This window comes from Acidovorax sp. SRB_14, assembly GCF_012932145.1.
Taxonomy (GTDB): domain Bacteria; phylum Pseudomonadota; class Gammaproteobacteria; order Burkholderiales; family Burkholderiaceae_C; genus Simplicispira.
The window spans coordinates 309,288-366,323 of sequence record NZ_MWOK01000001.1 but is presented as its reverse complement, the minus strand read 5'-3'; the positions used below and the strand labels follow the sequence as shown (position 1 = coordinate 366,323).

Below are 57,036 nucleotides of genomic sequence, written 5' to 3'. Positions count from 1 at the left end.
CGGCCTGGAACTGGCCCTCGGTTGCCACTATCGGCTGGCCGCGCCCGGTTGCAGCGTGGCGCTGCCCGAGGTCAAGCTGGGCATCCTGCCGGGCGCCGGCGGCACGCAGCGCCTGCCGCGCGTGGTGGGCGTCGAGGCCGCGCTGAACATGATCGTCAGCGGCGAAACCGTGAAGAGCGAGCTGATCGGTTCGATGCCCGGCCAGAAGCTGTTCGACAAGATGGCGGCCTCGCCCGAGGCGCTGGCCGCCGAGGCGCTGGCGTTTGCGCAGAGCATCGCTGCCGTGCGCCCGCTGCCCCTGGTGCGCAACCTGCCGTGCAAGCACCCCGAAGGCGACGCCTATTTCCAGTTCGCGCGCAACATGGTCAAGGGCATGGCCAAGAACTACCCGGCGCCGCTCAAGTGCGTGGACGCCGTCGAGGCGGCCACCAAGCGCAAGTTTGCCGATGGCCTGGCGTATGAGCGCGAACTGTTCATCAACCTGATGTGGACGAGCGAATCGCGGGCGCTGCGCCACCTGTTCCTGGCTGAACGTGCGGCCTCGAAGATTCCCGATGTGCCCGCCGACACGCCCCAGCGCAGCATTCAGAGCGTGGCCGTGATCGGCGCCGGCACCATGGGCGGCGGCATCGCCATGAACTTCCTGAACGCCGGCATCCCCGTGAAGATGCTGGAGATGAAGCAGGAAGCGCTGGATCGCGGCATCGCCACCATCCGCAAGAACTACGAAGCGCAGGTCAAGAAGGGCAAGCTCAAGCAGGACAAGTACGAGCAGCGCATGGCCCTCTTGACGACCACGCTCGACTATGCCGACCTGAAGGACGCGGACCTCGTGATCGAGGCCGTGTTCGAGGAACTCGGCGTCAAGGAAGCCGTTTTCAAACAGCTCGACGCCGTCATGAAGTCTGGCGCCATCCTGGCCAGCAACACCTCGACGCTCGACGTCGACAAGATCGCATCGTTCACCCAGCGCACGCAGGACGTGGTGGGCCTGCACTTCTTCAGCCCCGCCAACGTGATGAAGCTGCTCGAAGTGGTGCGTGGCGAAAAGACCGCCAAGGACGTGCTCGCCACCGTCATGGCGATGGCCAAGAAGATCAAGAAGACGGCGGTGGTCTCGGGCGTGTGCGACGGCTTCATCGGCAACCGCATGATCGAGCAGTACGGCCGCCAGGGCGGTTTCCTGCTCGACGAAGGCTGCACCCCCGAGCAGGTCGACAAGGCGATGGAAAAGTTCGGCATGGCCATGGGACCGTTCCGCATGGGCGACCTGGCCGGCAACGACATCGGCTGGGCCATCCGCAAGCGCCGCTACCAGGAAAAGCCTGACATGAAGTACAGCAAGACCGCCGACCTGCTGTGCGAGAAGGGCCGCTTTGGCCAGAAAACCGGCGCTGGCTGGTACGACTACCTGCCCGGCAAGCGCGATGCCATTCCGAACGCCGAAGTCGTGAAGATGATCGAGGACCACCGCGCCGCGCTCGGCATCACGCCGCGCAAGATTTCCGACGAAGAGATCGTGCAGCGCCTGGTGTTTAGCCTGGTCAACGAGGCCGCGCACATCCTGGAAGAGGGCATTGCCAACAAGGCCAGCGACATCGACGTGGTCTACATCTTTGGCTATGGCTTTCCCATCTACCGCGGCGGCCCGCTGAACTACGCCAACGAGGTCGGCCTGTTCAACGTGGTGCAGGCCATGCAGCGCTTTGCGCAGAACCCGCTCGACGACGCGAAGTTCTGGCAGCCCGCGCCGCTGCTGGCCCGGCTCGCTGCCGAAGGCAAAACCTTCAACTGACCGATGTGCACCCACCCCGCACGCGCAGGCCGCTGGCCGCGCCCGCGGGGCGCCCACCCCCGAAAGGATTCCCCATGACCTCCGCAGTGATTGTTTCCACCGCCCGCACGCCGCTTGCCAAGAGCTGGAAGGGCTCGTTCAACATGACGCACGGCGCCACGCTCGGCGGCCACGCCGTGCAGTACGCCGTGCAGCGCGCCGGCGTGGACTCGGCCGATGTCGACGACGTGCTCATGGGCTGCGCCACGCCCGAAGGCGCCACGGGCGCCAACATCGCGCGCCAGATCGCCTTGCGCGCGGGCCTGCCCATCACCGTGTCGGGCGCCACCGTCAACCGCTTCTGCTCTTCCGGCTTACAGACCATTGCCATGGCCGCGCAGCGCATCATTGCCGGCGAGGCCGATGTGTTCGTCGCCGGCGGCGTCGAAAGCATCTCCTGCGTGCAGCAGGAAATGAACACCCACATGCTGCAGGACCTGCAGCTGGCCAAGGCCAAGCCCGAGATCTACTGGAGCATGCTGCAGACCGCCGAACAGGTCGCCAAGCGCTACGGCATCGGCCGCGACGCCATGGACGAGTACGGCGCCGCCAGCCAGCAGAAGGCCTGCGCCGCCCAGGCCGCCGGCCTGTTCGACGCCGAAATCGCCCCCATCGAAGTGACCATGGGCGTGGCCGACAAGGTGATGGGCCTGACGACCAAAAAAGTCACCGTCAGCCGCGACGAAGGCACGCGCGAAGGCACCACCTTCGAGGGCATTCACGGCCTGCGCTCGGCGCTGCCGGGCGGATTGATCTCGGCCGGCAACGCCAGCCAGTTCAGCGACGGCGCCGGCGCCTGCGTGCTGACCAGCGAAGACTACGCCAGCAAGAAGGGTCTCAAGCCCTTGGGCCGCTTCCTCGGCTTTGCCGTGGCCGGCTGCGAGCCCGACGAGATGGGCATCGGCCCCGTGTTCGCCGTGCCCAAGGTTTTGAAAAAATTGGGCCTGACGGTGCAGGACATCGACCTGTGGGAGCTCAACGAAGCCTTCGCCGTGCAGGTGCTGTACTGCCGCGACAAGCTGGGCATCCCGGCCGACCGCCTGAACGTCAACGGCGGCGCCATCGCCCTGGGCCACCCCTACGGCGTGAGCGGCCAGCGCCTCACGGGCCACGCGCTCATCGAAGGCAAGCGCCGAGGTGCCAAGAAGGTCTGCGTGACCATGTGCATCGGCGGCGGCATGGGCGCGGCCGGCATCTTCGAGGTGCTGTAGCCATGGGCAGGCACGCCGCGCCCCACGCCGACGACCGGCCGGAAGCCGCGGTCACGCCCGAGGTCTTCCTGGCCATGGGCCGGGAAGTGCTGGCGGCGCAGCCTTTCAGCGTGCTGATCGGCGCCGAACTGCACGCCCTGGCTCCCGGGCGGTGCGAACTGCACCTGCCCCTGACCGCGCAACTGCGCCAGCAGGATGGCTTCGCGCATGGTGGGGTGCTCAGCTACATGGCCGACAACGCGCTCACCTACGCGGGTGGCACGGCGCTGCGGGTGCCGGTGGTGACCTCCGAGTTCAAGATCAACTACCTGCGCCCCGCCGTGGGCGAGCGGCTGATCGCGCGCGCCGAAGCCGTGCACCAGAGCCGCAGCCAGGCCGTGTGCCGCTGCGACGTGTTCGTGCTGCAGGACGGCGTGGAAACGCTCTGCGCCATGGCGCAGGGCACGATTGCCGCGCTGCCGCCGCGCGGCAGTGCCGAAACACCGCCGTCGCCGGGCCCAGCGCGCTGACAGCTTTCACGGGCAGGCCAGGCCATGGCGCAACCCCGCTTTGTTACTCCTCATTTAATAGCTTAAGGCGCTTGCTGCACAAGCGTTTAGGCCAATTTTTGCTGAAACCCCATGCGCTTGCGTCCCACCCTTGAATTCCTGCTCTATCAGTGGCTGCAGGCCGAGAAACTGCAAGAGCGCGAGCGCTTTGCCGACCATTCGCGCGAGACTTTCGATGCCGTGCTCGACACCTGCGAGCGCATCGCGCGCGAGAAGTACGCGCCCTTCAACCGCACGGTGGACACGCAGGAGCCGCAGTTCGACGGCGAGCGCGTCATGCTGCCGCAGGCGACGCAAGACGCCTACGACGCCTACGCTGCCTCGGGCATGCTCAGCGCCGCGCAGGACTACGGCATCGGCGGGATGCAGCTGCCCTACACCGTCGAGGCGGCGGCCAATGCCTTCTTCGCGCTGGCCTCGATCAGCATCAGCTCCAGCCTGCTGAGCGTGGGCAACGCCAACCTGCTCATGGTGCATGGCACGCCGCTGCAGAAGAAGGTGTTCGCGCTCAACGAGTTCTCGGGGCGCTTCTCGGGCACCATGTGCCTCTCCGAGCCGCAGGCGGGCTCGAGCTTGAGCGACGTGGCCACGCGCGCTGTGCCCGATGGGGAAGGCTTTAAAGCCGATCCCTTGGGCCCGCGCTACCGCATCACGGGCCACAAGATGTGGATTTCGTCGGGCGAGCACGAGCTGTCCGAGAACATCGTCCACCTTGTGCTGGCCAAGATTCCGGGGCCCGACGGCAAGCTGGTGCCGGGCACGCGCGGCATCTCGCTGTTCATCGTGCCCAAGAAGCTGGTCGATGCCGAGGGCCACCTGACCGGCGTGCGCAACGACGTGGCGCTGGCGGGCCTCAACCACAAGCTGGGCTGGCGCGGCACCACCAACACGCTGCTCAACTTCGGCGAAGGCAAGTACCCGGTGCAGGGCAGGGCGGGGGCCGTGGGCTATTTGGTGGGCGAGGCCGGCAGGGGCCTCGCCTGCATGTTCCACATGATGAACGAGGCGCGCATCGGCATCGGCATGGCGGCCACCATGCTGGGCCTGGCGGGCTACTACGCCAGCCTCGACTACGCCAAGAACCGCCCGCAGGGCCGCCCCATGGGCGCCGGCGGCAAGGACGCCGCGCAGCCGCAGGTGCGCATCATCGAACACGCCGATGTGCGCCGCATGCTGCTGGCGCAGAAGAGCTATGGCGAGGGAGCGCTGGCGCTCAACCTGTACTGCGCGCGCCTGGTGGACGAGCAGCACACCGGCGAGCCCGAGGCCGCCGACGAAGCGCGCCTGCTGCTCGAAGTGCTCACGCCGATTGCCAAAAGCTGGCCCAGCGAGTTCTGCCTGGAGGCCAATTCGCTGGCCATCCAGGTCCACGGCGGCTATGGCTACACGCGCGACTTTCCGGTTGAGCAGTATTGGCGCGACAACCGCCTGAACATGATCCACGAGGGCACGCACGGCATCCAGGCCGCCGACCTGCTGGGCCGCAAGGTGCTGATGGAGGGCGGCCGGGGCCTGCAAATGCTGGCCGCGCGCATGCAGGCCACGATGGCGCAGGCCGCCGCCGTGCCCGAGCTGGCAGCGTACGCGGCGCAGCTCGGCGGCGCCTTGCAGCAGGTGGGCGCCGCCACGCAGGCCGCCTGGGCCACCGGCAACCCCGCCGAGGCCCTGGCCAATGCCGTGCCCTACATGCAGGCCTTCGGCCACACAGTGCTGGCCTGGATCTGGCTCGACGTGGCGCTGGCCACGCTGCGCGCGAATGCTACGCTTTCAATAGCTTCAAGCGAAGGCAGGGTGGGCGCTGCACGCTATTTTTACCATTACGAGTTGCCCAAGATCACGGCCTGGCTGGACGTGGTGAACCGCCGCGACATGACCTGCGCCGCGCTCAGCGAAGCGGCCTTTTAGGCACTGCGCTCGCGCAGCCGCTGGGCGTGGATTGGGCGCGCCGCGGTGCAGGCGGACAGCAGCCAGCCCATGCCGATCGCCAGCACGACCGAAGTGATTTCAGCGGTCCGTGTCGGCAAATAGCGCTGCGTCCATTCGCATGCGAAGGCGAGCACCGCCGTGCAGACGGTCATGCCCCCGAGCAAGGCGCCGTTGCGGACCGTGCTCCAGAGGATCCCGCCAAAGCACAGGCATTCAAACGCGCGCGCCGAGATCGCTGACTGCACCCAGGTCGACAGCGACGACGCAAACGGCATCCAGGCCATGTCGGCCGGCGGCGTGCGCCACGCCCAGGGCCAGATCGCGTCGAGCAGGTAGGTGGCCAAGGCCACCCAGGCGGTCGCGGCCCACCGCGGCCCGGGAGGCCACGGATCCATCCAGCGCCACAAAAGCCAGCCGCCGGCAATCCCCAGCACCACCGCCATGCCCGGTGACTGGTCCACGACCACGAACTTGCCTGCCAGCACCGCCGCTGCGGCGACCCCGGCCACGGCGCGCGCGCGGTGCGCGAGCTGGGCGGTGCGCGCCAGGTGCGCGACGGCCGACGCACCGATCACCGCCATGCCGGCGTGCAGCAGCATGCGCCGCGGCTGCCACAGGTCCAGTTGCCACAGCGACTTGACGTTCTGCGCCACCGAAGAGACATCGAACGTCGGGATGAGCGGATACAGCTCGGCCAGCCACCACAGCGCGATCAGCACCAGCGCGAACCGGTCTGCACCGGCCCAACCCTGGTGCCGGACCAGCAGGTGCCCCACGCGCCAGCGCGCAACGCAGCCTGCGCCCCAGCCCAGGACATAGCCCACCATATTGAAGAGAACGTCCGACAAGGCCGGGGTGCGCGGCAGGTACTTCTGCAGCCATTGCAGCGTGCTTGCCACCACCAGCGCCACCCCGAACCAGCCGGCGAAAAACCACCAGCGGCGGAGACGCCCTTGGGCGGCCCAGCCCAGCAGCCCCCCCAGCGGCAAAAACAAAAGGATGTTTTCGATCAGGTCCACCAAGCCAATGCGGCCGCTCCAGATGAAGGCCTGCGGCGCGGCGAAGTCCCACTGGAAGGGGTATAGCGAGCCATACACGATGAGCAGCCACACCAGGCCCACCGCGACCGCGAAGCTGCGAGAGCGAACGTCCATGCTTTTCATGCGGGTCTCTGATCTTTGAATTGCACATCACACCATATTGGCCACGCCATGGCGAATTGCCTGGGTCGGCCAAGGCTGGGGCCAGAGCCATGTCTCGGCGAAAAAACCGCCGCTGCATGGCGGCGTCGCAGTTCCTTGCATCCGATACACCCTGCGGCGCGTGCCCGCATGCACAGCCTGCGTGGCGCACGCTTGGCCCTGCCTGGCGCACCACAGGAGATCGTACGCTTGCTTACGCCATGCAATGGCGCGCGCCAGCGCGGCAGCGTTCGCAGGCGCATTGGCGGATTCTCAGGCGTGGCCTGGAACGCTGCCGCGTGCCACGACCCTAGAATGCACCGCGACCATGGGTGTAAACCCTGGTTCTGGCGGGTCTGCCATACACGCAATGGACCCGGAAAGGTTTGCAGATTTGGTATTGAAAGAGTTCAAGCTCGGTTACAACCCCGCCCTCGACGGGCTGCGCGGTGTGGCGATCGTGCTGGTGCTGCTGTCGCACGCGCATGTGCCCTTGTTCGAGGGGGCATTTTTGGGGGTCGACCTGTTTTTCGTGCTCAGCGGATTTCTGATCACTTCGCTGCTGCTGCTCGAATACCGGTCTCAGGGGCGGATCCAGTACTGGCGTTTTTACCGGCGCCGCTTCTTTCGCCTGATGCCGGCGCTGGCCCTGTTTCTGGCCACCTACTGCGTGGTGGCGCCGCTGTTGTGGCCGGAGCTGGACGACATCCACCAGGACGCCCTGGTGTCGCTCCTGTACCTGGCCGACTACGGGATCGCCTTTTTTGACAGCCCCGGCACCTTGCTGCACATATGGTCGCTGTCGGTGGAAGAGCATTTCTACCTGGTCTGGCCCCCGCTGCTGGTGCTGCTGTTGCGCTCGGCCCAGCCCGGGGCTGTGTGGCGCCCGATCGCCTTGCTGTGCCTGCTGGCCTGGCTGTGGCGCGTGTTCTGGGTGGTGCAGGGCCAGCAGTTCTACGAAATTTTCTTCCGCTTTGACACCCGCGTTTCGGGCTTGCTCATGGGCAGCCTGCTCGCGGCGCTGGCGATCGAAAAGCCGGGCTTTCTCCAGCAGCTGCGCGCGCGCATGCACTACGCCATGTGGCTGCCGCTGGCCATTCCGCTGCTGATGGCGCTGGACTGGGACAACCAGAGCGCCATGGTGTGGGGCATCACGGTGGTCGAGATGGCTGCCGTCGTCTTGCTGGCGGCCGTGCAGCAGCGCTCCGGCCTGGTGTACGACATGCTGAGCGCGCCGGCCCTGGTCAAGCTGGGCACGCTGTCGTATGGCATCTATCTCTGGCACTATCCTGTCGTGCGCTACCTGCGCGCGGACCATGCCTGGCCCGTGGTGGTGGTGCTGGGGCTGCTGATTTCCACGGCGCTGGCCGCGCTGTCGTTCCATACCCTGGAGCGTTGGGCGATGCGTTACCGCGATGGAGCGCAACACGGCAACGCGCGCGGCGCCCCCGTGCCCGCGCATGCCTGCGGCAGGGCGGGAAAAGGAAGGCCAACCAAGGCAGGGTGCCGCACCACGGCAGATGCACTGCTCTGACCGCTGCGAGCCACCCCTAGCGTTGGGAAATTGCTCCCTGTTCTGTGGGGCCAGAGCGGCGCCTCATGGCTCGACTGTCGCAAGCGAGCTCGGAAATCAGACTGCGCATCCATTTCATGCAGCGGTGGTTCAAGGTCAGCGATACCGCAATGGAAGAGGCCCTGCACGACGTGTCCGCATTCCGCGACTTCGCGGGGCTGTTCCACTGGGGCGAATACATCCCCAGCGAGTCAAGCATCCTGCGCTTTCGGCATCTGCTGGAGCGCCATAAGCTGGCTGAGCAAATCCTGGCCACGGGGTCTGCGCCGTGCGCTGGCAAGGACACACCCGTGGACGCACTGATCGATCAACTGGAGCGCACCAGAGCTGGCATTCGAGTCAAGGTGGAACACCCATTTCGGGTGCTCCAGCAGTACTTCGAGTACGTGAAAGTGCGCTACCGGGGCTGAAGAAGAACACGGCGCAGATCGTCACGCTGTTTGCGCTGTCCAACCTGTGGATGGCCAGGCAAAAAATTACTGGCTGCGGGACAGGTGCGTGTGCAGGGAGCGTAAGGCTCACCAAACCGGGGAATCGTGCAGAGCGCCCCTGGGTCAGGGTTTATCAATGTAATGCTTTCTTGATATAAGAGTATTTTTTTGACAGTAAAAAGTTTGCTGCGGCGGCTTTTGATCCATAAATGCTTATATGTGCTCCTTCTAAGCTGAAAGGTAAATTTTCATTGGTTAAATCGGAAGGTTTTCCGTCGGAATTAAAAATTGAATCTCTGTCTATAAATAAAACATTGGTGTAATTTTTTGAAAACCCCTCTAAAATTTCGTTCGCCTTGAGCGTATTTTTGTCTCTTTGGTTTGTGGCTTTTGGGATGTCAAATTTGCCATCAAACCACATGCTTTTTTTATAGTATTTCATGATGTCGTTTTCAAAATGCTTTGGGCTCGCCATCAAGATAACAATTCGTACCTTCGGTGCGAGCTTGTCTATTAATTGCAGAACCCCATCCATTTTTTTTTGTTCTAAAACGCTGCCCCAGCTTCCGCCTAAAACGGCAAAATCGTAATTTGAAATATTCTCAATCAAATATTTTCTGTTATAAAAACACTGCTTCAGTGCCCGACTGCTGGTTTTTCCAGTGAATTCCTCATTCATGCTCGGAAAACACCAGTTTGTTGTGATGGCATTGATGCTTGCATTCAGTTCGTTGGCGGTTTTGTCCCAGAAGGGTTCGTATTGTCCAGCAAAAGAATCTCCGAATAAAATGCCTTTTACGTTTGACGACTTTTTTCCGAGCCAGCAATTTACGCCGTCAGCGCCGACTTTTAAATAGCCTAGGTTGTCAATGCTGTAGAAGCACCAGCCGTTGTCAATTCTGGGTAGTTCTATTTCCGTAAGCGCAAGAGATTTAGGAAGGCGATTTGGATATCCTTCGTTAAAATTCCCTATTAATCCAAAAGAAAGAAATAAGGAGCTGCCTAAAGCGCTGTATAGAAATATTTTTCTGCGGCTGAAATTGTGTTTGTTCCTGAGAGGTATTTCAATATATTTCCAAGTGAAGTAGGCCAGCCCTAAGGTAAGCATCGCCAATACAGTAAAAAGTAGTTTGCTGGGTTCGGTTAGGCTTCTGTGGCGTGCAAAGGCGAACAACGGCTGATGCCATAGATAGGCGCTGTAGCTAATCAACCCGACTCCGACCAGTAGTTTGTGGCTTAGTATTTTTCCGATTGTCGTTTGCTCTGTGGCGCAAAAAATAATAAGGGCGGTTCCAATGGTTGGGACTAGTGTGTAAAAGCTGGGAAATGGGGTTTCGTTGTTGAATTTAAATATTGCGTATATAAGCAGCAGGATGCCGAGCAGACTGCCGAATTCACTGAGTATTCTGTTTGGATGAAAGCGATTTTTTTCTGTTGAGTAGATTGCCAAGAGGGCACCAATTAGCAGCTCCCATCCGCGTGTCGGTAAAAGATAAAATGCAGCGGAGGGATTGAAAATTGATCCCCATTGTGCGAGCGCCAGACTTAGAGAGGCAAGACTTGCAAGTATGGCAAAAACCCAATTTTTGCCTAATTTCCAAATTGCCACGAAGAAAATTGGAAATAAAAAATAGTATTGTTCCTCAATTGCCAAACTCCACGTATGAAGTAGAGGCTTCAATTCGGCTGCGGTCTCGAAATAGCCGCTGGTACGCCAAAATAAAATATTTGAAATATAAGCAGAAACGGCCATCAAGCTTTGTGAGAAACTAATCATGTCTTCTGGCAGCAGCCATGCCCACGTAAAAGGTAAGCAAACGACAAGGACTGTGAAGAGTGCCGGCAATATCCGCCTGGCTCTGCGTTCGTAAAAATTGATGAGACTGAACGTGCCCGTTTTCTTCTCGGCGAGTATGATTGAAGTAATCAAATATCCACTGATTACAAAGAATACGTCGACGCCAACGAAACCGCCGCTGAATAATTGAAAGCCAGCATGAAAAACTATGACAGGGAGAACTGCTATTGCACGGAGTCCGTCTACTTCAGGTCTATATTTCATAGGGTGCCCGCATACATGTTAAGGATGGCTGATCTTCAATCGAAGCAAGTACAAAAGAGATGTTCCCTTCCGGTCATCCCATCATTACGAAAGGTTTTATACACTTTTGGAATTGAAGAGGCGAGGGCAGGAGGAAGAAATATTAAAAAAAGCGCGATGTCCATCACCACTGGCCAAAATGTTTTCCTGGGTGTCTCGGCACCAATCGCCCAGGTGACACGCTGCGCCACTGCGCCATCGCACAATCGGCTGCCACACAGCAAGCGCTAGGCCGGCCATTGGGCATGGGCTCATTGACGACATGCATCTAACCTGCTCCAGGAGACCACGACATGACCCGCACCATCCAGCAATTGTTCGACCTCAGCGGCAAGACCGCGCTGGTCACCGGCGGCTCGCGCGGCCTGGGGCTGCAGATCGCGCACGCGCTGGGCGAGGCGGGCGCGCGCATCATGCTCAGCTCGCGCAAGGCGTCCGACCTGGAAGAGGCCACGGCGCAACTGCAGGACGCGGGCATCGATGCGCGCTGGACCGCCGCCGACTGCGCGCAGGAGGCCGACATCCACCGCCTGGCCGACGAGACGATGCAGCGCATGGGCGACGTGGACATCCTGGTCAACAACGCCGGCGCCACCTGGGGCGCGCCCGCCGAGGACCACCCGGTCGAGGCCTGGGACAAGGTCATGAACCTCAACGTGCGCGGCTATTTCATCCTCAGCCAGCACATCGCCAAGCGCAGCATGATCGGGCGGCGCAGCGGCAGCATCATCAACGTGGCGTCCATCGCCGGCCTGGGCGGCAACCCCGGCGGCATGAAGACCATTGCCTACAACACGTCCAAGGGCGCGGTGATCAACTTCACGCGCGCGCTGGCCGCCGAATGGGGCCGGTACGGCATCCGCGTCAATGCCATCTGCCCGGGTTTCTTTCCAAGCAAGATGACGGTGGGCACGCTCAAGGCCATGGGCGAGGAGGCGCTGGCGGCCCATGCGCCGCTGGGCCGGCTGGGCGACGACGAGGACTTGAAGGGCCTGTGCGCGCTGTACGCGTCCGACGCGGGCAAGCACATCACCGGTCAGTGGCTGGCGGTGGACGGCGGCGTGAGCGTGGTCACCGGTGGCTGAGCGCTGCGGCTTGGGTATGCTGCGCGCTCTTCTTTGAACCTTGGAGCGAACCGTGTTGAAATTTGGTGCAGAAATTCCTTTTGTCAGCCACCTGGGCTTTACGCTGCACCGCATGGACGGCGGCCATTCCGAGCTGCACTACGAAGCGCAGCCCCAGCACCTGAATTCGTTTGCCGTGACCCACGGCGGCGCCTCCATGACGCTGCTCGACGTGGCCATGGCGACTGCGGCGCGCAGCGACACGCCCGACTTTGGCGTCGTCACGATCGAGATGAAAACCACGTTCATGCAGCCCGCGCGCGGCCCCCTCGTGGCCAAGGGCCGGCTCCTCCACCGCACCGCGTCGATGGCGTTTGTCGAAGGCTCGGTGGTCGACGCCGAAGGCCGCCTGTGCAGCCATGCCACCGGCACCTTCAAATATGTGCGCCGCCGTGCGGAAGAGGGCGCGGGGGTGGCCGCCCCGGCAGTCCTGTCCACCGACTGATCCGAAAAACAGGTCATATGGGCCTCCAGCGCTTACTGGGTAATCGCTGGCAGCTATCAAATTTGCAACCCACAGGAGACCACCATGCCCCGCAACCAGCAAATCCTGCTCGACAACCGCCCCCAGGGCGGGGCCACGGCCGCCAACTTCAAGCTGGTGGCCAGCGACACGCCGGCGCTGCAAGACGGCGAGGTGCTGGTGCGCCACCACTACCTGAGCCTGGACCCCTACATGCGCGGGCGCATGAACGACAGCAAGAGCTACGCCCAGCCGCAGCCGCTGGGCGAGGTGATGCAGGGCGGCACCGCGGGCGAGGTGGTCGAGAGCCACCACCCCAAGTACGCCGTGGGCGACAAGGTGGTGGGTTTTGGCGGCTGGCAGGAATACAGCGTGGTCAATGCCACGCAGCCCGGTGCCCTGAAGAAGGTGGACACCACGCAGGTGCCGCTGTCCGCCTACCTGGGCGCTGTCGGCATGCCGGGCGTGACGGCCTGGTACGGCCTGGTGAAGATCATCGCGCCCAAGGCCGGCGACACTGTGGTCGTCAGCGCCGCCAGTGGCGCGGTGGGCAGCGCCTTTGCCGCGCTGGCCAAGGCGCGCGGCTGCCGCGTGGTGGGCATTGCCGGGGGCGTGGACAAGTGCCGCTATGCCGTCGAAGAGCTGCACTTCGACGCCTGCCTCGACTACAAGGAGCACACCGACACCCCGGCCATGGCCAAGGCGCTCAAGGAAGCCTGCCCGAACGGCATCGACGGCTACTTCGAGAACGTCGGCGGCTGGATCATGGACGCCGTCATGCTGCGCATGAACGCCTTTGGCCGCATCGCGCTGTGCGGCATGATCGCCGGCTACGACGGCGCGCCGCTGCCCATGGCCAACCCGGCGCTGATCCTCATCAACCGCATGAAGATCGAAGGCTTCATCGTCAGCGAGCACATGGAGGTCTGGCCCGAGGCCCTGATCGAGCTGGGCACGCTGGTGGCCACCGGCAAGCTGCGCCCGCGCGAGAGCATTGCGCAGGGCCTTGCCGCCGCGCCCGAGGCGTTCCTGGGCCTGCTCAAGGGCCGCAACTTCGGCAAGCAGCTCGTCAAGCTGGTCTGAGCGGCCGTGCGCCCCGGCGCTGGCCGCCCGACCTGAACCCGTAAGCACGTTCTCACGGAGGCACCATGACCGCTCTGATCCTGCACCACTACCCGTCGTCCCCGTTCTCTGAAAAGATCCGGCGCGCGCTGGCCTACAAGCAGTTGCCCTGGAAGTCGGTGATCGTGCCCAGCATCCTGCCCAAGCCCGACGTGCAGGCGCTCACGGGCGGCTACCGCAAGACGCCCATCCTGCAGGTCGGCGCCGACATCTACTGCGACACGGCCCTGATCTGCGACGTGCTGGAGCACCAGCAGGCCGAGCCCGTGCTGTACCCGCCGCACCTCAAGGGCGTGGCGCGCGTGTTCGCGCAGTGGGCCGACACCACGCTGTTCTCGGCCGCCATGGCCTACAGCCTGCAGCCGCGCGGCGCGGCCGCCCTGTTCGCCCACCTGCCCGACGGTGCGGCGCAGGCCTTTGGCGCGGACCGCGGCGCCATGGCGGCCGGCATGCCGCGCCCGCGCCCGCAGGACGCCACCGCCGCCTACCGCTCGTACCTGCGGCGCATTGCGCACATGGCCGAGGAGCACGACTTTTTGTTCGGCGCCGAGCCGTGCCTGGCCGACTTCGCCGCCTACCATCCGCTGTGGTTCACGCGCACCTGCGTGCCGGTGATGGCCGACATCTTCGCCGCCACGCCGGCCGTGTCCGAGTGGATGGACCGCGTGGCCGCGCTGGGCATGGTGCGCATGGAGAAGTTCAGCAGCGAGGATGCCATCACCGTCGCCGCGGGCGCCGAGCCGCTGCCGCTGGTGGGCGACGTGTTCCAGGACGAGCACGGCATCGCGCTGGGCTCGGCCGTGAGCATCGCGGCCGAGAGCTTTGGCACCGAGCCCACCCACGGCGAGCTGCTGGCCGCCACGCGCACGCGCTACACGCTGCGCCGCCAGGACCCGCGCGTGGGCACCGTGCACGTGCACTTCCCGCGCATTGGCTACACCCTCCGAAAGGCAGAGACATGATCGACCACTTCCACGGCAAGACGGCGGTGCTCACGGGCGCGGGCTCGGGCTTCGGGCTCGAATGCGCGCGCATCGGCGCGCGCCTGGGCATGAACCTGGTGCTGGTCGATGTGCAGCAGGACGCGCTGGACGCCGCGGCCGCCGAGATGCAGGCCGCAGGCTGCCAGGTGCTGGCGCGCCGCGTCGACGTATCGAACGCCGCGCAGATGGAGCAGCTGGCCGCCGACGTGCAGCAGCGCTTTGGCGCGCCGCACCTGGTGTTCAACAACGCCGGCGTGGGCGCGGGCGGCCTGGTGTGGGAGAACTCGGTCAAGGACTGGGAATGGGTGCTGGGCGTGAACCTGTGGGGCGTGATCCACGGCGTGCGCCTGTTCACGCCGATGATGCTGGCCGCCGCCCGGGCCGACCCGCAGTGGCGCGGCCACATCGTCAACACCGCCAGCATGGCGGGCCTGCTGGCGCCGCCGAACATGGGCATCTACAACGTCAGCAAGCACGCCGTGGTGAGCCTCACCGAGACGCTGTACCAGGACCTGGCGCTGGTGACGGACCAGGTGGGCGCCAGCGTGCTGTGCCCGTTCTTCGTCGCCACCGGCATCAACGACAGCCAGCGCAACCGCCCTGGCGAGTTGGCCGCAAGCAAGCCCACGCAGAGCCAGCTCATCGGCCAGGCCATGATCGGCAAGGCGGTGACCTCGGGCAAGGTGACGGCGGCGGAGGTGGCGCAAAAAGTGTTCGACGCTGCCGCCGCCAACCGGTTCTACATCTACAGCCACCCCAAGGCCATCGGCTCGGTGCAGACGCGGCTCGAAGACATCCTGCAGGCGCGCAATCCGACCGACCCGTTTGCCGACAAGCCCGAGCTGGGCGCGCAGCTGCGCACGGCGCTGCGCGCGGCTTGAACGGGCCTCGTGCGGGGGCGGCCGCCGTCAGGGCTCCCGTGGGCTCCCGCGTCCGCCTGCGGGGACCCTGCCCATCGCATGGATCAGCGCCGGCACCTGGGCCGAGAGTTCGCGCGCGAGGTAACCCAGCGGTCCGTGCGCCTGCGCCAGCGCCCGCCCGGCGCGCGAGTGCAGCAGCACCCCCCAGGCGCAGGCCTGCAGCGGCGGCGAGCCGCGCGCGGCCAGCCCGCCGATCAGCCCCGCCAGCGTGTCGCCCGAGCCCGAAGTGGCCAGCCCCGGCGTGCCGCCGTCAAAGCGCCAGGCGCGGCCGTCGGGTTGCGCGATGAAGGTGGTCGCTCCCTTGAGCGCCACGCAGGCGTTCCAGCGCTGCGCGGCCGCGCGCGCCGCAGCCAGCATGTCGGCCACGACGGCGTCCTTGCTCAAACCGGTCAGGTGCGCCATCTCGCCCGCGTGCGGCGTCATCACCACGCTCTGCGCGAACGGACCGTCCTGCGCCACCGCCATCGCGCAGGCGTCCAGCACCACCGTGCTGGCGCGGAACAGCGGCAGCAGGGCGCGCACAAAGGGCACGCTGCGGGCTTCGTCCTGCATGCCCGGCCCCAGCACCAGCGCGCTCACGCGCTCGGCCAGGGGCTCGAGCAGCGCGCAGCCGCTGGCCGCAAAACCGCCACCGCGCGTTTCCTTGAGGCCGATCACGCGCGACTCGGGAACGGCCAGCGCCAAGCCCTGCGCAATGCTTTCGGGCGCGGCGATCGTGAGCTTGCCCGCGCCCGCGCGCAGCGCTGCGGTGGCGGCCAGCAGCGCTGCGCCGGGGATCTCCGGGCTGCCGGCCACGATCAGCACGTGGCCGCGCATTTCCTTGTCGGCCTGCTGACCGGGATCGGGCAGCGGCCAGCGCGCCAGCAGGGCCTCGGTCAGCAGCCGGGGGCGCGCAAGGGCGCGCGCGCCGCCCTCCGCTGCGTTCGCATCGGTGGGTTCGGCTGTAGCGCGGGACAGGGAGCGGGCCATGGACAGCCTCTGGACAGGGGCGGCGGAGCGTCGCGGGGGCGCTTCAGGGTTTGGGCGCGGCGGGCGCGTCGGGCGCGCGCGTCACCGGCGTGGCCGCGTCGTGCAGCGGCGCGAGGAAATTCACCAGGTCCAGTTGCATCACGGTGTCGGCGTCGTTGCGCTTTTCGGCGCGGTACGAGGTCACGGCGCAGTTGGGCACGTCGCCCTGGCGGTCGATGCCGAGGATTTGCTGCTCGTCCATGTGTTCGAGCAGATAGCGCATGCAGTTGACGATGACCTGGTGCGCCACCACCAGCACACGCAGGTCGGCGTATTCGCGCGTCACCATCTCGAGCAGGCTGCGCAGGCGCAGGATCACATCGCACCAGCTCTCGCCACCGGGCGGGCGGAAATAGAACTTGCCGACGTGCGCGCGCTGCGCATCGAGCTGCGGGTGCTGCTGCTGGATGCCGTGGCGCGTGAGCCGGTCGAGAATGCCAAATTCCTTCTCTCGCAGGCGCTCGTCCAGGCGCAGCTTGGCGTCGGCGCCGCCGAGCAGCTGGCTGTGCTCGGCCACCGCGCGGGCGGTCTGCTGGGCGCGCAGGTAGGGCGAGCACAGGATCACCTCGGGCTGGTGCTCGCGCGCCTGGCGCGCAAACCACTGGCCCAGCGCACGCGACTGGGCGTGGCCCAGGTCCGACAGCGGCACGTCGATGTCGCGCCACGCCAGGTCGATCATCGGCAGCCCGCCCGCCTCGGCGGCGTCGCGCGCGACGTTGCCGGCGCTCTCGCCGTGGCGCACGATCCAGAGGGTGCGCGGCCAGTTCGTGGGCATGGGCGGGGCTGCGCTCAGCGCGCGCGCTGGGCCAGCAGGTCGCGCACGCGGTCGGTCGGCGTGGGGGCCCGCTTGCCCAGCGGACCGTCACGCCCGGTGGCGGCGCGCGCGAGCAGCGCGGTGCCCAGCGTGCGCCCGAGCATGCGGCCGACCAGCGAGCGCGAACGCCCGGCGCGGCGCATCACCAGGAGGCCCGCGCCCAGCGCCAGCCAGTGCTCGCCCGGAAAGCCGGGGCGGCGTTCGTCCCAGCGTTGAAGGTCCTTGAGCTTGTCGGAAATTTTCATGGTGGTAGCGCCGGTGCGCAAAAAGGGCGGACGATGGAGGAATGGAACAGACGGGTGCGGCTTGTGGTGGCGTGTTCGATCTTGCAGCGCCGCTGGGGCGCCGCGCTGTAAGACGCGTCTTCACATCGCGTGCTCTGCGTCCTACAGGCCTGGCGCACGGCACTGGCGCAGGCGCTGGCGCAGGCGCTGGCGGAACGACAAAATGTGGATGAAAAGTGGCCTCAACGCATGTGTGAGCAACGTTGATAGCTATGAAAAGGAGAGCAAATTGCAGCAAGCGCCACTCTGGCACAGCCCGAACCATGGCGGTGGCTGGGCCTTTTTTGCCACCGCCGTGGGCCAGTGCGCGGTGGCCTGGGGCCCGCACGGCATCGTGGCCCTGCAGCTGCCCGAGGCCACGGCCGCGGCCACGCGGGCGCGCCTGCTGCGCGCCGCGGGCGCATTGCCCGAGGCGGCGCCGCCACCGCCCGTGGCCGCGGCCATCGACACGATCGCCGCATTCCTGGACGGTCGTGCACCCGCGATGGACGGCGTGCTGCTGGACATGCGCGGCGTGACGGATTTCCAGCGCCGCGTCTATGCGCTGGCGCTGCGCATCGCGCCCGGTCAGACCAGCACCTATGGCGAACTGGCGGCGCAGCTCGGCGGGCGCCACCTGGCGCGCGCCGTCGGGCAGGCGCTCGGGCACAACCCGTTCGCGCCCGTCGTGCCCTGCCACCGCGTGCTGGCGGCCGGCGGGCGCGCGGGTGGCTTCTCGGCCGAAGGCGGCACGGCCACCAAGCTGCGGTTGCTGCAGATCGAAGGCGCGCGTTTCGGCGCGCAGCCAGGGCTCTTCGACGCCGGGCCGGTCAGCGCGGCGACTGCGCCACCAGCTGCGCCAGCGCGCGCACCGACAGCGGGGCGCAGCCCTCGGCCTGGTTGGCGACGGTGACGAAAGCGTTCTGTCCGGCCCCGGTGATGCCGGCAATCGTGCGTGCCAGCAGCGCGCGGGTTTCGGGGTCGGGGTCGACGATCTTGTCGTAGGGGCTGTACACGGCCTGCGCCTCTTCGTAGCCGTACGCGCCATGCAGCGGGTTGAGGTTCCAGCGGCACACCAGCGGACCCGGCCAGAGCGCGCGCAGCAGCGGCAACTGTGCTTCCAGGCGCGGCATCTTGGCGTGCAGGCCCAGGCAGTAGGTGGCGCCGGCCTCGCGCAGCACGGCGGCGAACTCCGGCGTCAGGCACTCGGGGTCGCGCACCTCCACGGCCAGCACGCCGTCGGGTGCCGTGGGGGCCAGCCCGGGCTGGGCCAGCAGCATGGCGCGCAGGCGCCGCAGCAGCGCGGGCCAGCGGTCCAGTTGCGCCAGCGGCAGCGGGCTGAGCTGGAACACCAGCGCGCCGACCTTGGCGCCCAGGCCGTCGAGCGCGGGCTGCACGAATTCGCGCAGGGCCAGCTCCGGGTCGAGGAACGCCGTGTTGGCCTGGCGCCCCCGGCCGTCTTCGCCGCGCACCAGCGCATCGGTGACCAGGCTCGGGGCCTTGACGACGAAGCGGAAGTCTGCCGGCACCTGTGCGGCGTAATGCCCGTACTGGCTGGCCGTGAGCGGCCGGTAGAAGCTGCGGTCGATGCTCACGCAGCGCAGCAGCGGGTGCTGCGCGTAGGCCGCCAGCCCGTGCTTGGACAGCACGGCATCGGGGTAGTCGCCATCCCAGACCAAGCCATTCCAGCCGGGGTAGGCCCAGGACGAGGTGCCCAGCCGCAGCTGCGGTGGCAGCGCCGCCGCCAGCGCCGCGAGCGCCGCGTCGGCAGGCGCGGCACGCACCTGCTCAGGGGCGCGTTTGCGCGGTGGCACAGGCGCCGGGAGGGGCGGCGCGCCGAACAAATCGTCTTGCATGGCGGGGCCTGTTGGGGCGGCGTGGAGGCCAAGATGGTAGCGAAGAAGCGCCCGGCGAGCAGCATTGGCCCAGCTTGGCGACAATCGCGAGCTATGCTTTTTTCCCGTTTTCTCAAAATCGCCCTGATCCTGGGCCTGCTTTCGGCCATCGGCCCGTTTGCCATCGACATGTACCTGCCGGCGCTGCCGGCCATCGGGCAGAGCCTGGGCGCCGAGGTGGGCGCCGTGCAGTGGAGCCTGACGGCGTTCTTCCTGGCGCTGGGCACCGGCCAGCTGTTCTACGGCCCGGTCTCCGACATGCTGGGGCGCAAGCCGCCGCTGTACTTTGGCCTGGGCCTGTTCACCGTGGCCAGCGTGGGCTGCGCGCTCACGACGAACATCGAAACCCTGGTGGCGCTGCGCTTTGTGCAGGGCCTGGGCGCGGCGGCCGGCATGGCCATTCCGCGCGCCGTGGTGCGCGACCTGCACACCGGCAACGAGGCCGCGCGCCTGATGTCGCTGCTGATGCTGGTGTTCAGCGTCTCGCCGATCCTGGCGCCGCTCGCAGGCAGCGGTGTGATCGCCCTGACGGGCTGGCGCGGCGTGTTCTGGGCGGTGGCCCTGGCCGCCGTGGCCGGTCTGGTGCTGGTGTACGCCGTGCTGAAGGAAACCCGTCCCGCCAGCGCGCGGGTCGAAAGCAGCCTGGGCGGCGCGCTGCGTGCCTACGGCCTGCTGCTGCGCGATGCGCATTACCTGGGCCTGGTGTTCATTGGCGGCTGCGCCATGGCCGGCTTCTTCGTGTACTTGGCGAGCTCGCCGTTCGTGCTCATCAACCACTACGGGCTCACGCCCACGCAGTACAGCCTCGCGTTCTCGCTCAACGCGATCGCCTTCATCGGCGCCTCGCAGTTCACGGCCGCGTTGGGTGCGCGCTTCGGGCTCGTGCGCGTGGTCAAGGGGGCGGCCAGCGCCTCGGGCGCGGTCATGCTGGCGTTGCTGGGCTACTACCTGGCGGGCGGCGACCGGCTGGGCGTACTGATCGCGCTGTATTTCATCGCCAGCGCCTTCATGGGGCTGGTGATTCCGACCACCTCGGTGCTGGCGCTCGAAGAGCATGGCGCCATTGCCGGCACGGCCTCGGCGCTGCTGGGCACGCTGCAAATGCTGACCGGCGCGGCCGCGATGGGCATCGTCGGCCTGTTTGCCAACGGCCAGCCGCTGCCGATGGTGGTGGGCATGGCGAGCGGCGCCCTGGTGGGCGTGGCGCTGACCTGGATCACGCTCGGCGGCGCGCGCGCGGGCCGGCTGCACGGGTGCCACGCCTGATGGCCGGCACCGACGCGCCGCACGACGGCCTGCCCGAGCCGGCGCGCAGCCGGGCCATGCTGGTCATCATCCTGGGCCTGACGGTGGCCGTGCTCGACGGCAGCATCGTCAACCTGGCGCTGCCGGGCATCGCGCGCGAACTCAACGCCAGCGCCGCGCACTCGATCTGGGTGGTCAATGCCTACCAGATCGCCACCCTGGTCATGCTGCTGCCGCTGGCCTCGCTCGGCGACCGCATCGGCTACCGGCGCGTGTACCTGGTCGGCATGGCGCTGTTTGCGCTGTCGTCGGTGGGCGCCATGCTGGCGAACTCGCTGGGCACGCTGATTGCGGCGCGCACCGTGCAGGGCCTGGGCGCGGCCGGCATCATGAGCGTGAACGCGGCCATGGTGCGCCTGATTTACCCGCGCGCGCTGCTGGGGCGCGGCATGGCGATCAATTCCATGGTGGTGGCGATCTCTTCGGTGGCCGGGCCTTCGGTCGCGGCGGGCATCCTGTCGGTCGCCTCGTGGCCGTGGCTGTTCGCGCTCAACCTGCCGCTGGGCGCATTCACCCTGTGGCTGGGGCGGCGCGCGCTGCCGCGCAACCCGGTGCTGGACACGGGCCCGCGCAACTCCATGGTCGACATTGCGCTGAATGTGCTGATGTTCACGCTGATCTTCCTGGGCGCCGAACGCCTGGGCGTGCGCCATGGCGACACGCCCGGTGCGGCCTCGCCGCTGCCCTGGGCCCTGCTGGCGGCGGGCGTGCTGGTGGGCTGGGTCTATCTGCGCCGCCAGTGGCACATGGCCACACCGCTGTTCCCGATCGATCTGTTGCGCATTCCGGTGTTTGCGCTGTCCATGGGGTCGTCGGTGGGCGCGTTTTGCGCGCAGATGCTGGCCTACCTGGCGCTGCCCTTTCTGTTGCTGGACAGCTTTGGCCGCTCCCCGCTGCAGGCGGGCCTGCTGATCACGGCCTGGCCGCTGGGCATCGTGGTCGTGGCGCCGCTGGCAGGCCGGCTGATTGGGCGCTATGCCGACGGGCTGCTGGGCGGCATCGGCATGGGCGTGTTTGCCAGCGGCCTGCTGCTGCTGGCGGCGCTGCCCGCCGACCCGTCGAACGCCAACATGGTCTGGCGCCTGGCGCTGTGCGGGGCCGGGTTTGCGCTGTTCCAGTCGCCCAACAACCACACCATCGTCACGTCGGCACCCCTGCACCGCAGCGGCGCCGCCAGCGGCATGCTGGGTTCGGCGCGGCTGACGGGGCAGACGCTGGGCGCCGTCCTGCTGGCCACCATCTTCACGGTCTGGCCGCCCAGCGACGGGGTCGGCGAGGTCGTGGCGCTGCTTTTGGCCGCGAGCTTTGCGGCGCTGGCGGGGGTGTGCAGCTCGCTGCGGTTGCGCAGCCACTGAGGCGTGCCCGGCGCCGGGCCAGCCCGTAGGGTGTGCAGATTTGGCATGAAAATGGCCGCAATGCCACGCCCCACGGGCGCCGTCAGCTATCTTTTTTGAATTTCGCAGACGGTGGCTTGGGTGCTGAAGCCGCTACCCCGCGCGGCGCGTGCGGGCCGAACATACCAGCGCCGACACAGAAGTCTGGACAGCAACACAAACCCTGGGTAAAAAGCGGTAGTGCCAAGAAGTAATGTCTGAAACCTGCGCCGCGTGCCGCGTGGTGCCTGGTGGCACGCCGCTGTTGCTGTTGGTGGCATTTTTGCCCGAAAAACCATGTGCACGTGGGCCCTGGGCACAGGGTACTGCGGCACGCTGGAGGTCTTATGGTCGCAGTCCACGCCTTGCCCGACAGTGCGCTCCCTTCCGGCGCGCCGGCACCGGAGACCGAGGAAGACGCCAACTTCGGCGTCTACAACGCGCCGCCATCGGTGTGGCCGCATTTCCTGGTCGGGCAGGCCGAACGCCCCGTGCGCGTGCTGATCGTGGACGACGACGCCCACATCCGGCGCGTGATGGCGCAGGAACTCATGGCCGACCCGCGCACCATGGTGGTGGGCCAGGCCACCAACGTGCGCGAGGGGCGCCGGGCCATCAAGCAGCACGATTTCGATGTGATGCTCGTCGACCTGCACCTGGGCGATGGCGAGGGCTTCGAGCTGCTCGACTACATGAAGACGGTGCGCCCCGCGGCCGAGGCGGTGGTCGTGTCCGTCACGGAAAGCGAGGAGCAGGTGCTGCGCGCCTTCGAGCTCGGCGCCACGGGCTTTCTGCTCAAGAACTCCTGGTTCGGCAACTACCCGCAGGCGGTGCTGCAGGTGGCCAACGGGGGCGCTTCGATCACGCCCACGCTGGCGCGCCGCCTGTTGCAGCGCTTTGATTCGTCCCATACCGGCGCGGCCCGAACGCCAGCGCCGCCAGAGTTCGAGCAGCTCTCCGAGCGGGAAAAAGAAGTGCTGCGCATGGTGGCCAGCGGCCACACCAGCACCGAAATTGGCGCGCAACTGCAGATCAGCGGCATGACCGTGAACACACATGTGCGCAACATCTACCGCAAGTTCCAGGTGCGCACGCGCGCGCAGGCGGTGCGCTTTGCCTCGCTGCGGGGCCTGTTTTAGCGCCAGAGCCGTGGCAGCCCGCCATGTTCCGCTACCGCCCCCCGGTCTTTGCACTGGCCTGCGTGGCCCTGTGGCTGCTGCAGCTGCTGTTTTTGCCCATGGCTTTGGGCTGGTTTGCCGGAGAGCGCTTTGGGCAGTGGGTGGTCTTGGGCGCGACGGTGCTGCTCGGGGCGCTGCTGCTGGTGCAGCTGCCGCGCGTGCTGCGCTGGCGCCCGCGGCGCAGTGCGCGGCCCTCGCCCGAGCTGCAGGCCGAGCGCCAGCGCATCGCCCAGACCCTGCACGACAGCGTGGGCTCGCAGCTCGTGGGCGCCATGGCACTGCTCGACGCGGCGCAGCCCGCACAGCAACACGCCTTGCACAGCCTGGAGCAGTGCCTGCTGGAGCTGCGCGTGGTCGTCGACTCGATGGACAGCACCGATGAGGCGCTGCCCGACCGGCTGGCCCGGCTGCGCCACCGCTTCCAACCGGTGCTGGAACACCGCGGGATCGCGATGGACTGGAGCGTGCAGGAGGCGGGCAGCGGCGCCGTGCTGGGCGGTGCCGCGGCACAGCAGTTGGCCCTGATCGTGCAGGAGGCCCTGAGCAACACGCTGCAGCACGCGCACGCCACGCGCGTCAGCGTGTCGTGGGGTCCGGCGTCCTCCGGCAACGCCTGGCTGTTGCAGGTCAGCGACAACGGCCGCGGACTGGCCCGGGCGGACGGCGCCGCTCCGCCGGGCGGCGGCAAGGGACTGGCCGGCATGCGTTCGCGCGCGCAACAGGCGGGCGGGCGCTTGCAGGTGGGGCCGTCGGCGCAGGGCGGGGTGTGGATTGGCGTCGAAGTGCCCTGCGTTGCCGCGCTGCCGGGTGCGGCAGGCCCGGGCGCGCTGCCGGGGCGGCGCAAAAAATGGCTGGACCGCCACCTGTTTTCGGCCAAATAGGTTTTTTGCTATGCTAGGGTTGCGGTATTTGCTATTGAAAAAGTAGCAATTTGCGCAGGGCCGCAGTGCGGCGCTCGCACGGTGTGCCCCCGCGCCTGTGGCAAACTCGCCCGCTTTTCCTGACCGGGTGCCGTGGGGCACGACAGCAATGCAAAAAATCATTGGGCAGATTGCCGCAGAAATCCGTGTCACGGCGGCGCAGGTGCAGGCCGCCATCGACCTGCTCGACGGCGGGGCCACCGTGCCCTTCATTGCGCGCTACCGCAAGGAAGCGACGGGCGGCCTCGACGACATCCAGCTGCGCGAGCTCGAAGCCCGCCTGTCGTACCTGCGCGAGCTCGCCGACCGGCGGGCGGCGGTGCTCAAGGCCATCGACGAGCAGGGCAAGCTGACCGACGCGCTGCGCGCGGCCATTGCCGCCGCGCCGACCAAGCAGGAGCTCGAAGACCTCTACCTGCCGTTCAAGCAAAAGCGCCGCACCAAGGGCCAGATGGCGCGCGAGGCCGGCATCGAGCCGCTGGCCGACAAACTGTTTGCCGACCCCTCGCTCGACCCCGCCACCGAGGCCGCCGCGTTCACCCGGCCGCCCGAAGTGCTCGACGACGGCAAGCCCGGCGCCGACTTCTCGACCGTGCCGGCCGTGCTCGACGGCGTGCGCGACATCCTGTCCGAGCGCTGGGCCGAAGACGCGGCGCTGGTGCAGGGCCTGCGCGAATGGCTCTGGGCCGAGGGCCTGCTGGCCGCCAAGAAGGTCGATGGCAAGGACGAAAACCACCCCGACGTGGCCAAGTTCCGCGACTACTTCGCCTATGACGAGCCGATCGGCCGCGTGCCCTCGCACCGCGCGCTGGCCGTGTTCCGCGGCCGGGCGCTGGAATTGCTCGACGCCAAGCTGGTGCTGCCAGTGGAGCCCGAGCCCGGCAAGCCCAGCATCGCCGAAGGCAGGATCGCGCTGCACCTGGGCTGGAGCCACGCCCGCCGCCCCGCCGACGACCTGATCCGCAAGTGCGTGGCCTGGACCTGGCGCGTCAAGCTCAGCCTCTCGACCGAGCGCGACCTGTTCTCGCGCCTGCGTGAAGACGCCGAGAAGGTCGCCATCAAGGTGTTTGCCGACAACCTGCGCGACTTGCTGCTGGCCGCACCGGCCGGCCCGCGCGTGGTGATGGGGCTGGACCCGGGCATCCGCACCGGCGTCAAGGTGGCCGTGGTCGATGCCACGGGCAAGCTGGTCGACACCGCCACCGTGTTCCCGCACGAGCCGCGCAAGGACTGGGACGGCGCGCTGCACACGCTGGCCAAGCTGTGCGACAAGCATGGCGTGCAGCTGGTTGCGATCGGCAACGGCACGGCCAGCCGCGAGACCGACAAGCTCGCGGGCGAGCTCATCAAGTTGATGTCAAAAGTGTTTCAAACGCAGTCGGGACAAGCGCGAGCAGCTATTGAAAAGATAGTCGTTAGCGAAGCCGGCGCCTCGGTTTACTCGGCCAGCGAATACGCGTCGCAAGAAATGCCCGACGTCGATGTGAGCCTGCGCGGCGCCGCCAGCATCGCGCGGCGCCTGCAGGACCCGCTGGCCGAGCTGGTCAAAATCGACCCCAAGAGCATCGGCGTGGGCCAGTACCAGCACGACGTGAACCAGGCCGAGCTGGCGCGCACGCTCGGCGCCGTGGTCGAGGACTGCGTGAACGCGGTCGGCGTGGACCTGAACACGGCCAGCGCGCCGCTGCTCTCGCGCGTCTCGGGCCTCTCGGGCAGCGTGGCAAAGGCGGTGGTGCGCTGGCGCGAAGCGCACGGCGCGTTCCAGAGCCGCAAGCAGCTGATGGAAGTGGCGGGCCTGGGCGCCAAGACCTTCGAACAAAGCGCGGGCTTCCTGCGCATCCGCGGCGGCGACAACCCACTCGACATGACCGGTGTGCACCCCGAAACCTACCCCGTGGTCGAGCAGATCATGCAGGCGACGGGCAAGCCCGTGGCCGAGCTGATGGGCCGCGCCGACATGCTCAAGACCCTGAAGCCCGAGCTGCTGGCCAGCGAAAAATTCGGCGTCATCACCGTCAAGGACATCCTGGCCGAGCTCGAAAAGCCCGGCCGCGACCCGCGGCCCGACTTCAAGGTGGCGCGCTTCAACGACGGTGTCGAGGACATCAGCGACCTCAAGGAAGGCATGCAGCTCGAAGGCACGGTGAGCAACGTGGCGCAGTTCGGCGCCTTCATCGACCTGGGCGTGCACCAGGATGGGCTGGTCCACGTGAGCCAGCTGGCGCACAAGTTCGTCAGCGATGCGCGCGAAGTCGTCAAGACCGGCGACATCGTCAAGGTGCAGGTGCTCGAAGTCGACGTGCTGCGCAAGCGCATCAGCCTGACCATGAAGCTGGGCCAGGCCAGCGCCCGCCCGGGCGGCGGCGCGCCCAACCGCTTCGAGGGCGCAGGGCGCCAGCAGCAGCCGCGCCGCGCGAGCGAAGCGCCGCAGCAGTCCAGCATGGCCGCGGCCTTTGCCAAGTTGCAGGGCAAGCGCTAAGGCGGTAAGAACCGGAACAGGCGCTGGGCACGGCAGGGCGCCGGGCCCATGGATAATGGCCCGGTTTCCACCACCGCGCGCCCGAACCCCATGGAGTTGAACGCCCTGCTGGCCCAGCCCGCCGTCCTGCCCAGTCTGCCGCGGGCGGTGGCTTTGCTGATGAACCAGCTGGCCCACGACGAGCCCGACCTGCGCCGCGTCAACCAGCTGCTGGGCACCGACCCGGCGCTGGCGGCGCGGGTGCTGGAGCTGGCCAATTCCGGCGCTTTCGCGGCGCAGCGCCACATCGCCGGCATTCCCGAAGCGCTGGCGCTGCTGAGCACGGCCCAGCTGCGCACGCTGGTGAACTCGGCGCCACTGGGCACGGCCTCGCGCAGCGTGCCGGGCGTGAACCTGCCCCAGTTCTGGCGCTACAGCCTCCACACCGCCAAGCTCGCGCGCTCGCTCGCGGGCAGCCTGCACCAGGACCAGGTGGCGGCCTATACCGCGGGCCTGCTGCACGGCCTGGGCGAGCTGGTCATCCACCTGGCCGCGCCGGAGCGCGTGCAGTCGCTCAATACGCTGGTCGCGCCGCTGGACCTGCGCCGCAGCAAGCTGGAGCAACACCTCTTCGGCTACTGCTATGGCCGCGTGAGCGCGGCGCTGGCCCTGCGCTGGCAGCTGCCGCAGGTGGTGGTCGATGCGCTGGCCTACCAGCACGCCCCGTTCGAGAACAAGGCCTATGAGCCCCTGGCCGGGGTGATCCACCTGGCGGTCTGGCGCGCACGGGCACGCGAGGCCGGTCTGGACGACAAGGAGATGGCGGTGACCTTTCCCGACGAGGTGGGTGTGGTGCTGGGGCTGGACATCGACATGGTGCTGCAGCAGGACCCCATCGACTGGACCCCGCGCTCCGAGGCCGACGCCGGCGAGTTCGCCTGAGCCGCGCAGGGCAAGCGTCCTGTGGCGCGGCTTTGGGCGACGGGTTTACAGCGAGGCCCGCAGCATCTCGCGGTAGTCCTGCCGCGTCGCCAGGCGCGGATTGGTCAGGTGGCAGTGGTCGGCCAGGGCGCCGTCGATCACGGCCTCGAACTGCGCTTCGCCGACGCCGACCGCCGAGAGGCCACGCGGCAGGCCCAGGCGGGCATTCATGGCACGGATCGCCTCGGGGATGTCGCCCGCCGATGCCAGGCCCATGGCGTGCGCCATGCGCTCCAGGCGCCTTTCCTTTTGCACGGATTCAGACGTGGCGTTGAAGCGTACCACCGCCGGCAGAAACAGCGCATTGAGCGTGCCATGGTGCAGCCGCGGGTCCACGCCGCCGAGACTGTGGCTCAGCGAATGCACGCAGCCCAGGCCCTTCTGGAACGCCATTGCGCCCTGCATGCTGGCGCTCATCATGTTCAGGCGCGCTTCGGCATCCTGGCCCTGGCGCGTGGCGCGCTCGATGTGCGCCCAGCCGCGTGCGAGGCCGTCGAGCGCAATGCCGTCGGCCGGCGGGTTGAAAGCGGCCGACATGAAGGTTTCCATACAGTGCGCGATCGCGTCCATGCCGGTCGCGGCCGTCAGGAGCGGGGGCAGGCCGAGCGTGAGCTCGGGGTCGCAGATGGCGGCCCGGGGCACCAGGTGCCACGAATGGAAGCCGAGCTTGCGGTGGTCGTCGACGATGAGGATGGCGCCGCGCGCCACCTCGCTGCCGGTGCCGCTGGTGGTGGGCACGGCAATCACGGGCGCCACTGCCGCCGTGATGCGCGGCGAGCCGCCTTCGATCGTGGCGTAGTGCGTGAGCGGACCGCCGTGCGTGGCGGCGATGGCAATGCCCTTGGCGCAGTCGATGGCGCTGCCGCCGCCCACGGCGATGAGCCCGTCGCAGCCCTCGGCACGGTACACCGCCACGGCGGCGCGCACGGCGGCCTCGGTCGGGTTGGAGGGCGTCTGGTCGAACACCGCCACCGGCAGGCCGGGCAGGGCGTCGAGCGCCTTTTGCAGCAGGCCCGCGGCTTTCACGCCGGGGTCGGTGACGATGAGCGGGCGCGCGATGCCGACGCGCTCGCACTCCTGCTTGAGCAGGCGGATGGCGCCGGCTTCGAACTGGATCTGGGTGATGTAGTAGATGAAAGCCATGGCGGTGGAGGCAAAAGTTGCGGCTACGATGCGTGCAAACACTGTACAACCCGGAGGCTGACATGACCCCAAAGCAAACCCTGGCCCTGCTGGCGTTTTCCGTCGCGTGCGCGACAGCGGCGCAGGCGCAGTGCCTGACCGATGCCCAGGCCGCCGAGATGGCCGCGCACTACCTGGCCAGGACGCCTGCCGCCAACCCCGAGAACCTGTCCGCCGCCGACGGCGCCTGCACGCGCGCCAAGTTCAATGCGCTGCTGGCGCCGCGCTTGGGCAAGGTGGTGGGCTACAAGGCCGGCCTGACCAACCCCGCGGTGCAAAAGCGCTTCAACACCGACAAGCCGGTCTGGGGCAAGCTCTACGAGGGCATGGTGCTGCCAAGCGGCGCGAGCGTGCCGGCCGCCTTCGGCGCGCGCCCGCTGTTCGAGGCCGACATGCTGGTGCGCGTGAAGAGCGCGGCCATCAACCAGGCCCGCACGCCCATGGACGTGCTCGCCGCCATCGACCAGGTCATCCCGTTCATTGAGCTGCCCGACTTGATGGTGCAAGCGCCGTCGAAGCTCAACGGCCCGGGCGTGGCCGCCATCAACGTTGGCGCGCGCCTGGGCGTGGCGGGCAGCCCGCTGCCCGTGCCCGCCTACCGCGCCGAGCGCCATGCGCTGCTCGACGCGCTGCGCGACATGCGCGTGGTGGTGAGCGAGGGCAGCGGCGCGCAGCTGGCGCAGGGCCAGGGCAGCGACATCCTCGAGCACCCGCTCAACGCCGTGGTCTGGCTGGCTGCTGCGCTGGCGCAGGAAGGCCTGGCGATGCAGCCCGGCGACCTGATCAGCCTGGGCTCGTTCTCGCCGCTCATGCCGCCCAAGGCGGGCCAGTCGATCACGGTGCGCTACGAGGGCCTCGCCGGCGCGGCGCCCGTGGCGGTGCGTTTTGAGTGAAAGCGGCGCAGTGACGGCCTCCCATCTGCACCTGCACCACACCCGCCTGACCCCGCAGATGCGCAGCGTGCTCGAACGCATGGCGCGCGCGGGCCACCCGCCGCTGCACACGCTCTCGCCCACGCAGGCGCGCGCCGCCTACGAGGCCGGCGCGGGCGTGCTCGAAGTGCCCAAGGCGCCTCTGGCGCGCGTCGAAGACTTGCGCATTCCCGCACGCGACGGCCAGGCCTTGCCGGCGCGGCTCTATGCGCCGCAGGTGCCAACCGGCGGCCCGGGCCTGCCGCTGCTGCTGTACCTGCACGGCGGCGGCTTCACCATTGGCAGCATCGCCACGCACGACGTGCTGTGCCGCGAACTCGCGCGCCTGGCGGACTCCATGGTGGTGTCGCTGGGCTACCGGCTCGCGCCCGAGCACAAGTTTCCGACCGCGTCCAACGACGCCTGGGACGCCCTGCAGTGGCTGGCCACCCACGCCCCGGCCCTGGGCGCCGATGGCGCGCGCCTGGCCGTGGGCGGCGACAGCGCGGGCGGCACGCTGGCGGCGGTGTGCGCCATCCTCGCGCGCGACGCCGGCCTGCCGCTGGCGCTGCAGCTGCTGTTCTATCCCGGCTGCGCGGCGCACCAGGACACGCCCTCGCACACCACCTATGCCAAGGGCCTGGTGCTGGAGGCACCAGCCATCAGCTGGTTCTTCGGCCACTATGTGAAAAACCGCCAGGAGCGCGAGGACTGGCGCTTCGCCCCGCTGCTGGCGAGCGACGTCGACGGCGTGGCGCCGGCCTGGCTGGGCCTGGCCGAGTGCGACCCGCTGGTGGACGAGGGCGTCGACTACGCCGACAAGCTGCGTGCCGCGGGCGTGCCGGTCGATCTGGAGATCTACCGCGGCGTCACGCACGAATTCATCAAGATGGGCCGCGCCATTGCCGAGGCGCGCACCGCCCATGCCGACGCCGCGCGCGCGCTGCGCCAGGCGTTCCGTTCCGAGGACTGAGCCATGGCCCGCCAAGCGTTCCGTTTCTTCCACCCCATGCGCGTGCGCTGGGCCGAGGTGGACATGCAGAAGATCGTCTTCAATGCCCATTACCTGATGTACTTCGACACCGCCATGGCCGACTACTGGCGTGCGCTGGCGCTGCCGTACGAGGCCAGCCTGCAGGCGCTGCATGGCGACCTGTACGTGCGCAAGGCCACGCTCGAATACCACGCCTCGGCCCGCGCCGACGAGCGCATCGACGTGGGCCTGCGCTGCAGCCGCATCGGCAACTCGTCGCTGTTGTTCGAGGGCGGCGTTTTCCGGGGCGACACGCTGCTGGTCGGCGGCGAGCTGGTGTACGTGTTTGCCGACCCGACCACGCAAACCCCGCGCCCCGTGCCCGAGCTGCTGCGCAGCGTGCTGCAGGGCTTCGAAGCCGGGGAGCCCATGCTCGACATCCGCACCGGCAGCTGGGACGAGCTGCAAGCCCACGCCGGGCCGCTGCGCACCGCGGTGTTCGTGCAGGAGCAGGGCATCCCTGCCGAACTCGAATGGGATGCCGACGACGCCAGCGCGCTGCACGCCGTGGCCTTCAACCGCCTGGGCCTGCCCGTGGCCACCGGGCGCTTGGTGCGCCAGGCGGATGGCGCGGCGCGCATCGGCCGCATGGCGGTGCTGCCGCTGCTGCGCGGCGCCGCCGTGGGGCGCGCCGTGCTCGATGCGCTGGTCGAAGCCGCGCGCGCGCGCGGTGACCGCCAGATCGTGCTGCACGCGCAGCGCAGCGCCGAGGGCTTTTACCGCCGCGCCGGCTTTGCGGCGCAGGGCGATCCCTATGAAGAGGCGGGCATCGCCCATATCACCATGGCGCGGACGCTGTAGGGCGAGGATGCGCCGCGCCGTGCCATCGCGTGCAAGGCACGATTGCTCTTAAAGCAATAGCTGTCAGCGCTTGCTGGGTAAGCGCTGGAAGCCTATTTCATTGAAATTTTCTGCGCCGCCGGCGCGGCGCATCAAAGGTCTTCGAGCAGCGGGTAGGGCAGGGTGCCCAGCGTGAGCGCCACGCCATCGGTGGCGCCGACCTGCAGGCCGCCATGCTCGGCCGCCGCGATCTGCAGCGAGGCGATGGCGTCCCAGCCGCCGCCCGGGGCGGGGGCGGCCTGCACCAAGGTGCCGCAGGGCTGCTCCAGCTCGTCTGCCGCAAACACTTCGGCGCCCGCGGCGAGCGCCGCCGGCGCATGCACCAAGTAGGCGCGGCGCTTGATGGCGCCGCGGAACTGGCTGCGCGCCACGACTTCCTGGCCCGGGTAGCAGCCTTTCTTGAAGCTCACACCGCCCACCGATTCGTAGTTGAGCATCTGCGGCACGAACGCCTCGACCAGCGGCGCGGTCAGTGTGGCGACGCCGCTGCGCACCTCGCCCCAGGCCCAGAGCGCGGGGTCGAGCACCGCGCTGGCAGGAGGGGACTCGCCGGCGGGTGCCACCCACAGCGCGCGGGGCTGGCCGTCCGCAGCGGGCAGGTGCACCAGGGTTGCAGAGCCAAAATCGGCCTTGGCCCAGGCGGGCTGTGCGCTGCCAGCTATGGAAAGCAGAGCGTTGCCGGCCAGGCCATAGAGCGCGAAATCTTCCGTCGCGTCGCTCAGTCTGGCCTTGGCGCGCATCACGAACATCGACATGCGCTTGAGCGTGGGTGCCAACAGGTCGCGGCTGCAGACCAGCAGCACCTCGGTCGGGCTGCGCTTGAAACCGATGAAGCTGGCCTGCATGCGACCCTTGGCCGACAAGAAGGCGGCCAGGCGCGCCTCGTGCAGGCCGAGCAGCGCAAAGTCCTGCGTGAGCTGGCCGTGCAGGAACTTGGCCGCGTCTTCGCCTTCCGCGCGGATCACGCCAAGGTGGTTCAAGGGGGTTATGCCATCGAGGATCACAGTCATGGCTGAATTATGATGCCCCCTCCCTTTCTTACAGGTTGCAGGGTTGTGCGTCGTCTTCTGGCATGGTTTTTGTTTTTGGCGGTGGCGCTCGGCGGCGCGGCCGTGTGGTGGCTGCACGCCCCCCTGCCCATGGGCGGCCAGGCGCTGGAGCTGGAGATCGAGCCCGGCACCACACCGCGCGGCGTGGCCCGCAACGTGCAGGCCGCGGGCGTGCAGGTCGATGCGCGGCTGCTGTATGCGTGGTTTCGCCTGTCGGGGCAGGACCGCCTGATCAAGGCCGGCAACTACGAGATTCCTGCGGGCACGTCGCCCTACAGCCTGCTGCAGAAGCTGGTGCGCGGAGAAGAGTCTCTGCGCGCGCTGACCCTGGTCGAGGGCTGGAACTTCCGCCAGGTGCGCGCCGCGCTGGCGCGCGAGGAGTCGCTCAAGCCCGACACCGCTGGGCTGACCGACGCGGACATCATGGCGCGCCTGGAGCGCCCCGGCGTCCCGGCGGAAGGGCGCTTTTTCCCTGACACCTACACCTACGCCAAGGGGTCGAGCGACCTGGCCGTGCTGCGCCGCGCCCTGCGCGCCATGGACCGGCGCCTGGAGGCGGCATGGAGCCAGCGCGCCAGCGACACGCCGCTCAAGTCGGCCGACGAGGCGCTGGTCCTGGCCAGCATCGTCGAGAAAGAAACCGGCCGCGCCAGCGACCGCGGCATGGTGGCCGGCGTCTTCACGAACCGCCTGCGCGTGGGCATGCTGCTGCAGACCGACCCGACGGTGATCTACGGCCTCGGCGAAAAATTCGACGGCAATCTGCGCAAGAAGGACCTGCAGACCGATACCCCGTGGAACACCTACACGCGTGCCGGCCTGCCGCCCACGCCTATCGCCATGCCTGGCAAGGCCGCGCTGCTGGCCGCCGTGCAGCCCGAGCGCACCAAGGCCCTGTATTTCGTCGCCAGGGGCGACGGCAGCAGCCACTTCAGCGGCTCGCTCGACGAGCACAACCGCGCCGTCAACCGCTACCAGCGCAGGCAGTAGAGAGAACCCAACACATGGCACCCACAGGGCTGTTCATCAGTTTCGAAGGCATCGACGGCGCGGGCAAGTCCTCGCACATCGAGGGCCTGGCCGCGGCCTTCCGGGCCCAGGGCCGCACGGTGGCGCTCACGCGCGAGCCCGGCGGCACGCCGCTGGCCGAGAAGCTGCGCGCGCTGCTGCTGCACGACGCCATGGATGCGCTCACCGAGTCGCTGCTGGTGTTTGCCGCACGGCGCGACCACCTGCGCTGCGTCATCGAGCCTGCCCTGGCGCGCGGAGAGGTCGTGCTCTGCGACCGCTTCACCGACGCTACGTTCGCCTACCAGGGCGCGGGGCGCGGCTTCGATCTGGCGGTGCTATCGCATCTGGAGCGCCTGGCGCAGACCGGGCTTGCTCCAGAGCCCGATTTGATGCGTGAACCCGATCTGACAGTCTGGTTTGACCTGCCCGTCGAAGTGGCCGCGCAGCGCCTGGCCGCCGCGCGCGCGCCCGACCGCTTCGAGTCCGAGCCCGTAGAGTTCTTCCGCCGCGTCGCACAGGGCTATGCCGACCGCGCGGCCGCCGCGCCCCAGCGCTTCGCGCGCATCGACTCCGCGCAGGAACGCCACGAGGTCTGGCAGCAGTTGACCAGCATCCTGGTGCGCAAGGGCTGGCTGGCGATCATGGTGGCAGCGCAGGGAGGCCCAAGGTGAGCGCTGTGCTTGCGTCATGGATCGCCGCGCAGCGCAGCACGCTGCTGGCCCAGCGCGGCCACGCCTGGCTGCTGCAGGGCCCGTCGGGGCTTGGGCAGTTCCAGCTGGCGCTGGAGCTGGTGCGTGCCTGGCTGTGCGAGGCGCCGACGGCACAAGGCGCCTGCGGCCACTGCACCAGTTGCCATGCGATCGACGTGCACACCCACGCCGACCTGTGCGTGCTGATGCCCGAGGTCGACATGCTGGCGCGTGGCTGGCCGCTGCCCGAGAAAGCCCAGGCCGAGCTTGACGACAAGAAGCGCAAGCCCAGCCGCGAGATCCGCGTCGAGGCCATGCGCGACGCCGTCGAGTTTGCGCAGCGCACCAGCGCGCGCGGGCGCGGCAAGACGGTGCTGGTCTATCCGGCCGAGCAGATGAACACCGTGACGTCCAACGCGCTGCTCAAGACGCTGGAGGAGCCGCCCGGCGACGTGCGCTTCGTGCTCGCCAGCGAGGCCGCGCACCAGCTGCTGCCCACCATCCGCAGCCGCTGCCTGGGCCACACCATGGTGTGGCCGGCACAGGCGCAGATGCTCGACTGGCTGGCTGCGCAGGGCGTGGCCGGCGAGGCGGCAGAAGCCTTTTTGCGCGCCACGGGTGGCCGCCCCGAAGACGCCCTGGCGTTCGCGCGCTCGGGCCGCAGTCCTCAGGCCTGGGCGCAGTTGCCCAAGGCGATGCTGCGCGGCGACGTGACCGCGCTGGCCGACGAGGGCCCGGCGCAGGCCATCGACGCACTGCAAAAGCTCTGCCACGATCTGCTGGCGCTGCGCGTGGGCGCCGCACCGCGTTACTTCGCGACCGCCGATCTGCCGCCGGCGCCCGCCATCGGCCCGCTCACGCGCTGGTCGCGCGCACTGACCACGGCGGCGCGCACCGCCGACCATCCGTTCAACGCCGGCCTGATGCTGGAGGCGCTTGTGGCCCAGGCGCGAAACACCCTACACTCGCGCTAACCCCGCGTTTCCCACCCCATGAGCAGTCCTTCCACCGCGCCCCGTCCCAGCGTCATGCAGCTGGCCATCAAGGAAAAGGCCGCCCTGTATGCCGCCTACATTCCCTTTTTTGCCGAAGGGGGCATTTTCGTGCCCACCCCGCGCGACTACCGGTTGGGCGACGATGTCTATGTGCTGCTGACGCTGCCCGAAGACACGCAGCGCTACCCGGTCGCGGGCCGCGTGGCCTGGGTCACGCCGGCGCGCGCCGGTGGCAACCGCACGCAGGGCGTCGGCATCCAGTTTCCGAAAGATGAGAAGTCGCGCCAACTGAAGCTGAAGATCGAAGAGATCCTGGGCACGGCGCTGGGCTCCGACAAACCGACGCAGACGATCTGACGCGCGCCTTTCACCCCGTGCCGATCCGCTCAGAACGTGAACACGTTCTCACGCCGGTCGGCATTTTGTTTTGACCCAAGCCATGTTCACCGACTCCCACTGCCATCTCAGCTTTCCCGAACTGGCCAGCCAGCTGCCCGCCATCCGCCAGGCCATGGCGCAGGCGCAGGTGGAGCGCGCCCTGTGCATCTGCACTACCCTAGAAGAGTTTGCCGACGTGCATGCGCTGGCGACGGCGCACGACAACTTCTGGTGTTCGGTCGGCGTGCACCCCGACAACGAGGGCGTGACCGAGCCCACGGTGCAGGATCTGGTAGAGCGTGCCGCGCTGCCGCGCGTCGTGGCGATTGGCGAGACGGGCCTCGACTACTACGGCATGGAAGACCGCAAGGGCGGCCGCAGCATCGCCGACCTGGAGTGGCAGCGCGAGCGCTTTCGCACGCACATCCGCGCCGCGCGCGCCTGTGCCAAGCCCCTGGTCATCCATACGCGCAGCGCGTCGGATGACACGCTGGCGATCCTGCGCGAGGAGGGCGAGGACGGCGCGGGCAACCGTGCCGGTGGCGTGTTCCATTGCTTCACCGAGTCGGCGCAGGTGGCGCGTGCCGCGCTCGACCTGGGTTACTACATCTCGTTCTCCGGCATCATCACCTTCAAGAATGCGCAAGACCTGCGCGACGTGGTGGCGTTTGTGCCGCTGGACCGCATGCTGATCGAAACCGACAGCCCCTACCTCGCGCCCGTGCCCTACCGCGGCAAGACCAACAACCCTGCGTATGTGCCGTTCGTGGCGCAGCAGATCGCACAGACGCGCGGCATCGCGGTGGAGGACGTGGCCAGCGCCACCAGCCGCAACTTCGAGGCCCTGTTTGCGGGCGTGCTGGCATGACGCTGCGCCGGCGCGCCGTCCTGGGCATGGCCGCGGCGGGCCTGGCGAAGGCGGTGCCGGCGGGTTCGTTCGAAGACTTTTTCACGGCCATCCGGCGCGACGATGGCAATGCCATCCTAGCGCTGCTGCGCCGGGGCTTTGACCCCAACACGCGCGATGCCACGGGCCAGCCGGGGCTGACGCTGGCCCTGCAGCTGCAGTCGCTGCGCGCCTTCGCCGCGCTGATGGCAGCGCCGACGCTTGATGTGGAGGCGCGCAACGCCCAGGGCGAAAGCGCGCTGATGCTGGCCGCGATCCGGGGCGACATCGACGCGGCCAAGGCCTTGATCGCGCGCGACGCCGACGTCAACAAGACCGGCTGGACCCCCTTGCATTACGCCGCCGCCGGCACGGGCGCGCAGCATGTGGCCATCATGGCGCTGCTGCTGGACCACCATGCCTACATCGACGCGGAGTCGCCCAACGGCACCACGCCGCTGATGATGGCCGCGCAATACGGCACGCACGAAGGCGTGCAGCTGCTGCTCGACGAAGGCGCCGATCCGTCGCTGAAGAACCAGCTGGGCCTGGGAGCCTCCGACTTTGCCCTGCGCGCCCAGCGCAGCAATGTGGCCGATGCCATTGCCGCCGCCGTGCGCAGACGCCAACCCCAAAGCGGAAAGTGGTAAGGCCGCAGGACGGCGGTGGCGGCCCCTGGCCCTCGCGCCTGTCTCAGAGTGCGGGCGGGCGGGCCTGCAGCCGGGCGTAGAGGCCGCCGCTGGCCATGAGTTCGGCGTGCGTGCCTTGCTCGGCAATGTGCCCGCGCTCCATCACCACCACGCGGTCGGCATGTTCGATGGTGGACAGCCGGTGCGCAATCACGAGCGTGGTGCGTCCACGCATCAGGCGCTGCAGGGCGTCCTGCACCAGCCGCTCGGATTCGGTGTCCAGCGCGGAGGTGGCCTCGTCGAGGATCAGGATGGGCGCATTCTTGTAGAGCGCGCGGGCGATCGCCAGGCGCTGGCGCTGCCCGCCCGACAGCTGCGTGGCGTTGTGGCCGACCACGGTGTCCATGCCCTGGGGCAGCGCCGCGACATGCTCGGCCAGGTTCGCCGCTTCCAGGCATTCCTGCACGCGCTGCGCGTCCGGCGTGGCCCCCAGGGCAATGTTGGCGGCAATGCTGTCGTTGAACATCACCACATCCTGGCTGACCAGTGCGAACTGCGCACGCAAGGTCTCCAGCTTCCATTCGGGCAGCGCATGGCCGTCGAGCAGCACCTGGCCCGAGGTGGGCGCCACAAAGCGCGGCAGCAGATTCACCAGCGTGGTCTTGCCCGCCCCCGAGGGGCCGACCAGGGCGACGATTTCGCCGGGTTGTACCACCAGGTTCACGTGCTCCAGCGCAGGGGCCTGATCGTCCTTGAAGCGAACGCTGACGTCCTGCAGCGTGATGGCGCCTTGCACCTGGGCCGGCGCATGGCTGCCACCCGTCTCCGCCGGCGCACTGCCGAGCAGCGCCAGCCCGCGCTCCAGCGCCGCCACGCCGCGCGTGATGGGGCTGGCCACGTCGGCCAGGCGGCGAATCGGCGCGATCAGCATCAACATCGCGGTGATGAAGGCCACGAAGCTGCCGACCGTCACCTCGGAGGAGGTGCCTGCCGCCCGGTTTTGCCACAGCGCCACACAGATCACCGTCGACAGCGCGGCCGCAGCCATCAGCTGGGTCAGGGGCGTCATGGCCGACGAGGCGATGGTGGACTTGATGGCGAGCTTGCGCAGGCTGCGGCTGAGCGCGTCAAAGCGTGTGGCCTGGCCGGGCTGGGCGCCGTGCAGCCGCACCATGCGGTGCGCCAGCACGTTTTCTTCCACCACATAGGCCAGTTCGTCCGTGGCCTGCTGGCTGCTCTTGGTGAGCGTGTACAGGCGCCGCGAAAGGGTCTTCATGATCCAGGCCACGCCGGGCACGACGACGGCCACGATGAGCGTGAGCTGCCAGTTCAGGTACAGCAGATAACCGAGCAGCGCGACCAGTGTGAAGCCGTCGCGCGACAGCCCCATCAAGGCCTGCACCAACAGCGTCGCGCCGGTCTGCACCTCGTACACCACCGTGTTCGACAAGGTGCTGGCGGACTGGCGCGCAAACAGCGCCATGTCGGCCGCCAGCAGGCGCTCGAACAGGGCTTGGCGCAGCTTCAGCATGCCCTCGTTGGCGATGCGCGTCAGTGCGTACTGGCCGGTGAACTGTGCGAGGCCGCGCACCATGAAAATTCCCATGATCGCCACCGGAACCATCCACAGCTCGAGCGAGCCCTGCGTGAATCCACGGTCCAGCAGCGGCTTGAGCAGGGCCGGCATCAGCGGCTCGGTGGCGGCGCCGACCAAGGTGGCCACCACGGCTAAAACCCAGGCGCGGCGTTGGTTGCCAAAGTAAATCGACAGCCGTTTGAGCCGTTGAAGCAGTCGCTCAGGGGGGGGGGGCTGCGCAGGCGCAGGGGTGGCGGGGATGCTGGCGTCGGGGTCTTGCATGTGCGGCGATTCTACGTTTGGCCGTCTGCGCCAACAGATTGTCACAGGGAGGGCCTTTGTCAGTGTGTAACATTGGTGTTTGATCGCCGGCCCGTTGCCCGGCTCCTGTTGGCAGAGAATGACTACAGACTCCTTGTTTTCCCTTTCCTCCTCAACGGCTTTGCCGCACCCCACCAGGCGCCACCTTCTGACTGCAGCTGCGGCGTCTTCCGCGCTGCCCGCACTGGCGCAGTTCAAGGTGGAAGTCTCTGGCGTCGGGCTGACACAGTTGCCCATTGCCATTGCCGCCTTTCGCGGCGAAGCCCAAGCACCCCAAAAGATCGGCGCGATCGTCCAGGCCGATCTGGAGCGCAGCGGGCAGTTCCGCGCCGTCGACGCCTCGGGCGTGGCGCTGGACGAGACTTCGCGCCCCGACGTGGCCCTCTGGAAGCAGAAAAACGCCGACTCGCTGGTCACAGGCAGCATTGCGCGCCTGGCCGACGGGCGCTTCGATGTGCGCTTTCGCCTCTGGGATGTGGTGCGCGGCCAGGACCTGGGCGGACAAAGCTATGTGGTCACGCCGGGCGATCTGCGCCTGGTGGCGCACCGCATTGCCGACTATGTCTATGAAAAGCTCACCGGCGAGCGCGGTGTCTTCTCGACCCGCATTGCCTATGTCACCAAGAGCGGCACGCGCTACAGCCTCTGGGTGGCCGACGCCGACGGCGAGAACGCACAGTCTGCGCTCTCGAGCCCCGAGCCCATCATCTCACCCGCGTGGTCGCCCACGGGCGGGCAATTGGCCTATGTATCGTTTGAGTCGCGCAAGCCGGTGGTGTATGTGCACGACGTGGCCACGGGTCGCCGCCGCCTCATCGCCAATTTCCGCGGCTCCAACAGCGCGCCCGCGTGGTCGCCCGACGGCCGCACCCTCGCCGTCACCCTGAGCCGCGACGGCAATTCCCAGCTCTACACCATCGATGCCAACGGCGGCGAGCCGCGTCGGCTCATGCAGAGTTCGGGCATCGATACCGAGCCTGTGTATTCGGCCGATGGACGCAGCATTTATTTTGTCAGCGACCGCGGTGGCGCTCCGCAGATCTACAAAGTCGGCAGCAACGGCGGCAATGCCGAGCGCGTGAGCTTCAGTGGCAGCTACAACATCTCGCCAAGCCTGAGCCCCGATGGCCGTTGGCTGGCCTATATCTCGCGCGTGGGCGGTGCCTTCAAGCTGCATGTGATGGACCTGGCCAGCGGCGCAGTCAACGCCATCACCGACACGGCGGCCGATGAAAGTCCCAGTTTCGCTCCGAACAGCCGGTTGATCGTCTACGCCACGCAGCAGCAGGGCCGCGAGGCACTCATGACCACCACGGTCGACGGGAAAATCAAGGCCCGTCTGGCAGGCCAGAGCGGCGATATCCGCGAGCCCGACTGGGGCCCTTTTCCCAAGCAGTAATTCATCTCCAATCACCGAGTTTCAGGAGCTTTTCAATGATCAAACGCGTTTATTCCGCCATTGCTGTCGCTGTGCTGATGGCCGGGTGCAGTTCCGGTGTCAACCTCGACAACGTCCCCGTGGAAGACAAGGCTGGCACCGCGCTGCCCACCACCGGCAATGGCGCCAATGCCCGCAATACCGGACAAAGCGGTGTGGCGGGTGTCGACCTGTCGCAATCCGCACGCGACGCAGCCGGCCCGGTGGGCGTCAGCCGCATCGTTTACTTTGACTACGACAGCTACGTCATCAAGGCCGACAACCAAGCCCTGATCGATGCCCATGCCCGCTTCATCAAGGCCAGCCCATCGCGCAAGGTCATGATCGAAGGCCATACCGATGAGCGCGGGGGCCGCGAGTACAACCTGGCTCTCGGACAAAAGCGCGCCGAAGCCGTGCGTCGCGCGCTGGGCTTGCTCGGTGTGCCCGATTCCCAGGTCGAAGCCGTGAGCTTTGGCAAGGAAAAGCCTGCTGCCACCGGCCACAGCGAAGAAGCCTACGCGCAAAACCGCCGCGCTGAACTGTCCTACCGCTGATGCCCGCGCTCGCTCCCACCCGTACGGCTCGCGCGCTGTGGGCGCTGGCGCTGACCTGCGCAGCGCTTCCGGCGGCCCATGCCGCACTGTTCGAAGACGACGAGGCGCGGCGCGCCATTCTGGAGATGCGCCAGCGCGTGGATGCGCTCCAGCAGTCGGGCCAGCGCAACAGCGACGATCTGCGGCGCTCGGGCGAAGACACTACGCAGTTGCGCCGCAGCCTGCTCGAGTTGCAGACCCAGATCGAAACGCTGCGTGCCGAGACCGCCAAGCTGCGCGGCCAAAATGAACAGTTGCTGCGCGATGTCACCGAACTGCAGCGGCACCAGAAAGACATGGCCCAGGGCGTGGACGAGCGCCTGCGCCAGTTCGAGCCTGCCAAAGTCAGTGTGGATGGCCAGGAGTTCCAGGCCGATCCCGCTGAGAAGCGTGATTTCGACGCGGCCTTGGCGGTTTTTCGCAGCGGCAAGTTTGCCGATGCGCAAGCGGCCTTTGGCAACTTCGTTAGGCTCTACCCGCGCAGCGGATACGTACCCTCGGCACGTTTCTGGCTCGGCAACGCGCAGTATGCGACGCGCGACTATAAAGAGGCCATCAACAACTTCAAGGCTTTGCTGGCCGCGGCGCCCAACCATGCGCGGGCGCCCGAGGCGGCCCTGTCGATCGCCAATTGCCAGATCGAGCTGAAGGAAACCCGCGGGGCGCGCAAGACGCTCGAAGACCTGGTGCGTGCCTATCCCCAGTCCGAGGCCGCAGTCGCAGCCAAGGACCGCCTCTCGCGCCTGAAGTGATGGACTCCGCGCAGGGCCTGCCGGCCGCCGAAAGTGCGTCCATCGACGACGCTGTTTCGCAACAGCGCCGCTTCGGCGGGCTGGAGCGCCTGTACGGCATGGAAGGCGCCGCGCGCATCCGTGCGGCGCACATTGCGGTCGTGGGCATTGGCGGGGTAGGGTCTTGGGCGGCCGAGGCGCTGGCGCGCAGTGGGGTGGGCAGACTCACGCTCATCGACCTGGACCATGTGGCAGAGTCCAATATCAATCGCCAGATCCATGCATTGAGCAGCACGGTGGGCCAGGCCAAGGTCCAGGCGATGCGCGAGCGCATTGCACAGATCAATCCGCTGTGCTTGGTCGAGTGCATAGAAGATTTCGTCGAGCCAGCCAACTGGCCCGCGCTCTTGCCGCAGGGCGTGCACGCCGTCATCGATGCCTGCGACCAGGCCCCTGCGAAGACCGCGATGGCCGCGTGGGCGCGCAGCACAGGTGTCACATTCATCAGCGTGGGTGCGGCGGGCGGCAAGCGCCATGCGCACAAGGTCGACGTTGACGATCTCTCGGCCACCACGCACGACCCCTTGCTCGCGCAGCTGCGCTACCGCTTGCGCAAGCACCATGGCGCGGCCCGCGAGGGTCGCACGATCGGCGTGATGTGCGTCTTTAGCCGCGAGGCCGTGGCGCCGCCCGATCCCTCCTGCGACATGGACGGCGATGGCACGCTCAATTGTCACGGCTATGGCTCGGTGGTCGCGGTCACTGCCACCTTCGGACAGTGCGCAGCGGGTTGGGTTTTGGACAAAATTGCGCAGAATTCTCGAAACGGGTTAAAAACCGCTCTATAATTTAAAGCTTTGCTGATATCGCAGATTGCGGTCCAGCAGCCAGTGGGACGTTAGCTCAGTTGGTAGAGCAGCGGACTTTTAATCCGTTTGTCGTGGGTTCGACCCCCGCACGTCCCACCAAGATTAACAAGACGCAAGTGCTTGATTTCAAAGGCCTTCTCACGGGGGTCTTTGTTTTTTCGGCGTCGGACGCGGCTTTGATAGCACTGAGCTGCCGCGAGCGCTTACTCGCCGCAGCGAGGGCCGTTGCGCTTTCCAGTGTGCCGGTGTGGCCTGCAAAGGGCTAAAACCGGTCTCTGCACCCGTCATCCCATGTTGGAGATGACGAATGAGCGTTATGAAGAATGGAAGAGGGCCCTTGCGCGCCGGTGTCCTGCAGGGCTGCCTCAACGGCGGAGGTGCGGCATGGCGAAGCAACCCAAGCCTTTCCATACCGAGGCCGTTGGCGGGTCCAAGTGAGTCATCATTAATGGCACGCGTCTCTTGCAGAGATTTTGACAGACACGCTGACGCCGTGCGGTGGGCTGTCGAGCAGCTCGCCAATGCCAATAGCGCGCATGCGCCGCAGCTTGGAGGGCCCAAGAAAGCCACGTTAGCGCAGGCGTTGGTCCATTACGCAGAGCACTACAGCGTCCTGAAAGGCGGTGTGGTTGCCGAACTCAAACGTATCAACGGAGCACCATAGCCATCCCTCTGATTGCTGCGATCACGCTGGGTATTGGCGTGGTAGTTGCACGGCTGCTCGTTGCGCAGGTACGAATTGTCATGACGCCTCTCGCGGCCGCCGTGGGACCCGGGGTTGCAGGCTGAGCGAACAGCTTTGGCGTGGAACCGCACTGGATTGGCCGTGCTGGCCAACGCATTGCTGGCACTGCGCTCGGGTTGGTCGAGCAGGGATATGTCCATCACCATCCTGGCCTTGGCGTTGCTGGTGGTATCGGATGCCGCTATTTTCTATGGCGCATGGCGTTGTCGGGAACTGTTGAGCGGTCAGGACAAGATTCCACTTCCGAAGACTGGAATCGCTACAGCTGCTGTCGTTGCGTTGGGACTATGTCATGGCTCTGCTTTCGTTTTATTGCAAGTCAATTGGCTGCTGTGATTGTTGGTTCATCTAGCCAGGGTGCTCTACCTGCTGGATCGGGGATGCCTGGAATTTGCTCGGCTGTTCGCCATCCACCATGCCCGGCCTTCTTCGCGCCCCGCGCCGAGCAACTCCATATTCAAGTGGCGTTACTCGCATCGGGTGGACCGCGCCAGCACGTCCGTCTTGTGCGATCAGTCCGGTGTGCTGCCGGTGTTCTACCCGACCGAGGAATTCAAGGTGTCGCCCCATGAATAGATTTCGAAGGCGTGCTAAAGGCTTATGTGGCGGCCTGGGTGTTTGGCTGTGCCTGTGGCCAAAACCGATACTTTCTGTGTACTTGTTAGCAGACTCCGTAGTCAAAGGACTGGGAATCCGCATGCAGATTATTCAACTGGCGTCGTCCTGCTCGATTACCGGTTGTTACACTGGCCGGCAATCCACCTTTCTTGGCCGTGTTTGCGAAGTGATGTAGCCCAGGTTCCTGGCCACACCGTCAGCTCCCCCTCTCAACGTCAACATGGTTGCAACCATTCTCGTCGGTATGCTGTGCGCACACCTGCTGTGCTTTTCGGTGATGTTTTGGCTCATCAGCAGACGCCTGCACGGCAAAAAGATGGGGATGGACTTTTTTGCGATGGGCAACCTCCTGTTGGGTTTTGCCTATGTGTTGCAATTGGCTGAAGGAGGCCCCGCCTGGAGCCTGATGAGTGTTGTCAACCACACCTTCACATTAGCCTCCCCAGTGGCTTACGGGCTGGGTGCCATGCGTTTTTTTGGGCACTCCGTCCCTTTGTGGCGTCCACTGCTTGCATTCGCCGTGACCTACGGCGCCGCGCAGGTGCTGGTGCAATGGAGCCTGGGCCCGGCTGCCCGCTACGCCATGCTCTCGGGCATGTCCGCCCTGCTTTTCTTGGTCATGGCCATCACCGTGGTCTATGGCGTGCGCACCTTTGCCAAAGATTTGTATGGGGAGATGGTATTTTTTGCAGCCTTGATCAGCGGCATTTGCGTACTCAATGCACTCAAGTTCATGAAGATTCTGGATGGCGGCCTAGATGCACTGCAGATGGACCGCAATTTCCAGATGGTGTTCTACATCTACATGTCATCCCTGGCCACGGTGTTGCCGCCATCGATCGTTTGGCTGGTACTGCGCCGCTTGACCGATGACCTGCGCAACCTGGCTGCGCGTGACCCCATGACACAGTTACTCAATCGCCGCGGACTTACGGAAGCGCTGCAACGGTATTTCAACTCCAGCAAGGCAGTGCCTGCGCACTTGCTGATGGTTGACGTCGACCACTTCAAACGCATCAACGATACCTATGGCCACCAAATCGGAGATGCCGTCCTGTGCCATGTGGCGGAGGTACTTCGCACCACGGTGCGCCTTGGCGACTTGGCAGGCCGTATCGGCGGAGAAGAGTTTCTTGTCATCTGCCTAGACACCGACATTCTGGGGGTCATGCACCTGGCTGAGCGTTTGCGTGCAGCCATCGAAAATCAAGCCATCAAGATCCCTGGCTCCAACTATCCACTGCACTGCACGATCACGATTGGGGTTTCACACAACTTCGCTGGTGCACATGTCTTAGAGGACGCTATGCAAGAAGCCGACGCCGCCCTTTACCGTGGCAAAGCCGCTGGACGCAACCGGATCGAATTGGCGCAAGTCGCTCATGGCAATCAGCTAACCCAGGGCATGGGTACATCAACAACGTACCAGACCGACACGGTGGTTTAGCCTGCGTCCAAGGTATTTACCCATTTGGAGGACTGCATCTGTGGCTATCACCGGTGCCCTATGACCCGACAAAGCAGTCCTTGAATCCCCTCGGGCGAAGGACTACGCTGGGTCGCTGTGCGAAAGTTAGTGAGCGGCCAGAAACAGGCGAAACGCCGCCATTGATTGGATGTTTGGCCCTCTCGTGACCCTATGCTATACATTCAGGTGCCGTCACAGAGGAACTGCCCACGTCGCTCGTTGTCCGACCTGCGCATGTCGACGAGTTGGCGCGCGCCGAAGAGCTGGTTGCCCGCAGCATCAACGATCTGGCCGTGCGCCACGGTTTCGGATCGATCGCCACTTCGCGGCCTCCGCATTTCCAGCTGTTCTGCCTGCGAGATGACCCGCGCGGCGTGTGGCTGGCCGAGGATGATGGCGAGATAGTGGGCTTCGCCTTGAGATGGGTTTGCGGCCGGCTCTGGTTTCTGGCGGAATTGTTTGTTGCACCTGGCCGGCAGGGACTGGGTATCGGCAACCAACTGCTGGACCGCACCCTGCAGCATGCGCGTCAGGCCGGTGCCACGGAAAAGAGCCTGATTACCTTCGCCTTAAATGTGGTGTCTCAGGGGCTGTATGTGCAGCACGGCCTGTTGCCGCGCGTGCCCCTCCATTTGTGCAGCGCAGAGCGTGCGTCATTGGCGCGTCACGCGCAGGGCCCCGCGCTGCGCACGACGCCCATCCGGACGACCGCCGCCGATCTAGAACTGCTGCGGCAAATCGACGTCGCAATCCTGGGTGTTTCGCGAGAGAAGCATCACCGCTACTTGCTGAGCGATCCCCGGATGGAAGGTGTTTTTCTCGAGGATGGAGACGTGCGCGTTGGCTACGCGTACGTTGCTGCGGTGGGTCATATAGGTCCCATGGCAGTCAGGCATGGTCATGCGATGCCTGGTGCATTCAGGGCGGCGCTGGCCATGGCCGTCGCGGGGAAGGAAAAACAGATCTCCGTGTTCGTTCCCGGGACCAGCGATGCACTGGCGATCGCAGCCAGCCAAGGCATGTGATTCACACTTCCCATGGTGCTGATGTCGACACACGATTGCGGCAACTGGACACGCTATCTCCCGCGCAACCCGGGCTTCATGTGAGACCGCTTCAGACACGGAAACTCCAGGCGGGAATGTCTGTGATGGGTCGGTTCCGCACGTCCAAGTGATGGGCAAGCGGCCGTTTGCGCAGCGCCGGCAAGGTGGCAGGGGCCTACGACCGCAGCACCTCGTACAGCCGCCGTTTGTGCAAGCGTCGGTTGCACCTCCGATGACCGCTTGGCGCCAGCCATCGTGAGTTCGACGGCTGATAACCGCCGGCAGCAACCGCTGCATTTCTGACTCCTGGCATGTCTGCAGCAGGCTGGGTGCCGTTATCCAGTTTTGACGGATCGATGACCGCTGCCGCTATTACTTTTCGCGGGCCGAGTGACCGCTGCGCTGCCAGGACCGATCATTCCACAGAACTTTTGCATAGGACGACCAAGATTCGTGGCGCCACGCAGGTCAAGGGCGTTATCGACCCAAACGAGACGCTTGTGCATCAATCGCAAAGCGATCTGTCATGTTCGTAAGTTCCGGATCATCCCCTTCAGACAGACCGAGTTCATGAACCGACCGACCTGACTGCTTGATCAGAGAGAGTTTCGTCCTTGGCGGCGGCATGGTGCCATCACCTGTAACCGGTCTTGTCACCGTGAAGGTGGGTGGCAAGGACATGCAGGTTCCCTTCGTTATTGGTGGTGGTGGAGGCAAGAACGCAGACGGGAAAGCGGGACTGGATGTAGAACGCCCAATGATCGCAATCAAGAAAACTAAGCGCAGATCGTATTGGTACAGGGAAAAGGACCGATAACACTCACGGTGGGCCTGTGCGGCATAAGCCTCCAAGATCTATACAAGGCACCATCAACGCGTCTGCATTAGCGTAGTCATCCGGTTGTATTGCCAAGACAAAACGACCTAACTCCTGCGAATGTCCGTCGCCATTCAGCGCTCAACCTCAGGGAGCTTTGGGACAGGCCGGGCGGCGCGCGCAGGCACGGTTTGTGGAATTTCGGAGGGCGCAAACAAATCCCAGGTGGCGATGAACAGCGCGGCAATGACCGGGCCGATCACAAATCCGCTGAGGCCAAAAAGCGCCATGCCGCCGAGCGTGGAGATCAGCACGACATAGTCGGGCATCTTGGTGTCTTTGCCGACCAGGACCGGACGCAGCATGTTGTCGACCAAGCCGATCACAAAGATGCCGAAGGCGGTGAGCGTGATGGCTTGCCAGAGTGCTCCCGTGGCAAAGAAGTAAATGGCCACCGGGGCCCAGATCAATCCGGCGCCTACGGCAGGCAGCAGGGACAGGAAGGCCATCAATACGCCCCACAGCACGGGTCCCTGGATGCCCACTACGGCAAAAATGAATCCGCCCAGCAGGCCTTGCGATGCCGCCACGACGATGTTTCCTTTGACGGTGGCGCGGACCACGGTGGTGAACTTCTGGCTCAGCTTGCGCTTGTGGTCCTCGTCCAGCGGAATGGCGTGGCGTATGCGCGCTCCCAGTCGCGGGCCATCGCGCAACAAGAAGAACAAGAGGTACAGCATGATGCCGAAGCTCACCAAGAACTGGAAAGTGTTCTGCCCAATGTTCAGTGCGCGTGTCGCAATGAGCTGGCTGGCTTGGAGGGCGGCGCTGGAAACTTTTTGCTGCAACGCGGCGACACTGGATAGGCCCAGGCGGTCCAGCACACCCGACGCCCACGCTGGCATCGCGGCCACGACTTGCTGAAAGTAGGCCCCCATGTCCAGTTCGCCCGAGCGCAGCCGGTCATAAATATGGACGGCTTCCTGGGCCAGTGACACGCCGATGAGCGCCAGCGGCAGGATGACGACCACCAGGCACAGCGTGAGTGTGGTCAGCGCGGCCAGATTGCGCCGCGACGGCATGCGCTTGAGCAGGCGCTGGTGCAGCGGCGTGAACAAGATGGCCAATGCCATTCCCCAGAAGACGGCTTCATAGAACGGCCACAGGACGGCCAGAAAAGCCAGCGTGACGGCGCTCAGCAGCAGCAAAAAAACCTTGTTTTGCAGGGACGGTGATGTCATGGTGGGTAAACACGTTCTAAGGGTCAGTGCGATGCTGCGACTGTAAGCGAGCGCCTGGCGCGACAGCGGTGATAGCTGGCGTGGGCGCCGGCTGCCACCGCAGCCCTGGCGGCATGCGTTCGGTGGCACAATGTCGGCCGTACAAGGCCCTTCCCCAGCCACAGTCGCATCCGCCAACCGGTTCAGCCGTGTCGCGGAAGGTTTCTAAACCACCCTAATGCTTTCCAAAGGAAAGCGGAGGCCAGCGGAATATGAGCGAGACGACATCCGTTTACCAAGCCTACCAAGGCAACACCTATCTCTTTGGTGGCAATGCGCCCTATGTCGAAGAGATGTACGAGAACTACCTGGCGAACCCCGGCAGCGTTCCCGACACTTGGCGTGAATATTTCGATGCGCTGCAGCATGTGCCAGCCGCCGACGGCAGCGATGCCAAGGACGTGCCGCACCTGCCGGTGATCAGTGCTTTTGCCGAGCGGGCCAAGCAAGGCGGCACCAAGGTGGTCGTGGCCAGCCACGACGCCGAAATGGGGCGCAAGCGCACCGCCGTGCAGCAGCTGATTGCTGCCTATCGCAACGTGGGCCAGCGCTGGGCCGACCTCGATCCGCTCAAGCGCACCGAGCGCCCCGCCATCCCCGAGCTGGAGCCGTCGTTCTACGGCTTCAGCGATGCCGATCAAGAAACCGTGTTCGACACCAGCAACACCTTCTTCGGCAAGGACAGCATGCCCCTGCGCGAGCTGCTCAATGCGCTGCGCGAAACCTATTGCGGCACCCTGGGCGCTGAATACATGTATGCCACCGACCAGAACCAGAAGCGCTGGTGGCAGCAAAAGCTCGAATCCATCCGCTCCAAGGCCACCTACAGCGCCGACAAGAAAAAGCACATCCTCGATCGCCTGACGGCAGCCGAGGGCCTGGAGCGCTTCCTGCACACCAAGTACGTGGGGCAAAAGCGCTTCTCGCTCGAAGGCGGCGAGAGCTTCATCGTGGCGATGGACGAGCTGATCCAGTCGGCCGGCACCAAGGGCGTGCAGGAAATCGTGATCGGCATGGCCCACCGCGGCCGCCTGAACGTGCTGGTCAATTCGCTGGGCAAGATGCCCAAGGACCTGTTCGCCGAGTTCGACCACACCGCCCCCGAAGACCTGCCCTCGGGCGACGTCAAGTACCACCAGGGCTTCAGCTCGGACGTGTCCACCGCCGGTGGCCCGGTGCACCTGAGCCTGGCGTTCAACCCCTCGCACCTTGAAATCGTGAACCCGGTGGTCGAGGGCTCGGTGCGCGCGCGCATGGACCGCCGCGGCGACCCGCTGGGCCAGCAGGTGCTGCCGGTTCTCGTCCACGGCGACGCGGCCTTTGCCGGCCAGGGCGTGATCCAGGAAACCCTGGCACTGGCGCAAACCCGGGGCTATTCCACGGGCGGCACGGTGCACATCGTGATCAACAACCAGATCGGCTTCACCACCTCGGACCCGCGCGACAGCCGCTCCACGCTGTACTGCACCGACGTGGTGAAGATGATCGAGTCGCCCGTGCTGCACGTGAACGGCGACGACCCTGAAGCCGTGGCGCTGGCCATGGAGCTGGCGCTGGAGTTCCGCATGGAGTTCCGCAAGGACGTCGTGGTCGATGTCATCTGCTTCCGCAAGCTCGGCCACAACGAGCAGGACACCCCGGCGCTCACCCAGCCGCTGATGTACAAGAAGATCGGCGCCCACCCCGGCACGCGCAAGCTCTATGCCGACAAGCTGGCGGCGCAGGGCCTGGGCGAGACGCTCGGCGACGACATGGTCAAGGCCTACCGCGCCGCCATGGACGCGGGCAAGCACACCGTGGACCCGGTGCTGACCGACTTCAAGCGCAAGTACGCCGTCGACTGGAGCCCGTTCCTGGGCAAGAAGTGGACCGATGCCTCCGAGACCGCCATCCCGCTGGCCGAGTGGAAGCGCCTGTCCGAAAAAATCACCACTATCCCCGACAGCGTCACGCCGCACCAGCTTGTCAAGAAGGTCTACGACGACCGCGCGGCCATGGGCCGGGGCGACATTCCGGTGGACTGGGGCATGGGCGAGCACATGGCTTTTGCCTCGCTGGTGGCCAGCGGCTTCCCGGTGCGCCTGTCGGGCGAGGACTGCGGCCGCGGCACGTTCACGCACCGCCATTCCGTGATCCACGACCAGAAGCGCGAGAAGTGGGATGTGGGCACCTATGTGCCGCTGCAGAATGTGGCCGAGAACCAGGCACCGTTCGTCGTCATCGACTCCATCCTCTCGGAAGAGGCCGTGCTGGGCTTCGAATACGGCTACGCATCGAACGACCCGAACACCCTGGTCATCTGGGAAGCCCAGTTTGGCGACTTCGCCAACGGCGCCCAGGTCGTCATCGACCAGTTCATCGCGTCAGGTGAAGTGAAGTGGGGCCGCGTCAACGGCATCACGCTGATGCTGCCGCACGGCTACGAAGGACAGGGCCCCGAGCACAGCTCGGCGCGCCTGGAGCGCTTCATGCAGCTGTCGGCCGACACCAACATGCAGGTGGTGCAGCCGACCACGGCCAGCCAGATCTTCCACGTGCTGCGCCGCCAGATGGTGCGCGACCTGCGCAAGCCGCTGATCATCATGACGCCGAAGTCGCTGCTGCGGAACAAGGATGCGACCTCGCCGCTGTCGGAGTTCACCAAGGGCGGTTTCCAGACCGTGATTCCGGAGCAGAACGAAGCCGTCGTGCGCAATGCCGCCAAGGTCAAGCGCGTGGTGGCCTGCTCGGGCAAGGTGTACTACGACCTCGTGAAAAAGCGTGCCGAGCGCGAAGACGACGATGTGGCCATCATCCGCGTCGAGCAGCTGTACCCGTTCCCGCACAAGGCCTTCGGCGCCGAGATCAAGCGCTACCCGAACGCCACCGAGGTCGTGTGGTGCCAGGATGAGCCACAGAACCAGGGCGCCTGGTTCTTCATCCAGCACAACATCCACGAGAACATGATCGACGGCCAGAAGCTCGGCTACTCCGGCCGCGCCGCGTCCGCGTCGCCCGCCGTCGGCTACTCGCATTTGCACCAGGAACAGCAAAAGGCGCTGGTCGATGGCGCCTTCGGCAAGCTCAAGGGTTTTGTGCTGACCAAGTAAGGCCAGCGACCCGACACCAGAACAGAACCCTATTTTCGAAAGAATCCCAATGGCTATCGTAGAAGTCAAAGTTCCCCAACTGTCCGAGTCCGTGGCCGAGGCCACCATGCTGACCTGGAAGAAGAAGGCCGGTGAGGCCGTCGCCATCGATGAAATCCTGATCGAGATCGAAACCGACAAGGTCGTGCTGGAAGTGCCCGCACCCGCTGCCGGTGTGCTCACGGAAATCGTGCAGGCCGACGGCGCTACGGTGGTGGCCGAGCAGCTGATCGCCAAGATCGACACCGAAGCAGTGGCTGGCGCCGCTGCACCCGCTGCGGCGCCGGCCGCCGCAGTGGCTGCTGCTCCCGCTGCAGCCACTGCGAACAAGGGCGACGTGGCCATGCCTGCGGCAGCCAAGCTGCTGGCCGAGAACAACTTGTCGGTGTCTGCCGTGGCCGGCACCGGCAAGGACGGTCGTGTGACCAAGGGCGACGTGCTTGGCGCCGTGGCCGCAGGTGCTGCAAAATCTGTAGCTGCCAGCGCAATCCCCACCGGCGTTCCGACCAAATCTCTGCCCCAAGTGGCAGCGCCTTCGCCGGTGCAGAATCTGGGTGACCGACCCGAGCAGCGCGTGCCCATGAGCCGCCTGCGCGCCCGCGTGGCCGAGCGCCTGCTGCAGTCGCAATCGACCAACGCCATTCTGACCACGTTTAACGAAGTGAACATGGCGCCTGTGATGGAGCTGCGCAAGAAGTTCCAGGACAGCTTCACCAAGGAGCATGGCGTCAAGCTCGGTTTCATGTCCTTCTTTGTGAAGGCGGCAGTGCACGCGCTCAAGAAGTTCCCGGTCATCAACGCCAGCGTGGACGGCAGCGACATCGTCTACCACGGCTACTTCGACATCGGCATTGCCGTGGGCAGCCCGCGTGGCCTGGTGGTGCCGATCCTGCGCAATGCCGACCAGATGAGCTTTGCCGACATCGAGAAGAAGATCGCCGAATTCGGCAAGAAGGCGGCCGAAGGCAAGCTGGGCATTGACGACATGACCGGCGGCACCTTCTCCATCAGCAACGGCGGCACCTTCGGCTCGATGATGTCCACCCCCATCATCAACCCGCCCCAGTCGGCCATCCTGGGCGTGCACGCCACCAAGGACCGCGCCGTGGTCGAAAACGGCCAGATCGTCGTCCGCCCGATGAACTACCTGGCCATGTCATACGACCACCGCATCATCGACGGCCGCGAAGCCGTTCTGGGCCTGGTGGCCATGAAGGACGCGCTGGAAGACCCGTCGCGCCTGCTGTTCGACATCTAAGCGCTAGAACCTGGTGAACCCACCCGTGCGGCACGGCCTGAAGGTCCAGCCCGGGGTGGGTTTTTTGACAACCGATTGGGTGAGATTCATATGAGCAAACAATTTGACGTCGTCGTGATCGGCGCCGGCCCCGGCGGCTACATCGCCGCCATTCGCGCGGCGCAGCTGGGCTTCAACGTGGCCTGCATCGACGAGTGGAAGAACGACAAGGGCGGCCCCGCGCTTGGCGGCACCTGCACCAACGTGGGCTGCATTCCGTCCAAGGCGCTGCTGCAGTCGTCCGAGCATTTCGAGCACGCCAACAAGCACTTTGCCGACCATGGCATCACCGCCACCGGTGTGAAGATCGACGTGGCCAAGATGGTCGGTCGCAAGGACACCGTGGTCAAACAGAACAACGACGGCATCCTGTACCTGTTCAAGAAGAACAAGGTCAGCTTCTTCCACGGCCGCGGCGCGTTTTCCAAGGCCGTCGACGGTGGCTACGAAATCGCGGTGTCGGGCAGTGCGCCCGAAACCCTGGTCGCCAGGCAGATCGTCGTGGCCACGGGCTCCAACGCGCGCGCGCTGCCGGGCGTGCCGTTCGATGAAGAGCATGTGCTGTCCAACGACGGCGCGCTGCGCATCGGCGCGGTGCCCAAGAAGATGGCGCTGATCGGCTCGGGCGTGATCGGGCTGGAGATGGGTTCGGTCTGGCGCCGCCTGGGCTGCGACGTGACCATCCTCGAAGGCCTGCCTACGTTCCTGGGCGCGGTGGACGAGCAGATCGCCAAGGAAGCCAAGAAGGCGTTCGACAAGCAGGGTCTGAAGATCGAACTGGGCGTGAAGGTCGGCGACGTCAAGGTCGGCAAGAAGGGCGTGAGCGTGGCCTACACCAATGCCAAGGGCGAGGCGGCCAGCCTGGACGTGGACAAGCTCATCGTCTCGATCGGCCGCGTGCCCAACACCAACGGCCTGAACGCCGAAGCCGTGGGCCTGCAGCTCGACGAGCGCGGCGCCATCGTGGTCGATGACGACTGCAAGACCAACCTGCCGGGCGTCTGGGCGGTGGGCGATGTGGTGCGCGGCCCGATGCTCGCGCACAAGGCCGAGGAAGAGGGCGTGGCCGTGGCCGAGCGCATGGCCGGCCAGCACGGGCACGTCAACTTCAACACCGTGCCCTGGGTGATCTACACCAGCCCCGAAATTGCCTGGGTGGGCCGCACCGAGCAGCAGCTCAAGGCCGACGGCGTGAAGTACAAGGCCGGCACCTTCCCGTTCCTGGCCAACGGCCGCGCGCGCGCGCTGGGCGACACGACCGGCATGGTCAAGTTCCTGGCCGACGCCACGACGGACGAAATCCTGGGCGTGCACATGGTGGGACCGCAGGTCAGCGAGCTGATCTCCGAGGCTGTGGTGGCTATGGAGTTCAAGGCGAGCAGCGAAGACATTGCGCGCATCTGCCACGCCCACCCTTCGCTGTCGGAAGCCACCAAGGAAGCCGCGCTCGCGGTGGACAAGCGCACGCTCAATTTCTAAGTTTTGAGTGAAATTGGCCTCTAGCGCTTGCTGGTCAAGCGCTGGTAGCTATCAAAAAAATAGTGAAGAGGCGCCATCCTGTCTGTTTCCGTGATCCAGGCCTACGAGGCCGAACTGGCCGCCAAGGGCTTCCAGAGCGACCCCGCGCAGTTGCGCGCCGTGCAGGCACTGCAGCGCTGCGCCAACGACTGGGCGGCGTACAAGGCGCGGCGCTCCAGCGCGCTCAAGAAGCTGATCAACCGTCCCGACATTCCGCGCGGCGTCTACATGTACGGCGGGGTGGGGCGCGGCAAGAGCTTTCTGATGGACTGCTTTTTCAACGCCGTCCCGCTCAAGCGCAAGGTGCGCCTGCACTTCCACGAATTCATGCGCGAGGTGCACCGCGAGCTCGCCGGCCTGCAGGGCACGCAGAACCCGCTCGATGTGCTGGGAGCCCGCATCGCCAAGCGTTACAAGCTCATCTGCTTCGACGAGTTCCATGTGGCCGACATCACCGACGCGATGATCCTCCACCGCCTGCTGGCGGCGCTGTTCGACAACGGCGTGGGCTTTGTCACCACGTCCAACTTCGAGCCCGACGGCCTGTACCCGAACGGGCTGCACCGCGATCGCATCCTGCCGGCGATTGCACTGCTCAAGGAACGCCTGGAGGTGCTCAACGTCGACAACGGCACCGACTACCGGCGCCGCACCATGGAGCAGGTCAGGCTCTACCACACGCCGCTGGGGCCGCAGGCCGACGCCGAGATGCAGCAGGCCTTCGAGCGGCTGGCCGAGGTGCGCGACGAAGACCCCGTGCTGAAGATCGAGGCCCGCGAGATACGCGCCCGGCGCAAGGCGGGCGGCGTGGTCTGGTTCGATTTCAACACCCTGTGCGGCGGTCCGCGTTCGCAGAACGACTACCTGGAAATTGCCAGCCAGTTCCACACCGTGCTGCTGTCCGACGTGCCCTACATGCCGGTGAGCATGGCGTCGCCCGCGCGGCGCTTCACGTGGCTCATCGATGTGCTCTATGACCGGCGCGTCAAACTCATCCTGTCGGCCGCCGTGCCGCCCGAGCAGCTCTACACCGAGGGGCCGCTGGCGCACGAGTTTCCGCGCACGGTTTCGCGCCTCAACGAGATGCAGTCGCGCGAATTCCTGGCGCTGGACCGGCGCGTCGTGGATACTGGCCTGACATGAAAACCCTGCCTTTCCTGCGCTGCGTGGGTGGCGCCTGGTTGCTGCTGGGGCTGGCCGGCGCACACGCACAGACGCCCACCGCCCACGCCGACGCGGCGGCGGCCGCAGCGCGCGCGCAGGAGAGCGAAAGCCTGCAGCGCGAGCGCGAGGCCATCGACAGGGCATTGCAGCAGGCCGAGAAGGGCTGCTACCAGCGCTTTGCGGTGGAGGATTGCCTGCGCGAGGCGCGCCGCAGTGCGCGCGAGGCCCGCGCCCGGGTGCGCCAGCGTCAACTGGTGCTGGACGAGGCGGAGCGCCGCGAACGCGCCGCGCAGCGCCTCAGCGAGATCCAGGAACGCGAGAGCACGCGCGTGCCGCCCACGCCCCCCCCAAGCGCGTCCGCCGAGCCTGCGCGGCGCCCCACCCAGGCCGATATCGACCGCCAGGCACAGGAGCGCGCGCGCACGCAGCAGGACAGGCGTGCCGCGCAGCAGGCGCGTCAGGCGCAGGCCCGGGAGGCGGCGGCGCAGGCCGAGGCCGCGCGCGAGAAACAGCTGCAAAAACAGCAGGCGGCCGCGGAACACAAGGCCCGTGTGCTGAAGTCGCAGGCCGACAAGGCGTCAGCGGGCCAGAAACCCGCCGCACCCTTGCCACCGCCCCCGTAAGCGCTGCCTGCGCGGGCACACAGGACGTCACGGCGTCTGCGCGCTGCCCCATGCGGCCAGGCGTGCATCCTTTTTGCCGTCGTACAAGGCTTCGATCTTGACGACCACGAGCGAAAGGTTGTCGCCCGCACCGCGCGCGCGCGCGCGCGCCTTCTCGATCAGAAATTCGGTCGCCTCGCGCGGCGTGAGCGACTCCAACACCGACGCCAGTTCAGACGGTGAAAAGTAATGCCACACGCCGTCGCTGCAGGCGAGCAGCACATCGCCCGGTTGCAGTTGGGCGATAGTGTGGCCGGCGATGGGCGGATCGCTTTCCGTGCCCAGGCAGCCCACCAGGATGTTGGCGTGCGGGTGCACCAGGGCCTCGGCTTCGGTGAGTTCACCGCGGTCGACCAGTGCCTGGACATACGAGTGGTCGCTGGTGCGCTGCAGCAGCCGCCCGCCGCTGAAGTGATAGATGCGCGAGTCGCCGGCATGCACCCAGTGGCAGTCGCCGCGCGGGTTGATGAGGAAGGCGGCCACCGTGCTGTGCGGCTCTTGCTCGGCGGTGATGGCGGTCAGCCGGATGACGATGTGGGCCTCCTGCACCATGTTCCGTAGCACTGCG

The 57,036-nt window shown here is 66.3% G+C and carries 50 protein-coding genes, 1 tRNA gene and 1 pseudogene (2 of these 52 running past the window's edge); 41 read left to right on the top strand and 11 right to left on the bottom strand.

What is annotated here, in order from left to right; genetic code table 11:
• From B2J86_RS01660 to B2J86_RS01645, 4 genes are all read left to right on the top strand, one after another.
• Positions 1-1,795, top strand: partial view of a 3-hydroxyacyl-CoA dehydrogenase NAD-binding domain-containing protein gene (locus tag B2J86_RS01660; RefSeq protein WP_173024572.1) — the 3' portion only. It extends 305 nt beyond the left edge of the window; 1,795 of the gene's 2,100 nt are visible here — the last part of the coding sequence; the start codon falls outside the window, past its left edge; the stop codon is at positions 1,793-1,795.
• Positions 1,796-1,869: 74 nt separating this feature from the next.
• Positions 1,870-3,045 carry an acetyl-CoA C-acyltransferase gene (locus B2J86_RS01655; protein WP_173024571.1) on the top strand — a complete coding sequence of 392 codons (1,176 nt, stop codon included), beginning with the start codon at positions 1,870-1,872 and terminating at the stop codon, positions 3,043-3,045.
• A gap of 2 nt (positions 3,046-3,047) precedes the next feature.
• Positions 3,048-3,554 (top strand): PaaI family thioesterase, encoded by a 507-nt coding sequence (locus tag B2J86_RS01650; protein ID WP_173024570.1) that lies wholly within the window; start codon positions 3,048-3,050, stop codon positions 3,552-3,554.
• A 111-nt stretch (positions 3,555-3,665) separates the two neighbouring features.
• Positions 3,666-5,498 (top strand): acyl-CoA dehydrogenase, encoded by a 1,833-nt coding sequence (locus tag B2J86_RS01645; protein ID WP_173024569.1) that lies wholly within the window; start codon positions 3,666-3,668, stop codon positions 5,496-5,498.
• On the opposite strand, the gene B2J86_RS01640 is transcribed toward B2J86_RS01645, so the two are convergent.
• Positions 5,495-6,673 carry a VanZ family protein gene (locus B2J86_RS01640; protein WP_173024568.1) on the bottom strand — a complete coding sequence of 393 codons (1,179 nt, stop codon included), beginning with the start codon at positions 6,671-6,673 and terminating at the stop codon, positions 5,495-5,497. The two genes, B2J86_RS01645 and B2J86_RS01640, sit on opposite strands and share 4 nt — an antisense overlap.
• Positions 6,674-7,094: 421 nt before the next feature.
• Between B2J86_RS01640 and B2J86_RS01635 the strand changes: the two genes are divergently transcribed.
• Positions 7,095-8,234, top strand: a complete 1,140-nt coding sequence (locus tag B2J86_RS01635) for an acyltransferase family protein (RefSeq protein ID WP_371736018.1) — start codon at positions 7,095-7,097, stop codon at positions 8,232-8,234.
• A gap of 92 nt (positions 8,235-8,326) precedes the next feature.
• Positions 8,327-8,788 (top strand): annotated as a pseudogene (locus tag B2J86_RS01630) (transposase); the annotation flags it as partial.
• Positions 8,789-8,837: 49 nt separating this feature from the next.
• Here B2J86_RS01630 and B2J86_RS01625 read toward each other — a convergent pair.
• Complete coding sequence (locus tag B2J86_RS01625; RefSeq protein ID WP_173024567.1) at positions 8,838-10,766, bottom strand: acyltransferase family protein; 1,929 nt, start codon at positions 10,764-10,766, stop codon at positions 8,838-8,840.
• A 332-nt stretch (positions 10,767-11,098) separates the two neighbouring features.
• Here B2J86_RS01625 and B2J86_RS01620 point away from each other — a divergent pair, with 332 nt between their 5' ends.
• The 5 genes from B2J86_RS01620 to B2J86_RS01600 all read left to right on the top strand — a co-directional run bounded on the left by B2J86_RS01620 (position 11,099) and on the right by B2J86_RS01600 (position 15,378).
• Complete coding sequence (locus tag B2J86_RS01620) at positions 11,099-11,890, top strand: SDR family oxidoreductase (RefSeq protein ID WP_173024566.1); 792 nt, start codon at positions 11,099-11,101, stop codon at positions 11,888-11,890.
• A gap of 52 nt (positions 11,891-11,942) precedes the next feature.
• Positions 11,943-12,374, top strand: coding sequence for a PaaI family thioesterase (locus B2J86_RS01615; RefSeq protein ID WP_173024565.1), 432 nt, complete (start codon positions 11,943-11,945; stop codon positions 12,372-12,374).
• Positions 12,375-12,458: 84 nt separating this feature from the next.
• A complete protein-coding gene (locus B2J86_RS01610; protein WP_173024564.1) occupies positions 12,459-13,475 on the top strand; it encodes an NADP-dependent oxidoreductase in 1,017 nt (338 codons plus the stop codon).
• A gap of 65 nt (positions 13,476-13,540) precedes the next feature.
• Positions 13,541-14,476, top strand: coding sequence for a glutathione S-transferase family protein (locus B2J86_RS01605; RefSeq protein WP_169167830.1), 936 nt, complete (start codon positions 13,541-13,543; stop codon positions 14,474-14,476).
• Positions 14,473-15,378 carry an SDR family oxidoreductase gene (locus tag B2J86_RS01600; RefSeq protein ID WP_169634410.1) on the top strand — a complete coding sequence of 302 codons (906 nt, stop codon included), beginning with the start codon at positions 14,473-14,475 and terminating at the stop codon, positions 15,376-15,378. Before B2J86_RS01605 ends, B2J86_RS01600 begins: the two co-directional genes overlap by 4 nt.
• Before the next feature lie 27 nt (positions 15,379-15,405).
• Here B2J86_RS01600 and B2J86_RS01595 read toward each other — a convergent pair whose 3' ends face one another.
• The 3 genes from B2J86_RS01595 to B2J86_RS01585 are packed head-to-tail and all read right to left on the bottom strand — an operon-like array spanning position 15,406 to position 17,484.
• Positions 15,406-16,386 (bottom strand): NAD(P)H-hydrate dehydratase, encoded by a 981-nt coding sequence (locus tag B2J86_RS01595; protein ID WP_173024563.1) that lies wholly within the window; start codon positions 16,384-16,386, stop codon positions 15,406-15,408.
• Positions 16,387-16,429: 43 nt separating this feature from the next.
• Positions 16,430-17,200 (bottom strand): histidine phosphatase family protein, encoded by a 771-nt coding sequence (locus B2J86_RS01590; protein ID WP_173024562.1) that lies wholly within the window; start codon positions 17,198-17,200, stop codon positions 16,430-16,432.
• A 14-nt stretch (positions 17,201-17,214) separates the two neighbouring features.
• Positions 17,215-17,484 carry a hypothetical protein gene (locus B2J86_RS01585; protein ID WP_169634407.1) on the bottom strand — a complete coding sequence of 90 codons (270 nt, stop codon included), beginning with the start codon at positions 17,482-17,484 and terminating at the stop codon, positions 17,215-17,217.
• 268 nt (positions 17,485-17,752) lie between these two features.
• On the opposite strand from B2J86_RS01585, the gene B2J86_RS01580 reads away from it, so the two are divergent.
• Positions 17,753-18,415, top strand: a complete 663-nt coding sequence (locus B2J86_RS01580) for a methylated-DNA--[protein]-cysteine S-methyltransferase (RefSeq protein ID WP_240964714.1) — start codon at positions 17,753-17,755, stop codon at positions 18,413-18,415.
• Here the strand turns inward: B2J86_RS01580 and B2J86_RS01575 are convergent.
• The gene (locus B2J86_RS01575) at positions 18,333-19,358 is read right to left on the bottom strand and encodes a DUF72 domain-containing protein (RefSeq protein ID WP_173024561.1); all 1,026 of its coding nucleotides are present in this window, start codon (positions 19,356-19,358) and stop codon (positions 18,333-18,335) included. The two genes, B2J86_RS01580 and B2J86_RS01575, sit on opposite strands and share 83 nt — an antisense overlap.
• Positions 19,359-19,451: 93 nt before the next feature.
• On the opposite strand from B2J86_RS01575, the gene B2J86_RS01570 reads away from it, so the two are divergent.
• From B2J86_RS01570 to B2J86_RS01545, 6 genes are all read left to right on the top strand, one after another.
• Positions 19,452-20,663: a multidrug effflux MFS transporter gene (locus B2J86_RS01570; RefSeq protein WP_173024560.1), complete on the top strand. Its 1,212-nt coding sequence runs from the start codon at positions 19,452-19,454 to the stop codon at positions 20,661-20,663.
• Positions 20,663-22,057 carry an MFS transporter gene (locus B2J86_RS01565; RefSeq protein WP_173024559.1) on the top strand — a complete coding sequence of 465 codons (1,395 nt, stop codon included), beginning with the start codon at positions 20,663-20,665 and terminating at the stop codon, positions 22,055-22,057. The genes B2J86_RS01570 and B2J86_RS01565 overlap by 1 nt, the downstream gene beginning before the upstream one ends.
• 365 nt (positions 22,058-22,422) lie before the next feature.
• Positions 22,423-23,214 (top strand): response regulator transcription factor, encoded by a 792-nt coding sequence (locus tag B2J86_RS01560; RefSeq protein ID WP_169167838.1) that lies wholly within the window; start codon positions 22,423-22,425, stop codon positions 23,212-23,214.
• 23 nt (positions 23,215-23,237) lie between these two features.
• Positions 23,238-24,134: a sensor histidine kinase gene (locus B2J86_RS01555; protein WP_169634403.1), complete on the top strand. Its 897-nt coding sequence runs from the start codon at positions 23,238-23,240 to the stop codon at positions 24,132-24,134.
• A gap of 148 nt (positions 24,135-24,282) precedes the next feature.
• Positions 24,283-26,652, top strand: a complete 2,370-nt coding sequence (locus B2J86_RS01550; RefSeq protein ID WP_173024558.1) for a Tex family protein — start codon at positions 24,283-24,285, stop codon at positions 26,650-26,652.
• Between the two features lie 90 nt (positions 26,653-26,742).
• Positions 26,743-27,573, top strand: a complete 831-nt coding sequence (locus B2J86_RS01545) for an HDOD domain-containing protein (protein WP_173024557.1) — start codon at positions 26,743-26,745, stop codon at positions 27,571-27,573.
• A 45-nt stretch (positions 27,574-27,618) separates the two neighbouring features.
• Here B2J86_RS01545 and B2J86_RS01540 read toward each other — a convergent pair whose 3' ends face one another.
• Positions 27,619-28,755: an iron-containing alcohol dehydrogenase gene (locus tag B2J86_RS01540; RefSeq protein ID WP_169634448.1), complete on the bottom strand. Its 1,137-nt coding sequence runs from the start codon at positions 28,753-28,755 to the stop codon at positions 27,619-27,621.
• Positions 28,756-28,817: 62 nt separating this feature from the next.
• Between B2J86_RS01540 and B2J86_RS01535 the strand changes: the two genes are divergently transcribed.
• The 3 genes from B2J86_RS01535 to B2J86_RS01525 are packed head-to-tail and all read left to right on the top strand — an operon-like array spanning position 28,818 to position 31,539.
• A complete protein-coding gene (locus B2J86_RS01535; protein WP_173024556.1) occupies positions 28,818-29,687 on the top strand; it encodes a 2-keto-4-pentenoate hydratase in 870 nt (289 codons plus the stop codon).
• A gap of 58 nt (positions 29,688-29,745) precedes the next feature.
• Entirely contained in the window at positions 29,746-30,678 is a 933-nt protein-coding gene (locus tag B2J86_RS01530; RefSeq protein ID WP_173024599.1) for an alpha/beta hydrolase, read from the top strand.
• A gap of 3 nt (positions 30,679-30,681) precedes the next feature.
• Complete coding sequence (locus B2J86_RS01525) at positions 30,682-31,539, top strand: YbgC/FadM family acyl-CoA thioesterase (protein ID WP_173024555.1); 858 nt, start codon at positions 30,682-30,684, stop codon at positions 31,537-31,539.
• Between the two features lie 131 nt (positions 31,540-31,670).
• Here the strand turns inward: B2J86_RS01525 and B2J86_RS01520 are convergent, their stop codons facing one another.
• Positions 31,671-32,588, bottom strand: coding sequence for a folate-binding protein YgfZ (locus B2J86_RS01520; protein ID WP_173024554.1), 918 nt, complete (start codon positions 32,586-32,588; stop codon positions 31,671-31,673).
• A 9-nt stretch (positions 32,589-32,597) separates the two neighbouring features.
• Between B2J86_RS01520 and mltG the strand changes: the two genes are divergently transcribed.
• The 6 genes from mltG (at position 32,598) to B2J86_RS01490 (ending at position 37,236) form a co-directional block, all read left to right on the top strand.
• A complete protein-coding gene (gene mltG / locus B2J86_RS01515) occupies positions 32,598-33,617 on the top strand; it encodes an endolytic transglycosylase MltG (RefSeq protein WP_169167846.1) in 1,020 nt (339 codons plus the stop codon).
• 14 nt (positions 33,618-33,631) lie between these two features.
• The gene (tmk, locus tag B2J86_RS01510; RefSeq protein ID WP_169167847.1) at positions 33,632-34,309 is read left to right on the top strand and encodes a dTMP kinase; all 678 of its coding nucleotides are present in this window, start codon (positions 33,632-33,634) and stop codon (positions 34,307-34,309) included.
• Positions 34,306-35,301, top strand: coding sequence for a DNA polymerase III subunit delta' (locus B2J86_RS01505; RefSeq protein WP_173024553.1), 996 nt, complete (start codon positions 34,306-34,308; stop codon positions 35,299-35,301). Before tmk ends, B2J86_RS01505 begins: the two co-directional genes overlap by 4 nt.
• Before the next feature lie 18 nt (positions 35,302-35,319).
• Positions 35,320-35,679, top strand: a complete 360-nt coding sequence (locus B2J86_RS01500) for a PilZ domain-containing protein (RefSeq protein WP_173024552.1) — start codon at positions 35,320-35,322, stop codon at positions 35,677-35,679.
• Between the two features lie 82 nt (positions 35,680-35,761).
• Entirely contained in the window at positions 35,762-36,568 is an 807-nt protein-coding gene (locus B2J86_RS01495) for a TatD family hydrolase (protein WP_173024551.1), read from the top strand.
• Positions 36,565-37,236, top strand: a complete 672-nt coding sequence (locus tag B2J86_RS01490) for an ankyrin repeat domain-containing protein (RefSeq protein ID WP_173024550.1) — start codon at positions 36,565-36,567, stop codon at positions 37,234-37,236. Before B2J86_RS01495 ends, B2J86_RS01490 begins: the two co-directional genes overlap by 4 nt.
• Before the next feature lie 43 nt (positions 37,237-37,279).
• Here B2J86_RS01490 and msbA read toward each other — a convergent pair whose 3' ends face one another.
• Positions 37,280-39,073, bottom strand: a complete 1,794-nt coding sequence (gene msbA / locus B2J86_RS01485; protein ID WP_173024549.1) for a lipid A export permease/ATP-binding protein MsbA — start codon at positions 39,071-39,073, stop codon at positions 37,280-37,282.
• Between the two features lie 118 nt (positions 39,074-39,191).
• Here msbA and tolB point away from each other — a divergent pair, with 118 nt between their 5' ends.
• The 9 genes from tolB to B2J86_RS01440 all read left to right on the top strand — a co-directional run bounded on the left by tolB (position 39,192) and on the right by B2J86_RS01440 (position 46,581).
• Positions 39,192-40,511, top strand: coding sequence for a Tol-Pal system beta propeller repeat protein TolB (tolB, locus tag B2J86_RS01480; RefSeq protein WP_169167853.1), 1,320 nt, complete (start codon positions 39,192-39,194; stop codon positions 40,509-40,511).
• Positions 40,512-40,546: 35 nt separating this feature from the next.
• Positions 40,547-41,086 carry a peptidoglycan-associated lipoprotein Pal gene (gene pal / locus B2J86_RS01475; RefSeq protein WP_169167854.1) on the top strand — a complete coding sequence of 180 codons (540 nt, stop codon included), beginning with the start codon at positions 40,547-40,549 and terminating at the stop codon, positions 41,084-41,086.
• Positions 41,086-41,877 (top strand): tol-pal system protein YbgF, encoded by a 792-nt coding sequence (gene ybgF, locus B2J86_RS01470; protein ID WP_169167855.1) that lies wholly within the window; start codon positions 41,086-41,088, stop codon positions 41,875-41,877. The genes pal and ybgF overlap by 1 nt, the downstream gene beginning before the upstream one ends.
• 98 nt (positions 41,878-41,975) lie before the next feature.
• Positions 41,976-42,704, top strand: coding sequence for a ThiF family adenylyltransferase (locus B2J86_RS01465; RefSeq protein WP_240964719.1), 729 nt, complete (start codon positions 41,976-41,978; stop codon positions 42,702-42,704).
• Positions 42,705-42,748: 44 nt separating this feature from the next.
• Positions 42,749-42,824, top strand: a tRNA-Lys gene (locus tag B2J86_RS01460).
• A 679-nt stretch (positions 42,825-43,503) separates the two neighbouring features.
• On the top strand, positions 43,504-43,806 hold the full coding sequence (locus B2J86_RS01455; protein ID WP_256368379.1) for a DUF202 domain-containing protein: 303 nt from the start codon (positions 43,504-43,506) through the stop codon (positions 43,804-43,806).
• Between the two features lie 21 nt (positions 43,807-43,827).
• The gene (locus tag B2J86_RS01450; RefSeq protein ID WP_173024548.1) at positions 43,828-44,046 is read left to right on the top strand and encodes a hypothetical protein; all 219 of its coding nucleotides are present in this window, start codon (positions 43,828-43,830) and stop codon (positions 44,044-44,046) included.
• A 262-nt stretch (positions 44,047-44,308) separates the two neighbouring features.
• Complete coding sequence (locus B2J86_RS01445) at positions 44,309-45,535, top strand: GGDEF domain-containing protein (protein WP_169168420.1); 1,227 nt, start codon at positions 44,309-44,311, stop codon at positions 45,533-45,535.
• A 266-nt stretch (positions 45,536-45,801) separates the two neighbouring features.
• Positions 45,802-46,581 (top strand): GNAT family N-acetyltransferase, encoded by a 780-nt coding sequence (locus B2J86_RS01440; protein WP_254067941.1) that lies wholly within the window; start codon positions 45,802-45,804, stop codon positions 46,579-46,581.
• Positions 46,582-47,553: 972 nt separating this feature from the next.
• On the opposite strand, the gene B2J86_RS01435 is transcribed toward B2J86_RS01440, so the two are convergent.
• Positions 47,554-48,660 (bottom strand): AI-2E family transporter, encoded by a 1,107-nt coding sequence (locus B2J86_RS01435; RefSeq protein ID WP_169168421.1) that lies wholly within the window; start codon positions 48,658-48,660, stop codon positions 47,554-47,556.
• A 251-nt stretch (positions 48,661-48,911) separates the two neighbouring features.
• Here B2J86_RS01435 and B2J86_RS01430 point away from each other — a divergent pair, with 251 nt between their 5' ends.
• The 5 genes from B2J86_RS01430 to B2J86_RS01410 all read left to right on the top strand — a co-directional run bounded on the left by B2J86_RS01430 (position 48,912) and on the right by B2J86_RS01410 (position 56,429).
• A complete protein-coding gene (locus B2J86_RS01430; RefSeq protein ID WP_169168422.1) occupies positions 48,912-51,788 on the top strand; it encodes a 2-oxoglutarate dehydrogenase E1 component in 2,877 nt (958 codons plus the stop codon).
• Positions 51,789-51,837: 49 nt separating this feature from the next.
• Entirely contained in the window at positions 51,838-53,085 is a 1,248-nt protein-coding gene (gene odhB, locus B2J86_RS01425; RefSeq protein WP_169168423.1) for a 2-oxoglutarate dehydrogenase complex dihydrolipoyllysine-residue succinyltransferase, read from the top strand.
• 90 nt (positions 53,086-53,175) lie between these two features.
• Positions 53,176-54,603: a dihydrolipoyl dehydrogenase gene (gene lpdA, locus B2J86_RS01420; protein ID WP_169168424.1), complete on the top strand. Its 1,428-nt coding sequence runs from the start codon at positions 53,176-53,178 to the stop codon at positions 54,601-54,603.
• A gap of 78 nt (positions 54,604-54,681) precedes the next feature.
• Positions 54,682-55,785, top strand: coding sequence for a cell division protein ZapE (gene zapE, locus B2J86_RS01415; protein WP_169168496.1), 1,104 nt, complete (start codon positions 54,682-54,684; stop codon positions 55,783-55,785).
• A complete protein-coding gene (locus B2J86_RS01410) occupies positions 55,782-56,429 on the top strand; it encodes a hypothetical protein (protein ID WP_169635512.1) in 648 nt (215 codons plus the stop codon). Before zapE ends, B2J86_RS01410 begins: the two co-directional genes overlap by 4 nt.
• 27 nt (positions 56,430-56,456) lie before the next feature.
• On the opposite strand, the gene B2J86_RS01405 is transcribed toward B2J86_RS01410, so the two are convergent.
• Positions 56,457-57,036, bottom strand: the 3' portion of a protein-coding gene (locus tag B2J86_RS01405) for a PP2C family serine/threonine-protein phosphatase (RefSeq protein WP_173024547.1). Its footprint extends 230 nt past the window's final position; only the last 580 of its 810 coding nucleotides appear in the window; the start codon falls outside the window, past its right edge; the stop codon is at positions 56,457-56,459.

Coding starts and splice junctions, on each gene's coding strand:
- B2J86_RS01645 (WP_173024569.1), top strand. CDS start 3,666: ATGCGCTTGCGTCCCACCCTTGAATTCCTGCTCTATCAGTGGCTGCAG.
- B2J86_RS01525 (WP_173024555.1), top strand. CDS start 30,682: ATGGCCCGCCAAGCGTTCCGTTTCTTCCACCCCATGCGCGTGCGCTGG.
- B2J86_RS01430 (WP_169168422.1), top strand. CDS start 48,912: ATGAGCGAGACGACATCCGTTTACCAAGCCTACCAAGGCAACACCTAT.
- B2J86_RS01520 (WP_173024554.1), bottom strand. CDS start 32,588: ATGACTGTGATCCTCGATGGCATAACCCCCTTGAACCACCTTGGCGTG.
- B2J86_RS01410 (WP_169635512.1), top strand. CDS start 55,782: ATGAAAACCCTGCCTTTCCTGCGCTGCGTGGGTGGCGCCTGGTTGCTG.
- B2J86_RS01490 (WP_173024550.1), top strand. CDS start 36,565: ATGACGCTGCGCCGGCGCGCCGTCCTGGGCATGGCCGCGGCGGGCCTG.
- B2J86_RS01545 (WP_173024557.1), top strand. CDS start 26,743: ATGGAGTTGAACGCCCTGCTGGCCCAGCCCGCCGTCCTGCCCAGTCTG.
- B2J86_RS01565 (WP_173024559.1), top strand. CDS start 20,663: ATGGCCGGCACCGACGCGCCGCACGACGGCCTGCCCGAGCCGGCGCGC.
- tolB (WP_169167853.1), top strand. CDS start 39,192: ATGACTACAGACTCCTTGTTTTCCCTTTCCTCCTCAACGGCTTTGCCG.
- lpdA (WP_169168424.1), top strand. CDS start 53,176: ATGAGCAAACAATTTGACGTCGTCGTGATCGGCGCCGGCCCCGGCGGC.
- B2J86_RS01530 (WP_173024599.1), top strand. CDS start 29,746: ATGCGCAGCGTGCTCGAACGCATGGCGCGCGCGGGCCACCCGCCGCTG.
- odhB (WP_169168423.1), top strand. CDS start 51,838: ATGGCTATCGTAGAAGTCAAAGTTCCCCAACTGTCCGAGTCCGTGGCC.
- B2J86_RS01550 (WP_173024558.1), top strand. CDS start 24,283: ATGCAAAAAATCATTGGGCAGATTGCCGCAGAAATCCGTGTCACGGCG.
- B2J86_RS01650 (WP_173024570.1), top strand. CDS start 3,048: ATGGGCAGGCACGCCGCGCCCCACGCCGACGACCGGCCGGAAGCCGCG.
- B2J86_RS01465 (WP_240964719.1), top strand. CDS start 41,976: ATGGAAGGCGCCGCGCGCATCCGTGCGGCGCACATTGCGGTCGTGGGC.
- B2J86_RS01445 (WP_169168420.1), top strand. CDS start 44,309: ATGGTTGCAACCATTCTCGTCGGTATGCTGTGCGCACACCTGCTGTGC.
- B2J86_RS01540 (WP_169634448.1), bottom strand. CDS start 28,755: ATGGCTTTCATCTACTACATCACCCAGATCCAGTTCGAAGCCGGCGCC.
- B2J86_RS01500 (WP_173024552.1), top strand. CDS start 35,320: ATGAGCAGTCCTTCCACCGCGCCCCGTCCCAGCGTCATGCAGCTGGCC.
- B2J86_RS01625 (WP_173024567.1), bottom strand. CDS start 10,766: ATGAAATATAGACCTGAAGTAGACGGACTCCGTGCAATAGCAGTTCTC.
- B2J86_RS01595 (WP_173024563.1), bottom strand. CDS start 16,386: ATGGCCCGCTCCCTGTCCCGCGCTACAGCCGAACCCACCGATGCGAAC.
- tmk (WP_169167847.1), top strand. CDS start 33,632: ATGGCACCCACAGGGCTGTTCATCAGTTTCGAAGGCATCGACGGCGCG.
- B2J86_RS01590 (WP_173024562.1), bottom strand. CDS start 17,200: ATGCCCACGAACTGGCCGCGCACCCTCTGGATCGTGCGCCACGGCGAG.
- pal (WP_169167854.1), top strand. CDS start 40,547: ATGATCAAACGCGTTTATTCCGCCATTGCTGTCGCTGTGCTGATGGCC.
- B2J86_RS01585 (WP_169634407.1), bottom strand. CDS start 17,484: ATGAAAATTTCCGACAAGCTCAAGGACCTTCAACGCTGGGACGAACGC.
- ybgF (WP_169167855.1), top strand. CDS start 41,086: ATGCCCGCGCTCGCTCCCACCCGTACGGCTCGCGCGCTGTGGGCGCTG.
- B2J86_RS01620 (WP_173024566.1), top strand. CDS start 11,099: ATGACCCGCACCATCCAGCAATTGTTCGACCTCAGCGGCAAGACCGCG.
- B2J86_RS01575 (WP_173024561.1), bottom strand. CDS start 19,358: ATGCAAGACGATTTGTTCGGCGCGCCGCCCCTCCCGGCGCCTGTGCCA.
- B2J86_RS01570 (WP_173024560.1), top strand. CDS start 19,452: ATGCTTTTTTCCCGTTTTCTCAAAATCGCCCTGATCCTGGGCCTGCTT.
- B2J86_RS01640 (WP_173024568.1), bottom strand. CDS start 6,673: ATGGACGTTCGCTCTCGCAGCTTCGCGGTCGCGGTGGGCCTGGTGTGG.
- mltG (WP_169167846.1), top strand. CDS start 32,598: ATGATGCCCCCTCCCTTTCTTACAGGTTGCAGGGTTGTGCGTCGTCTT.
- msbA (WP_173024549.1), bottom strand. CDS start 39,073: ATGCAAGACCCCGACGCCAGCATCCCCGCCACCCCTGCGCCTGCGCAG.
- B2J86_RS01495 (WP_173024551.1), top strand. CDS start 35,762: ATGTTCACCGACTCCCACTGCCATCTCAGCTTTCCCGAACTGGCCAGC.
- B2J86_RS01560 (WP_169167838.1), top strand. CDS start 22,423: ATGGTCGCAGTCCACGCCTTGCCCGACAGTGCGCTCCCTTCCGGCGCG.
- B2J86_RS01535 (WP_173024556.1), top strand. CDS start 28,818: ATGACCCCAAAGCAAACCCTGGCCCTGCTGGCGTTTTCCGTCGCGTGC.
- B2J86_RS01600 (WP_169634410.1), top strand. CDS start 14,473: ATGATCGACCACTTCCACGGCAAGACGGCGGTGCTCACGGGCGCGGGC.
- B2J86_RS01610 (WP_173024564.1), top strand. CDS start 12,459: ATGCCCCGCAACCAGCAAATCCTGCTCGACAACCGCCCCCAGGGCGGG.
- B2J86_RS01655 (WP_173024571.1), top strand. CDS start 1,870: ATGACCTCCGCAGTGATTGTTTCCACCGCCCGCACGCCGCTTGCCAAG.
- B2J86_RS01435 (WP_169168421.1), bottom strand. CDS start 48,660: ATGACATCACCGTCCCTGCAAAACAAGGTTTTTTTGCTGCTGCTGAGC.
- B2J86_RS01605 (WP_169167830.1), top strand. CDS start 13,541: ATGACCGCTCTGATCCTGCACCACTACCCGTCGTCCCCGTTCTCTGAA.
- B2J86_RS01555 (WP_169634403.1), top strand. CDS start 23,238: ATGTTCCGCTACCGCCCCCCGGTCTTTGCACTGGCCTGCGTGGCCCTG.